Source organism: Enterobacter sp. Bisph1 (genome assembly GCF_000814905.1).
GTDB lineage: Bacteria > Pseudomonadota > Gammaproteobacteria > Enterobacterales > Enterobacteriaceae > Kosakonia.
Genome location: NZ_JXAG01000023.1, coordinates 1 through 57,202 on the forward strand (window position 1 = coordinate 1; position 57,202 = coordinate 57,202).

The 57,202-nt window shown below is 53.6% G+C and carries 52 protein-coding genes, 1 pseudogene and 1 riboswitch (1 of these 54 cut by a window edge); of the genes and pseudogenes, 30 read left to right on the top strand and 23 right to left on the bottom strand.

All coding sequences use genetic code 11. The features are described 5' to 3' along the window. The 3 genes and pseudogenes from RW65_RS22835 to RW65_RS02580 all read left to right on the top strand — a co-directional run. Positions 1–238: pseudogene (locus tag RW65_RS22835) on the top strand (T6SS immunity protein Tli3 family protein); the annotation flags it as partial. A 146-nt stretch (positions 239–384) separates the two neighbouring features. Beyond that, on the top strand, positions 385–1,059 hold the full coding sequence (locus tag RW65_RS02575; protein WP_039055195.1) for a T6SS immunity protein Tli3 family protein: 675 nt from the start codon (positions 385–387) through the stop codon (positions 1,057–1,059). A gap of 166 nt (positions 1,060–1,225) precedes the next feature. Then, positions 1,226–2,485, top strand: a complete 1,260-nt coding sequence (locus RW65_RS02580) for a DUF1479 domain-containing protein (RefSeq protein ID WP_039055094.1) — start codon at positions 1,226–1,228, stop codon at positions 2,483–2,485. Here the strand turns inward: RW65_RS02580 and RW65_RS02585 are convergent. After that, positions 2,482–3,555 (bottom strand): LacI family DNA-binding transcriptional regulator, encoded by a 1,074-nt coding sequence (locus RW65_RS02585; RefSeq protein ID WP_039055095.1) that lies wholly within the window; start codon positions 3,553–3,555, stop codon positions 2,482–2,484. The two genes, RW65_RS02580 and RW65_RS02585, sit on opposite strands and share 4 nt — an antisense overlap. Before the next feature lie 294 nt (positions 3,556–3,849). Here RW65_RS02585 and RW65_RS02590 point away from each other — a divergent pair, with 294 nt between their 5' ends. Together RW65_RS02590 and RW65_RS02595 are read left to right on the top strand one after the other, a co-directional pair. Beyond that, the gene (locus tag RW65_RS02590; RefSeq protein ID WP_039055096.1) at positions 3,850–5,151 is read left to right on the top strand and encodes an MFS transporter; all 1,302 of its coding nucleotides are present in this window, start codon (positions 3,850–3,852) and stop codon (positions 5,149–5,151) included. Between the two features lie 15 nt (positions 5,152–5,166). Further along, complete coding sequence (locus RW65_RS02595; protein WP_039055097.1) at positions 5,167–7,533, top strand: glycoside hydrolase family 31 protein; 2,367 nt, start codon at positions 5,167–5,169, stop codon at positions 7,531–7,533. Positions 7,534–7,760: 227 nt separating this feature from the next. Here the strand turns inward: RW65_RS02595 and RW65_RS02600 are convergent, their stop codons facing one another. Next, a complete protein-coding gene (locus RW65_RS02600) occupies positions 7,761–9,353 on the bottom strand; it encodes an ABC-F family ATPase (RefSeq protein ID WP_039055098.1) in 1,593 nt (530 codons plus the stop codon). A 206-nt stretch (positions 9,354–9,559) separates the two neighbouring features. Between RW65_RS02600 and ldtB the strand changes: the two genes are divergently transcribed. Next, complete coding sequence (gene ldtB / locus RW65_RS02605) at positions 9,560–10,480, top strand: L,D-transpeptidase (RefSeq protein WP_039055196.1); 921 nt, start codon at positions 9,560–9,562, stop codon at positions 10,478–10,480. Positions 10,481–10,524: 44 nt separating this feature from the next. On the opposite strand, the gene RW65_RS02610 is transcribed toward ldtB, so the two are convergent. The 9 genes from RW65_RS02610 to mntR all read right to left on the bottom strand — a co-directional run bounded on the left by RW65_RS02610 (position 10,525) and on the right by mntR (position 21,159). Next, positions 10,525–11,241 (bottom strand): GntR family transcriptional regulator, encoded by a 717-nt coding sequence (locus RW65_RS02610; protein WP_039055099.1) that lies wholly within the window; start codon positions 11,239–11,241, stop codon positions 10,525–10,527. A 15-nt stretch (positions 11,242–11,256) separates the two neighbouring features. Then, entirely contained in the window at positions 11,257–12,576 is a 1,320-nt protein-coding gene (locus RW65_RS02615) for a PTS sugar transporter subunit IIC (protein ID WP_039055100.1), read from the bottom strand. An 18-nt stretch (positions 12,577–12,594) separates the two neighbouring features. After that, positions 12,595–13,971 (bottom strand): glycoside hydrolase family 1 protein, encoded by a 1,377-nt coding sequence (locus RW65_RS02620; protein ID WP_039055101.1) that lies wholly within the window; start codon positions 13,969–13,971, stop codon positions 12,595–12,597. A gap of 153 nt (positions 13,972–14,124) precedes the next feature. Then, entirely contained in the window at positions 14,125–15,171 is a 1,047-nt protein-coding gene (locus RW65_RS02625) for an aldo/keto reductase (protein WP_039055102.1), read from the bottom strand. A gap of 101 nt (positions 15,172–15,272) precedes the next feature. Continuing rightward, on the bottom strand, positions 15,273–16,796 hold the full coding sequence (locus RW65_RS02630) for an efflux transporter outer membrane subunit (RefSeq protein WP_039055103.1): 1,524 nt from the start codon (positions 16,794–16,796) through the stop codon (positions 15,273–15,275). Between the two features lies 1 nt (position 16,797). Beyond that, on the bottom strand, positions 16,798–18,369 hold the full coding sequence (locus RW65_RS02635) for a DHA2 family efflux MFS transporter permease subunit (RefSeq protein WP_039055104.1): 1,572 nt from the start codon (positions 18,367–18,369) through the stop codon (positions 16,798–16,800). Then, the gene (locus RW65_RS02640; protein WP_039055105.1) at positions 18,366–19,481 is read right to left on the bottom strand and encodes an HlyD family secretion protein; all 1,116 of its coding nucleotides are present in this window, start codon (positions 19,479–19,481) and stop codon (positions 18,366–18,368) included. Before RW65_RS02640 ends, RW65_RS02635 begins: the two co-directional genes overlap by 4 nt. Before the next feature lie 101 nt (positions 19,482–19,582). Beyond that, positions 19,583–20,692 (bottom strand): anion transporter, encoded by a 1,110-nt coding sequence (locus tag RW65_RS02645; protein ID WP_039055106.1) that lies wholly within the window; start codon positions 20,690–20,692, stop codon positions 19,583–19,585. Further along, entirely contained in the window at positions 20,689–21,159 is a 471-nt protein-coding gene (mntR, locus tag RW65_RS02650; RefSeq protein WP_039055107.1) for a manganese-binding transcriptional regulator MntR, read from the bottom strand. The genes RW65_RS02645 and mntR overlap by 4 nt, the downstream gene beginning before the upstream one ends. A 189-nt stretch (positions 21,160–21,348) precedes the next feature. On the opposite strand from mntR, the gene mntS reads away from it, so the two are divergent. Both mntS and RW65_RS02660 read left to right on the top strand, forming a co-directional pair. Beyond that, on the top strand, positions 21,349–21,480 hold the full coding sequence (mntS, locus tag RW65_RS02655) for a manganase accumulation protein MntS (RefSeq protein WP_039055109.1): 132 nt from the start codon (positions 21,349–21,351) through the stop codon (positions 21,478–21,480). A gap of 278 nt (positions 21,481–21,758) precedes the next feature. Next, positions 21,759–23,345: a phosphoethanolamine transferase gene (locus RW65_RS02660; RefSeq protein WP_039055110.1), complete on the top strand. Its 1,587-nt coding sequence runs from the start codon at positions 21,759–21,761 to the stop codon at positions 23,343–23,345. Between the two features lie 64 nt (positions 23,346–23,409). On the opposite strand, the gene ompX is transcribed toward RW65_RS02660, so the two are convergent. Further along, positions 23,410–23,922 carry an outer membrane protein OmpX gene (ompX, locus tag RW65_RS02665; RefSeq protein WP_039055111.1) on the bottom strand — a complete coding sequence of 171 codons (513 nt, stop codon included), beginning with the start codon at positions 23,920–23,922 and terminating at the stop codon, positions 23,410–23,412. Positions 23,923–24,278: 356 nt separating this feature from the next. Between ompX and rhtA the strand changes: the two genes are divergently transcribed. The 6 genes from rhtA to ybiO all read left to right on the top strand — a co-directional run bounded on the left by rhtA (position 24,279) and on the right by ybiO (position 30,894). Next, positions 24,279–25,166, top strand: a complete 888-nt coding sequence (rhtA, locus tag RW65_RS02670; protein ID WP_039055112.1) for a threonine/homoserine exporter RhtA — start codon at positions 24,279–24,281, stop codon at positions 25,164–25,166. Between the two features lie 297 nt (positions 25,167–25,463). After that, positions 25,464–25,967, top strand: a complete 504-nt coding sequence (dps, locus tag RW65_RS02675) for a DNA starvation/stationary phase protection protein Dps (RefSeq protein WP_039055113.1) — start codon at positions 25,464–25,466, stop codon at positions 25,965–25,967. A gap of 362 nt (positions 25,968–26,329) precedes the next feature. After that, on the top strand, positions 26,330–27,076 hold the full coding sequence (glnH, locus tag RW65_RS02680; RefSeq protein WP_039055114.1) for a glutamine ABC transporter substrate-binding protein GlnH: 747 nt from the start codon (positions 26,330–26,332) through the stop codon (positions 27,074–27,076). Positions 27,077–27,157: 81 nt separating this feature from the next. Beyond that, positions 27,158–27,817, top strand: a complete 660-nt coding sequence (glnP, locus tag RW65_RS02685; RefSeq protein WP_039055115.1) for a glutamine ABC transporter permease GlnP — start codon at positions 27,158–27,160, stop codon at positions 27,815–27,817. Continuing rightward, on the top strand, positions 27,814–28,536 hold the full coding sequence (gene glnQ, locus RW65_RS02690; RefSeq protein WP_039055116.1) for a glutamine ABC transporter ATP-binding protein GlnQ: 723 nt from the start codon (positions 27,814–27,816) through the stop codon (positions 28,534–28,536). Before glnP ends, glnQ begins: the two co-directional genes overlap by 4 nt. A gap of 120 nt (positions 28,537–28,656) precedes the next feature. Continuing rightward, entirely contained in the window at positions 28,657–30,894 is a 2,238-nt protein-coding gene (gene ybiO / locus RW65_RS02695; RefSeq protein ID WP_039055118.1) for a mechanosensitive channel protein, read from the top strand. On the opposite strand, the gene rlmF is transcribed toward ybiO, so the two are convergent. Beyond that, positions 30,884–31,819 (bottom strand): 23S rRNA (adenine(1618)-N(6))-methyltransferase RlmF, encoded by a 936-nt coding sequence (gene rlmF / locus RW65_RS02700; protein WP_039055119.1) that lies wholly within the window; start codon positions 31,817–31,819, stop codon positions 30,884–30,886. The two genes, ybiO and rlmF, sit on opposite strands and share 11 nt — an antisense overlap. Positions 31,820–31,916: 97 nt before the next feature. Here rlmF and RW65_RS02705 point away from each other — a divergent pair, with 97 nt between their 5' ends. The 7 genes from RW65_RS02705 (at position 31,917) to RW65_RS02735 (ending at position 38,508) form a co-directional block, all read left to right on the top strand. After that, a complete protein-coding gene (locus RW65_RS02705; RefSeq protein ID WP_039055120.1) occupies positions 31,917–32,531 on the top strand; it encodes a flavin reductase family protein in 615 nt (204 codons plus the stop codon). Between the two features lie 93 nt (positions 32,532–32,624). Further along, positions 32,625–32,891 carry a DksA/TraR family C4-type zinc finger protein gene (locus tag RW65_RS02710; RefSeq protein WP_039055121.1) on the top strand — a complete coding sequence of 89 codons (267 nt, stop codon included), beginning with the start codon at positions 32,625–32,627 and terminating at the stop codon, positions 32,889–32,891. A 285-nt stretch (positions 32,892–33,176) separates the two neighbouring features. Continuing rightward, positions 33,177–33,437 (top strand): DUF1471 family protein YbiJ, encoded by a 261-nt coding sequence (gene ybiJ, locus RW65_RS02715; RefSeq protein ID WP_039055122.1) that lies wholly within the window; start codon positions 33,177–33,179, stop codon positions 33,435–33,437. A gap of 647 nt (positions 33,438–34,084) precedes the next feature. Beyond that, positions 34,085–34,546 carry a hypothetical protein gene (locus RW65_RS02720; RefSeq protein ID WP_039055123.1) on the top strand — a complete coding sequence of 154 codons (462 nt, stop codon included), beginning with the start codon at positions 34,085–34,087 and terminating at the stop codon, positions 34,544–34,546. Then, a complete protein-coding gene (locus tag RW65_RS02725; protein ID WP_156123952.1) occupies positions 34,495–35,118 on the top strand; it encodes a hypothetical protein in 624 nt (207 codons plus the stop codon). Before RW65_RS02720 ends, RW65_RS02725 begins: the two co-directional genes overlap by 52 nt. A 672-nt stretch (positions 35,119–35,790) precedes the next feature. Then, positions 35,791–36,792 (top strand): hypothetical protein, encoded by a 1,002-nt coding sequence (locus RW65_RS02730; RefSeq protein WP_039055126.1) that lies wholly within the window; start codon positions 35,791–35,793, stop codon positions 36,790–36,792. Positions 36,793–37,467: 675 nt separating this feature from the next. Further along, complete coding sequence (locus RW65_RS02735; RefSeq protein ID WP_039055127.1) at positions 37,468–38,508, top strand: hypothetical protein; 1,041 nt, start codon at positions 37,468–37,470, stop codon at positions 38,506–38,508. Positions 38,509–38,856: 348 nt separating this feature from the next. Here the strand turns inward: RW65_RS02735 and ybiB are convergent, their stop codons facing one another. From ybiB to rhlE, 3 genes are all read right to left on the bottom strand, one after another. Continuing rightward, entirely contained in the window at positions 38,857–39,819 is a 963-nt protein-coding gene (ybiB, locus tag RW65_RS02740; protein ID WP_039055128.1) for a DNA-binding protein YbiB, read from the bottom strand. 24 nt (positions 39,820–39,843) lie between these two features. Next, positions 39,844–41,985: an ATP-dependent DNA helicase DinG gene (dinG, locus tag RW65_RS02745; RefSeq protein WP_039055129.1), complete on the bottom strand. Its 2,142-nt coding sequence runs from the start codon at positions 41,983–41,985 to the stop codon at positions 39,844–39,846. A gap of 203 nt (positions 41,986–42,188) precedes the next feature. Then, the gene (gene rhlE, locus RW65_RS02750) at positions 42,189–43,673 is read right to left on the bottom strand and encodes an ATP-dependent RNA helicase RhlE (RefSeq protein ID WP_039055130.1); all 1,485 of its coding nucleotides are present in this window, start codon (positions 43,671–43,673) and stop codon (positions 42,189–42,191) included. Positions 43,674–43,909: 236 nt separating this feature from the next. On the opposite strand from rhlE, the gene cecR reads away from it, so the two are divergent. The 5 genes from cecR to RW65_RS02775 are packed head-to-tail and all read left to right on the top strand — an operon-like array spanning position 43,910 to position 49,556. Beyond that, positions 43,910–44,584 (top strand): transcriptional regulator CecR, encoded by a 675-nt coding sequence (gene cecR, locus RW65_RS02755; RefSeq protein ID WP_039055132.1) that lies wholly within the window; start codon positions 43,910–43,912, stop codon positions 44,582–44,584. Positions 44,585–44,589: 5 nt separating this feature from the next. Beyond that, a complete protein-coding gene (gene hlyD, locus RW65_RS02760) occupies positions 44,590–45,585 on the top strand; it encodes a secretion protein HlyD (RefSeq protein ID WP_039055197.1) in 996 nt (331 codons plus the stop codon). Then, positions 45,578–47,317: an ATP-binding cassette domain-containing protein gene (locus tag RW65_RS02765; protein ID WP_039055134.1), complete on the top strand. Its 1,740-nt coding sequence runs from the start codon at positions 45,578–45,580 to the stop codon at positions 47,315–47,317. The genes hlyD and RW65_RS02765 overlap by 8 nt, the downstream gene beginning before the upstream one ends. Further along, positions 47,307–48,440, top strand: coding sequence for an ABC transporter permease (locus RW65_RS02770; RefSeq protein ID WP_039055135.1), 1,134 nt, complete (start codon positions 47,307–47,309; stop codon positions 48,438–48,440). Before RW65_RS02765 ends, RW65_RS02770 begins: the two co-directional genes overlap by 11 nt. A 9-nt stretch (positions 48,441–48,449) precedes the next feature. Further along, the gene (locus RW65_RS02775) at positions 48,450–49,556 is read left to right on the top strand and encodes an ABC transporter permease (RefSeq protein ID WP_039055136.1); all 1,107 of its coding nucleotides are present in this window, start codon (positions 48,450–48,452) and stop codon (positions 49,554–49,556) included. A 43-nt stretch (positions 49,557–49,599) separates the two neighbouring features. Here the strand turns inward: RW65_RS02775 and RW65_RS02780 are convergent, their stop codons facing one another. Next, positions 49,600–50,037, bottom strand: a complete 438-nt coding sequence (locus RW65_RS02780; protein ID WP_039055137.1) for a YbhQ family protein — start codon at positions 50,035–50,037, stop codon at positions 49,600–49,602. Between the two features lie 132 nt (positions 50,038–50,169). On the opposite strand from RW65_RS02780, the gene RW65_RS02785 reads away from it, so the two are divergent. The 3 genes from RW65_RS02785 to RW65_RS02795 are packed head-to-tail and all read left to right on the top strand — an operon-like array spanning position 50,170 to position 53,137. Beyond that, complete coding sequence (locus tag RW65_RS02785) at positions 50,170–50,931, top strand: endonuclease/exonuclease/phosphatase family protein (RefSeq protein WP_039055138.1); 762 nt, start codon at positions 50,170–50,172, stop codon at positions 50,929–50,931. Continuing rightward, positions 50,928–52,172 carry a cardiolipin synthase ClsB gene (gene clsB, locus RW65_RS02790; RefSeq protein ID WP_039055140.1) on the top strand — a complete coding sequence of 415 codons (1,245 nt, stop codon included), beginning with the start codon at positions 50,928–50,930 and terminating at the stop codon, positions 52,170–52,172. The genes RW65_RS02785 and clsB overlap by 4 nt, the downstream gene beginning before the upstream one ends. Beyond that, positions 52,169–53,137, top strand: a complete 969-nt coding sequence (locus RW65_RS02795; RefSeq protein ID WP_039055142.1) for a lysylphosphatidylglycerol synthase domain-containing protein — start codon at positions 52,169–52,171, stop codon at positions 53,135–53,137. The genes clsB and RW65_RS02795 overlap by 4 nt, the downstream gene beginning before the upstream one ends. A gap of 85 nt (positions 53,138–53,222) precedes the next feature. Here RW65_RS02795 and RW65_RS02800 read toward each other — a convergent pair whose 3' ends face one another. The 6 genes from RW65_RS02800 to moaA all read right to left on the bottom strand — a co-directional run bounded on the left by RW65_RS02800 (position 53,223) and on the right by moaA (position 56,687). After that, entirely contained in the window at positions 53,223–53,930 is a 708-nt protein-coding gene (locus tag RW65_RS02800; protein WP_039055143.1) for a Bax inhibitor-1/YccA family protein, read from the bottom strand. Positions 53,931–53,986: 56 nt separating this feature from the next. Beyond that, positions 53,987–54,439 carry a molybdopterin synthase catalytic subunit MoaE gene (gene moaE, locus RW65_RS02805; RefSeq protein WP_039055145.1) on the bottom strand — a complete coding sequence of 151 codons (453 nt, stop codon included), beginning with the start codon at positions 54,437–54,439 and terminating at the stop codon, positions 53,987–53,989. A 1-nt stretch (position 54,440) separates the two neighbouring features. Further along, positions 54,441–54,686 carry a molybdopterin synthase sulfur carrier subunit gene (moaD, locus tag RW65_RS02810; protein WP_039055146.1) on the bottom strand — a complete coding sequence of 82 codons (246 nt, stop codon included), beginning with the start codon at positions 54,684–54,686 and terminating at the stop codon, positions 54,441–54,443. Beyond that, positions 54,679–55,164, bottom strand: a complete 486-nt coding sequence (moaC, locus tag RW65_RS02815) for a cyclic pyranopterin monophosphate synthase MoaC (protein WP_039055147.1) — start codon at positions 55,162–55,164, stop codon at positions 54,679–54,681. The genes moaD and moaC overlap by 8 nt, the downstream gene beginning before the upstream one ends. Positions 55,165–55,167: 3 nt before the next feature. Then, positions 55,168–55,680 carry a molybdenum cofactor biosynthesis protein B gene (moaB, locus tag RW65_RS02820; RefSeq protein ID WP_039055149.1) on the bottom strand — a complete coding sequence of 171 codons (513 nt, stop codon included), beginning with the start codon at positions 55,678–55,680 and terminating at the stop codon, positions 55,168–55,170. A 17-nt stretch (positions 55,681–55,697) separates the two neighbouring features. Next, the gene (gene moaA / locus RW65_RS02825; RefSeq protein WP_072037685.1) at positions 55,698–56,687 is read right to left on the bottom strand and encodes a GTP 3',8-cyclase MoaA; all 990 of its coding nucleotides are present in this window, start codon (positions 56,685–56,687) and stop codon (positions 55,698–55,700) included. Further along, positions 56,675–56,819: riboswitch (molybdenum cofactor riboswitch) on the bottom strand. Its footprint overlaps the gene before it by 13 nt. Before the next feature lie 227 nt (positions 56,820–57,046). Between moaA and yvcK the strand changes: the two genes are divergently transcribed. Further along, on the top strand, positions 57,047–57,202 hold the start of the coding sequence (gene yvcK / locus RW65_RS02830; protein WP_039055152.1) for a uridine diphosphate-N-acetylglucosamine-binding protein YvcK. 753 nt of this gene lie beyond the right edge of the window; the window shows 156 of its 909 coding nt (coding positions 1–156); its start codon is at positions 57,047–57,049; its stop codon lies beyond the right edge, outside the window.

Consider the following 57,202-nt stretch of genomic DNA (forward strand, 5'->3'; position numbering starts at 1 on the left):
GGCTAAAGGCGGGCCGGGGATTCACTATGTGGACAGCTATTTCGGCGACAAGCACCATATCCGCCCTGAATCCCCTGGCCCGGCATGGGGTATGGATTATGTGTGGCTAACCGAGCTGAAAAATCTCACTGCCAGTCTGCAAACCAACTGGCAGAATCTGCCAGGAGGTGTGCCCGAGGTAAGGGATTATAAGGGCTGGGATCATATGCAGTGTAATCCCGATGCGGGACTGGAATAGCCGATGGACGGGTGAAAGAGACATGCAGAAATGCTTATGTAGAGAGATGACCATGCTCAGTCGTTTACTGCAATGGGATATGCCACCCGTTGCCAGCTGAGAGACAGCTCCTGCGTAAGCCCCTCTCAGAAAAGGAATGCATAATGATGAAATGGTCAGGATTAACGCTGATTCTTACAGGTATGGCTTGCTGGCAGGCAATGGCCGCAGAGCCTCCGGTGCAGGTTGTTTATCGCTTTGATGAGCACCGGACGCTGGAGTTAAAAGGCTGGAACTGTGAAGGCGCGTTGTGGTTCGTCGATACCCGTCGTGGTATTCGCAGTGAAGTGGCAAGCCAGTTTTACCGTCTGTTCACCGGCAAATTTGTCCATCCCTCTGAGCAATACATCGCTATTACCGATTACACCGTCAGCGGGATTCTGGCCTCGAAGGATTATGGCCGGACCTGGAGAAATCCGCTCACGCTGGATCATCCCAGAAAGGAGGAGGTGGAATCATTTACGGTCGTCAATAACCAGGGGTTTATGCAAATGAAAGATGGCTCGCTCTACCTGAGTTCACTGCCGTTTGACGATCCGCGCCTGGCTAAAGGCGGGCCGGGGATTCACTATGTGGACAGCTATTTCGGCGACAAGCACCATATCCGACCTGAATCCCCTGGCCCGGCCTGGGGTATGCAGTATGTGTGGTTAACCAAGCTGAATAATCACACTGCCGGGCTGAAATCCAACTGGCAGAATCTGCCAGGAGGAGTTCCCGAGGTAAGGGATTATAAGGGTTGGGATCATATGCAGTGTAATCCCGATGCGGGCCTGGAATAGCCGATAGCAGGTTTCGAACTCATATGGCGAGGGGGTAGCAGTCCTCACGCCTAAAAAACGCCCCCCGTTGCAAAAGATCATTTATTAAACTTGCATTAACTTATTTTTAACTTATTTTATCATATGCAATCCAATTAACTTTCGAATGAAAGAAAACGAGGTGCATATGGCTTTTTCCAGCGAAACGCTGCCCGCCGATTACAAAGCGGCAATCCGTCAGTTAAAACAGGAATTACGCGCGCAGATTGGTGATGTGCAGGGCCTTTTTGACCGCCTTAGCGAGAAGATTGCGCGGCGGGTGGCGGAGCTGAACACGCTGAAAGCGCGGGGCGAATCGGTGTGGCCGCAAATTGCGTATCACGATATTGCCCAAGGCTCGGTGAGCGAGGCACAGCGCGCCCTGATTAAGCAGCGCGGCTGTGCAGTCATTAAGGGGCACTTTCCCCGCGAGCAAGCGCTGGGCTGGGATCGCGCAATGCTTGATTACCTCGATCACAACCATTTCGACGATGTTTATCGCGGTCCTGGCGATAGCTTCTTCGGCACCCTTGAAGCCTCGCGTCCGGAAATCTATCCCATCTACTGGTCGCAGGCGCAAATGCAGGCGCGCCAGAGCGATGAAATGGCCGCCGTGCAATCGTTCCTCAATCGTCTGTGGCGTTTTGAGAGCGAGGGCAAGCAGTGGTTTAACCCGGATGTTAGCGTGATTTACCCGGATCGCATTCGCCGTCGTCCGCCGGGCACCACGTCAAAAGGGCTTGGCGCTCATACGGATTCCGGCGCGCTGGAGCGCTGGCTGCTGCCCGCTTATCAACGGGTGTTCGCCAATGTCTTTAACGGCAACCTGGATGCCTACGATCCCTGGGATGCGGCGCACCGTACCGAGGTGGAAGAGTACACCGTCGATAACACCACTAAATGTTCGGTATTCCGCACCTTCCAGGGCTGGACGGCGCTGTCGGATATGATCCCCGGCCAGGGTTTGCTACATGTGGTGCCGATCCCGGAAGCGATGGCTTATATCCTGCTGCGCCCGCTGCTGGACGATGTGCCGGAGGATGAGCTGTGCGGCGTAGCGCCTGGCCGGGTTTTGCCGGTATCGGAGAAGTGGCACCCGCTGCTAATAGAAGCCTTAAGCAGCATTCCGGCGCTGGAAGCCGGAGATTCCGTGTGGTGGCACTGCGATATGATCCACTCCGTGGCACCGGTGGAAAACCAGCAGGGCTGGGGCAACGTGATGTATATTCCCGCCGCGCCGCTGTGCGAGAAGAATCTTGCTTACGCGCGCAAAGTGAAAATCGCGCTGGAGCAAGGTGCATCGCCGGGGGATTTCCCTCGTGAGAATTACGAAAGCGACTGGACCGGCCGCTTTACGCTGTACGATCTGAATATTCACGGCAAGCGCGCGCTGGGAATGGAGGTTTAAGCATCGTACAGCCCTTCGCGCTCAACGGCGGTACGTTGCTGTCCCGGACGTATCCGCCGTACCGACTCGCGCACCGCCAGCGTCCCGTTGAGCAGCAGCGAACCGGTGGTTGCCTGCGGGCGGATCAACCGCTGTTGCAGCAAATGCACCGCCTCGACGCCGAGTTCATCCCGCGGGACATGCACCGCCGTTAACGGCACATCCTGAATCGCCGCCAGATTAAAAGCGTCAATACTCATCACCGACACATCCTGCGGTACGCGCAGCCCGCGCTGGCGCAGCGCCTGCACCGTGCCCTGCGCCATAAAATCACCGCTGACCAAAAAGGCGGTGGGTGGGGATTTATGCGCCGCATCGTCAAGCCATTCGCCCACCCGCTGCGCGGCGTCTTTAGCGCTAAAACTCGGCACGCTTATCAGATCACGCTTCGGTTGAAAGCGTAGGTTACGCTGCTGCCAGGCCTCTTTAATCCCCGCCAGCCGCAGATCCATGGTGTAGCGGCGCAGACACATAACATTTACCACATCGCGGTGGCCCATATCGAACAGGTAACGGGCGGCAAATTCACCAATGGTGCGGTGATCCGGCGCAATCGACGGCAGACGCATGCGGCCGTCACGGCAGTTGATCAGCACACAGGGTTTATTGATCTCCGCCGCCAGGTCATGAATATGCGCGTCATCGATGCCTAACAGGATCGCGGCCTGGGTTTCTGGCGCATTCATACGGGCAATAAATTCATTGGCGTCGCTATCGAGTTCCTCCAGCGCGCAGTAGCGCAAGCGTACTTCATGGGGCGCTAACGCTTTATTGATGCTCTGAATCACCCGGTAATAGAAGATATCGGAACGCTCTTCGAACGCCCGTTGCGGCGCAAATATCAGCAGGTTGTTCAGCAGTAATCGCCCGGCGGCAATCCCCTCCATCACCCCCAGTTCGCGCGCGCAAGCCAGCACCGCCGCCCTGGCTTTTTCACTGGTATTTGCTTTGCCGGCGAGCACACGGGAAACGGTGCTGGTCGACAGGTTGGTACGCAGCGCTATTTCATTGATTTTGAGCTTTTTGTCCATTTTGTGATCTGGCTCCGTTTGCGAAATGGGAAAATTTTCATGAACCCTAAAGCCTGATATTTATGACTTGAGAGAGAGTTTGTCGTATATCTCCGCGCTGTAATGAGAATCCTTGCACAAAATCCCCTTTAGCGGCTGATTTTTCTCGCCTAACGTAAAGGTGTCGTACAACTTCCATACTAGTTGTAGGGCTAATACGTAAAAATGAGAAAAAATCATCCCGCAAACCCTTTCGGTATAACAACTCCGCAGGGTTTGCCCCACTTCCCTACAAGAAGCTGTGCGGAGAAAAGAATGAGCCAGGGGATCAATAATGAAATGGCGGCCAGCAAGAGCCGCAGGATAGTGAAAAATTTACGCTGGTGGGTGCTGATACTGTTTTTATTCGGCGTGACGGTGAACTACATCACCCGTAACTCGCTGGGGATCCTCGCCCCGGAACTGAAAAGCTCGCTGGGCATTACTACCGAACAATATTCGTGGATTGTCGGCGCGTTTCAGCTCGCTTATACCCTCTTCCAGCCGCTGTGTGGCTGGCTGATTGACGTCATTGGCCTGAAAGTTGGCTTTATGGTGTGCGCCATTATCTGGGCGCTGGCCTGTATTTTCCACGCCGGTGCCAGCAGCTGGCTGCACCTGGCGATTTTGCGTTTCACTATGGGCGCATCGGAAGCTGCGGCGACCCCAGCGAATGCTAAAACCCTCGGTGAATGGTTTCCGAAATCGGAACGCCCCGTCGCGGCCGGTTGGGCGGGCGTTGGCTTCTCCATTGGCGCAATGCTGGCACCGCCAATTATCTATTTCGCCCACGCCTCCTTTGGCTGGCAGGGTGCGTTTATGTTTACCGGCGCGCTGGCACTGCTGTGGGTGATTTTGTGGTGGGCGTTTTATCACAACCCGGACAAACATCCGAACCTCAGCAAAGAAGAACTGGCGTTTATTCAGCAGGATAACGAACCGCCCGCCGTCAGACTGCCGTTCCTGACGGCGCTGAAAACCGTGGCAAAAAACAGACGCTTTTACGGTATCGCCATTCCTGCCTTTATGGCGGAACCGGCCTGGGCGGTACTGAGCTTTTGGGTGCCGCTCTATCTGGCAAAAGAGCACGGCATGGATCTGAAACAGATCGCCATGTTCGCCTGGCTGCCGTTCCTCGCCGCCGATCTCGGCAGCGTCGCCAGCGGTTATCTCACTAAACTGTATACCCGCTGGTTTGGCTGCTCGCGCGTCAACTCGGTGGTCGCCAGCTCGGTAACCGGCGCGTTTTTAATGATTTCGCTGGCGATTGTCGCCCTCACCCGCGATCCCTATATCACCATTTTGCTGATCTCCATTGGCGGCTTTGGTCATCAAATCATCTCCTGCATGCTCAGCGCGCTGGTGGTGGAATCCTTCGATAAAGGCCAGATGGCTACGGTAAACGGCATGCGCGGCTCGGCGGCGTGGATAGCCAGCTTCCTCTTCTCACTGCTGATTGGCGTTACCGCCGACAAAATCGGTTTTAACCCGCTGTTTATTGCCATGGGTTTCTTTGACCTGCTTGGCGCCCTTTTCCTGGTTGCATTTATTGCTGAACGACGCGCGAAACGCGCTTGATAGTGGATGTCTGATATGAAAACCCTGAAGAACTGGACGTTAGAAAAAGAGTCTGCACACCATGTTGAACTGCGGGTGGACGGGCAACATATCCTGTGCCTGTATGTGCTGGAAGAGAACCTGTTTCGCGTGCTGCTCAAACGCAAGGGCGAACTGGCGCTGGACAGAACCTGGAGCATCGCGCCGAAAGAAGATGTACCGTGGGAAGGCCGCTCACGAGACGATCTCAGCGGCTTTAGCCTGCCGCACTGGTCCCTGAACCAGCAGCAAGAGACTTTAACCGTCGAGAGCGCCAAACTGCGCGTTACCGTGCATCAGCCGCTGTGGCTGGAGTGGCACTACCGCAACGACGCGGGCGAATGGCAGTGGCTGGCTGGCGATCGCCCGACCAGCGCCTACCTGGTTAATGCTCATGGCGACGGCGTGGCGCACTACCTGAGCCGTAAAAAAGAGGAGCGTTTTTACGGACTCGGTGAGAAAGCGGGCAACCTGCAACGCACCGGCAAGCGTTACGAAATGCGCAACCTCGATGCGATGGGCTATAACGCCGTCAGCACCGATCCGCTGTATAAACATATTCCGTTTACCCTCACCCGCCGCGATGACATCAGCTACGGCCTGTTTTATGACAACCTCAGCAGTTGCTGGCTGGATCTGGGTAACGAGATAGACAACTACCACACCGCCTATCGCCGCTGGCAGGCAGAAGCGGGCGATATTGATTACTACATTTTTACCGGCGCGCGGGCGCTGGATGTGACTAAAGCGTTTGTGCGCCTGACGGGTAAAACCCTGTTCGGCCCGAAATGGAGCCTCGGCTACAGCGGCTCGACGATGCACTACACCGATGCGCCGGATGCCCAAAACCAGTTGATGAACTTTATTCGCTTGTGCGCCGATCACGCTATTCCGTGCGACTCGTTCCAGCTCTCCTCCGGCTACACCTCAATTAACGGCAAGCGCTACGTCTTTAACTGGAACTATGACAAGGTGCCGCAGCCGCAAGCGATGAGCCAGGCGTTTCACGATGCAGGCCTGAAGCTGGCGGCGAATATTAAGCCCTGTCTGTTGCAGGATCATCCACGCTATAACGAAGTCGCGGAGCGCGGGCTGTTTATTCGCGATTCAGAAATTGATGCGCCGGAACGCTCAAGCTTCTGGGATGACGAAGGTTCTCATCTGGACTTCACCAACCCGCAGACCGTTGCCTGGTGGCAGGAGGGCGTGACAACGCAGTTGCTGGAGATGGGCATCGATTCGACGTGGAATGATAACAACGAATTCGAAGTGTGGGATGGCGAAGCCCGCTGCCACGGTTTTGGTCGGCCCGTTGCCATCAAACATATTCGCCCGGTAATGCCGCTGTTGATGATGCGCGCCTCGATGGAAGCGCAGCAGCGCTTTGCCCCGCAAAAACGCCCTTACCTTATTTCGCGCTCCGGGTGCGCCGGTATGCAGCGCTATGTGCAGACATGGAGCGGCGATAACCGTACTAACTGGGACACGCTGCGCTATAACACCCGCATGGGCGTGGGGATGAGTTTGTCGGGTTTATATAATGTCGGGCACGATGTCGGCGGTTTTTCCGGTGACAAACCTGATGCCGAGCTGTTTGTCCGCTGGGTGCAAAACGGCGTAATGCATCCGCGCTTTACTATCCATTCATGGAATGACGATAGTACGGTCAACGAGCCGTGGATGTACCCGGCGGTAACACCGGCGATCCGCAGCGCAATTGAGCTGCGCTATCGTCTGCTGCCCTATCTCTACACATTGCTGTGGCAGGCGCACGCCGACGACGAGCCGATGCTGCGCCCGACGTTCCTCGATCATGAACACGATGAGCAAACTTTCGAGGAGTGTGACGACTTCCTGTTAGGCCGCGATCTGCTGGTCGCCAGCGTCGTCGAACCCGGCGCGCGCGAACGCCGCGTCTGGCTGCCCGCCAATGATACCGGCTGGTACGACTTTTACAGCGGCAACTGGTATGCGCCGGGCCAGTGGGTAACATTGGATGCGCCGCTGGAAACCTTGCCGCTGCTGGTACGCGCAGGCGCAGCTTTGCCCCTGAGCGAGCGCATCACGCATGTGGATGCCCGCGCCGATACCACCCGCGAACTGCAGCTTTTCCCCCTCAAAGGCACAGGCCTTACCCGCGGGTTACTGTTCGAGGATGACGGTGAATCCTGGGGTTATAAAGAGGGCAACGCGCTATGGCTGGAGTGGGAAATGGTATGCTCAGGCAGCACCATTGATCTGCTGATCCGCACCCGCGGCGACTATCGCCCGGCATGGCCTGAACTAAAAGTAACGCTCCCGACAGGAGAAAAACGTCAGTTGCTGATCAACGGCGAAAAATCCAACAGCTGGACCTTCGCCTAAAAATATGCCGGAAAGCGAAAACGCATTCCGGCATATTTATTTCGTTTTTTACGTTAACGGCACTTCACCGTTTACCTAAGTATTTCGCGTTTACCTGGCAATTTACCTAAGTATTTCGCTTTGCAGCAAGGCGGCAAACCTGAGTATCCCTGGGAGCTTACATAAGTAAGTGACCAGGGTACGAAGGTGCAGCCAACGCAGCTGCAAGGTGAAAGACGACGGTAAATTTATTCGATACCGCGGCTGCGTAAATAATCCTCGTAGTTCCCTGAAAAATCCACCACCCGCTGCGGCGTAATCTCAATCACGCGGGTCGCCAGCGAGCTAACAAATTCGCGGTCGTGGGAGACGAAGATCAGCGTGCCTTGATACATTTCCAGCGCCATGTTCAGGGATTCGATGGATTCCATATCGAGGTGGTTGGTCGGTTCGTCCATAATCAGGATATTGGGCTTTTCCATCATTAGCTTGCCGAACAGCATGCGGCCTTTTTCGCCACCGGACAGCACTTTGGCCGGTTTTTTGATATCGTCCTGGCTGAACAGCAGACGCCCGAGGATGCTGCGCACCGCTTGCTCGTCATCGCCTTCCTGTTTCCACTGGCTCATCCAGTCGAAGACGCTCAGATCGTTATCAAAATCTTCGGCGTGATCCTGCGCATAGTAACCGAGCTGCGCGTTTTCGGACCATTTGACGGTGCCGTGATCGGGTTCTAACTCACCCACCAGGGTTTTCAGCAGAGTGGATTTACCCACGCCGTTGGCACCCAGAATGGCAATCTTCTCGCCCACTTCCAGCAACAAATTAAAGTTCTTAAACAGCGGACCATCATCGAAGCCTTTAGTAAGGGCTTCCACTTCCAGCGCGTTACGGAACAGTTTCTTATCCTGCTCAAAGCGAATAAACGGGTTCTGACGGCTGGAGGCTTTAACTTCTTCCAGCTTGATTTTGTCAATTTGACGGGCGCGGGAAGTCGCCTGGCGAGATTTTGAGGCGTTGGCGCTAAAGCGGCTCACGAAAGATTGCAGGTCCGCAATCTGCGCCTTTTTCTTGGCGTTGTCCGCCAGCAGACGTTCGCGTGCCTGGGTTGCCGCCGTCATATACTCGTCGTAGTTGCCCGGATAAACGCGCAGCTCGCCGTAGTCGAGATCCGCCATGTGCGTACAGACCATGTTCAGGAAGTGACGGTCGTGGGAAATGATGATCATGGTGCTGTCACGCTCGTTCAGCACCTGCTCCAGCCAGCGAATGGTATCGATATCCAGGTTGTTGGTCGGTTCATCGAGCAGCAGGATATCCGGATTGGCAAACAGCGCCTGCGCCAGGAGCACACGCAGCTTCCAGCCTGGGGCGATTTCGCTCATCGGGCCGTAATGCTGTTCCACCGGAATACCGACGCCGAGCAGCAGTTCGCCCGCGCGGGCTTCCGCTGAGTAGCCGTCCATTTCGCCATATTCGACTTCGAGGTCGGCCACTTTATAGCCATCCTCCTCGCTCATCTCAGCGAGGCCGTAAATGCGGTCGCGTTCCTGTTTTACCTGCCACAGTTCCGCATGACCCATAATCACCGTGTCGAGCACGCTGTACTCTTCAAAGGCGAACTGATCCTGGCGCAGCTTACCGATGCGCTCATTCGGATCGAGAGAGACGTTGCCCAGCGTCGGCTCTAAATCGCCGCCGAGGATCTTCATAAAGGTGGATTTTCCACTTCCGTTAGCCCCGATCAGGCCGTAACGGTTGCCGCCGCCAAATTTGACGGAGATATTTTCGAACAGCGGTTTGCTGCCGAATTGCATGGTGACGTTGCTGGTGACTAACACAGAGGTATCCTGAAATATGTGACAAACGCCCTATTATGCCACAATTCCGAATTAGATTCCTGCCTGCTGTCAGGCCGCTAAAATGCAAGCAAAGGGAAAAAAGTGTGATTTCGTACACATCTGAATTCCCTGGACGGGGGAATGCACATATAATGCGCTTCCTGCATTCTCAACCCAACGGCCAGTTTGGCAATATCTTGCATAAGATGAACATGAAATTAACAACCCTTTTAGCGGCGGCATTTGCTGTCGTGGGATTTTGCAAAAGCGCGTCTGCTGTTACTTATCCGCTACCGACCGATGGTAGCCGTCTGATTGGCCAGAACCAGGTCGTCACTATTCCGGAAGGCAATACGCAGCCGCTGGAATATTTTGCGGCTGAGTATCAAATGGGCCTGTCTAACATGCTGGAAGCAAACCCGGGCATTGACGCCTACCTGCCGAAAGGCGGCACTGTGATGAACGTACCACAGCAGCTGATCCTGCCGGATACGGTTCACGAAGGGATCGTGATTAACAGTGCAGAGATGCGCCTCTACTACTATCCGAAAGGTACCAACACGGTAATCGTGCTACCTATCGGTATCGGCCAGTTGGGCAAGGACACCCCAATTGCCTGGACCACCAAAGTAGAGCGTAAAAAAGCCGGCCCGACCTGGACGCCGACGGCGAAGATGCACGCGGAATACGTGGCCATGGGCCAGCCGCTGCCGCCAGTGGTTCCGGCAGGCCCGGATAACCCGATGGGTCTGTACGCGCTCTATATCGGTCGCCTGTACGCCATTCACGGCACCAACGCCAACTTCGGTATCGGCCTGCGCGTCAGCCACGGCTGCGTGCGTCTGCGTAACGACGACATTAAATTCCTGTTCGAAAACGTACCGGTCGATACGCGCGTACAGTTTATTGATGAGCCGGTAAAAGCGACCACCGAGCCGGATGGCAGCCGTTATATCGAGGTTCACAACCCGCTGTCGACCACCGAAGCCCAGTTCACCGGCGGTGAGATCGTGCCGATTGCGCTGACCAAAGCGGTGCAGACCGTCACCAATCAGTCTGACGTCGATGCTAACGTAGTGGAGCAGGCGGTTCAGAACCGTTCCGGGATGCCGGTTCGTGTCAACTGATCAAGCGTAAAAGAGAACAAGCGGAGCCTCGGCTCCGCTTTTTTTTACCCGTTATTGACCACAATAATGCCGCCGTGATCGTAGCGGTAATGGCAATGGGCGTATTCGAGCGGGGTTCCGTCTTCCAGGTAGATCACCTGCTCCACTTCCAGCACCGGATCCGTCTCTTCACAGTTGAGATACTGCTTATCTTCTGCGCCGGGTTTGAGGGCGCGTACAATGCGGTACGACCCCATAATTTTTAGCGCCAGATCGTCTTGTACGTAGCGAAAGACGGAGCTTTCGAGATGGCCACGGTTTAACCCCGGCACCAGATTTACCGGCATCAGCGTAAACTCCAGCGACATCGGCTCGCCTTCCAGCAGACGCAGGCGGATAAAGTCATAGACCGGATCGTCCGGCCCCACCAGCAGCGAGGCCTGCTCTTTTTCCGTCGGGAAACGCAGTTCGAAGCGGATGATTTTACTGGTGACCTGGCCCACATTTTCCCAGGTTTTGGTGGCACCAAAATAGTCGCTACCGGGCAGATCCCAGCGCGATTGCTGCAGGAAGTTTTTACGGATAAAGGTTCCCTGCCCCTGGCGGGTATAAACCAGCCCTTCCACAATCAGCTGACGCATCGCCTGCTGAATGGTCATACGGCTGGTTTCAAACTCTGCCGCCAGCGCAAACTGATCCGGCAGCGCTGCGCTGGCCGCGTACTCTTGGCTGAGAATACGCCGCTTTATTTCCCGCGCGATAGTGATGTATTTTGCCGCCATAGCCTTCCTTTATTGTCAGTCTATCCCATTGTTTTTTAAGGCCACTCTCTCGGCAATTTTGAGGAAAGGCAGGTAGAAGAATACACCAAAGATGATGATTATCAACTGCACCACCACGGCTCGCCAGTCGCCCGCCGTCGCCAGCCAGGCGCTTAAAATCGGCGGCGTAGTCCACGGGATCATCACCACGCAGTGGGAGATCCAACCGAGCGTGGTGCAGATCCAGGCAAAGCCGATGCCAATGGCGGGCAGCAGCACAAAGGGGATCATTAGCGGCAAGTTAAAGACAATCGGCAGACCAAAAATCACCGGTTCATTAATGTTAAACAGCCCCGGCGAGATGGCGAGGCGCGCCACTTGTTTTGCCGATTTCTGCCGGGCGAAGAGAAAGATCGCGATCAGCAGCGATAGCGTGCTGCCCGTGCCGCCAATCATGCCAAAGGTGGGGACAAAAATATTATTGATAATATGCGGAATCGGCTGACCGTTAGCGAAGGCCAGCATATTTTCATTGGTATTAATCAGCAGCAGCGGCTCAAGGATCACGCCATTGACTACCGTCTGATGAATCCCAAGGGTAAAGAGGAAGTTACCGAAGCTATAGATAAACAGCGTGCCCGGTAAACTGGTGTTGATCTGCCGCAGCGGCTGCTGGATAAGGGTGGTGATGAGATGGATTAAGTCCGTCTGCAACAGATTCGCCAGCAACGCGGCAACGATAGCGAACAGCGAGAGGGTGATAATCGCCGGGATCAGCGAGGAAAACGACTGCCCCACCGCCGCCGGGACATTTTCGCCAAGGGAAATGTTGAATTTCTTCACGCTGGCGACGCGAATAAACAGTTCGGTGGAGAGCAGACCGATAATCACCCCGGCGAAAATGCCCGTCGTACCGATGTTGGAGAACGCCAGCAACTGCGTCACGCTGACGGTAGTTTTAGCGCCAACGGGCACCACCTCAAGCTGCATCGGCATCATGATAATAAAACTGGAGAGCGCAATCACCACCGCCGATACCGGGTTGGGGAAGTTTTTATTGCGCGCCAGCGACCAGGCGGTCATGGGCGCAATCAATAGCGCGGCGATATTTAGCGTGCCGTTGATCACCGCTTCGCCCCATACTTTAAAGCGCGCCAGCGTCTCCCCTTCCAGCACCCAGGGGAAAATCACGTTATTGATCAACACCGCCAGCCCGGCGAGGATAAAAATGGGCATCACCGCGGCAAAGGCGTCACGCAGCGAACGCAGATGCACCTGATTGGCCAGCCGGGCGGAAAACTCCACGAACTTATCGACGAATGACTGCATTTTCGGAGTGATGTTGCTGTCAGACATTGCGCTCTCCTCTCGTATTTACATGTCGCGGCCGTTGCTGCGACACACCTGCTGTAGCCAGCGATAGCTCTTTTTCGGTACGCGTTTTAAATCTTTTAAATCATGATTATCACGATTGACGTAGACCACGCCGTAGCGCTTACGCATATCCCCCTGCGAGCTGAGAATGTCGATCAGCCCCCAGCCGAGATAGCCGATCACCTGCGCGCCGTCTTCAAAGATGGCGTCCTTCATCGCCTGGATATGATCGCGGTGATAAGCGATGCGGTAATCGTCCGCGACCGGATTGACACCGTCCCAGCTTTCAATCACGCCGATACCGTTCTCAATTGGGAAAACCGGTAAGCGCCAGTCGTTGTAATAGCGGGTGATAATGGCGCGAAAGCCCAGCGGATCGATCTGCCAGCCCCATTCGGTTGCCTCAAGATAAGGGTTCGCTTTGTCGCCCTGCTCCAGGTAGTAGTTCACCGGCGAGCCCGGTGCGATAGCGTCGCTGTCGAGGGTTTTACTGGCGTAGTAGCTGAAGGCCATAAAGTCGTTTTTCATCCGCACGATTTGCGCCAGATCCTCATCGCGATAGATATCGCGGAAGCCTTCCCGATCGACCACCGCCATTACTTCCGGGCTGTAGCCCTGGCCGGCGTAAACCCGCAGCAGGTTCTGATTGAGGAATTCGTCATACTGGGTAGCGCAAAAGACATCGCGCGGTTTACAGGTCGCCGGATAGATCAGCTGGTGCGCCAGCATGCCGCCCATTAATTTGCCAGGCTGGGTATCGTGCAGATAGTGAGTTAACAGCACATGGGCCATCATTACGTGATGCTGAATTTGATAGAGCTCGCGCAGGGTTTTCTCCCCTTTCAGGTAGCCGCCCACCTGAAACGCTCCCGGCATATGGTAGATATTCTGCTCGTTAAAGGTCAGCCAGTACTTCACGCGGCTGCCGAAGCAGTCGATCATCTTTTTGCCGTAGCGGACAAAGGCGTCCTGTACGCGCCGATCGGCAAAGCCGTTGTACTGCTCCGCCAGCGCCAGCGGCATATCGAAGTGATAGAGGCAGATCATCGGCTCAATGCCGCGCGCCAAAAGGTCGTTGATAAAGCGATCATAAAAGGCGATGCCCTCTTCGTTGAACTCGCCATCCCCCTGCGGGCAAACCCGGCTCCAGGATATCTGGAAGCGATAGCAGTTCATGCCGAGATCCTGCATCAAATCGAAATCTTCCTGATAGCGGTGGTAAGAATCGGTGGCGACTTTCCAGTCGGAGGCAAATTCGCTGGCTTCGCGGATATCGTAGACAGACATCCCTTTCCCACCCTCACTCCATGCCCCTTCCGTCTGCATACTGGAGACAGAGTTGCCCCATAAAAATCCGCTCGGTAACGTTTTACTCATCTCGCTTTCTCCATGACTAGTCATTTTAAATATATGACTAGTCATATAGATAAAAGCGAAAAAATGAGCAAAAGGGGCGAGACGGTTTTGTGACGCTATTCGAAGGAAAAGAGAACGCGACGGGATGTACGTCGCGTTTTTAGGCGGGGAGATTTATTGCGCGTTTAATTGATTACGACGGTATTCGCCCTGGCGTTCAAACATCCAGCCAGGATATTCGCGCGGCAGTGCGCTCACTTCATCGAGCTGGCGCAGTTCCTCATCGCTCAGACGAATGGCGGTGGCGGCAATGTTTTCGTCCAGTTGTTCCGGGCGTTTCGCACCGATAATCACGCTGGTGACCGCCTGCTGATGCAGCAGCCAGGCGAGTGCGATTTGTGCCACGGAAACGCCTTTGTCGTCGGCAATGACGCGCATCACATCCACGCAGTCAAAGGCGCGATCTTTATTAACCGGCGGGAAGTCGAACGCCAGCCGACGTCCGCCCGTTTGCGATTGCCCTTCACGATCGTATTTACCGCTCAGCAGGCCGCCCGCCAGCGGGCTCCAGACCATCAAACCCACGCCTTCGCTTTGCATCATCGGCACCAGTTCGCGCTCAAGATCGCGCCCGGCAATGGTGTAATAGGCCTGCAGCGAGGCAAAACGCGCAAGACCCAGGCGCTCAGAAAGGCCCAGCGCTTTGGTGATTTGCCACGCCGCCCAGTTGGAGACGCCGATATAACGCACATGCCCGTGCCTCACCAGGATATCCAGCGCATACAGGGTCTCTTCAATCGGCGTGGCCGGATCGAAACCATGTAACTGATAGAGGTCGATATGATCGAGCTGCATACGGCGCAGGCTCTCTTTCACGCTGTGCATGATGTGATAACGGGAATTGCCGCGCGAGTTAACCCCGGCGGTACCGGTTTCGCCAAACACTTTGGTGGCGACAATGACATTTTCACGCGGCACTTTCAGGTTTTTTAACGCCTGCCCGGTGATCTCCTCGGAACGGCCATTGGCATATACATCGGCGGTATCGATAAAGTTAATACCGGCATCGAGGGCGCTGCCGATTAGCTGTTCAGCTTGCGCCTGCTGCAGCTGGCCGATTTTGCTCCACATACTTTCGCTATCGTCGCCGCCGAAGGTCATCGTGCCCAGGCACAATTCAGAAACAAAGAGTCCCGTATTGCCTAGTTTTTTGTATCGCATGGAGTCCACTCCTCATCGCTTGGGTTGAAGCAGACAGTTATACGCACTCTACCTCCGCGGCGAATGTGAGGATCCTGCCTGTTTCTTGCCCATTTCTCTGATTATCCGCGTGGCGCTTCGCCAAACACTTTGTAATCAGGAAGTTGCACGTTTTGATACGGCTCCCAACCGCCGCCGAGGGCTTTATAGAGCGCCACCAGATCGAGGCTGCTCTGCACCCGCGCCTGCTCCCGCTGCTGGCTGGCCTGCGCGAGTTGGCGCTGTGCATCCAGCACATCAATAAAGCTGGCGATCCCTTGACGATAGCTGTTGTTGGCAAGGGAAAACGCGTTTTGCAAGGCGCTCAGAGTCTTATCTAACCCCGCTTCCCGCTGTTGATCGGCACGATAGCTGACTAACGCATTCTCCACATCGCCCAGCGCACTGAGTATCGTCTGTCGATAGTTTAGCACCGCTGCGCCTTGCTGCGCGCGCGCCAGTTTCACGCTTGATACCAGCCGTCCGCCCTGGAAGATAGGAATCGACACTTGCGGACCAACGCTATAAAAGTGGCTGCTCCAGTCCGTCAGCCAGTTGGTTTCGCTGTTGCGCAGGCCAAACTGACCGCTCAGGGAGAGGCTGGGGAACAACTGAGCGACGGAGACGCCAATCTGCGCCGTGGCGGCATGCAGGCTGGCTTCCGCCTCGCGTACGTCCGGGCGACGACGTGCCAGCGTGGAAGGGATCCCGGTCGGCACAATGTCCGGCAGCGCCGGTAACGGCTGCGTATTTTGCAGTTCGCTGTCCAGCGCACCGGGGGCTTTGCCGAGCAGAACCGCCAGCGCGTTCATCGCCTGCCGCTCCTGCGCTTCATATTGCGGCAGTTGCGCCTCCAGGTTGCCGATCTGCGCGCGGGCATTTTCCACATCAAGCTGTGGTGAAAGGCCGCCTTTTTGCCGGTTTTCCGTCAGAGTAAAGGTCTGCTCAGCGCTGTCGATCTGTGTTTTCATCGTGCGGATGATGCTCTGCGCGCCGCGCAGTTGCAGCCATGCGCGCGCCACTTCCGCTTCCAGCGACACTAACGCATCGTTACGCTGCTCTATCGCTTGCTGCTGCTGCGCCGAAGCCGCTTCTACCTGACGGCGCACTTTGCCCCACAGATCCAGTTCCCACTGGGCATCGAAACTGCCCTGATAGAGATTTACCGGCTGGGTCAGCGCACCCAGCGCGCCGCTAATGGCCGGATCGGCATTATCCAGCTGTCCATAAACGTCATGGGATTTTAACTCACCTTCAATGCCTAACTGCTGCCGCGTTGCTTTCAGCGAACCGTTAACGGCGGGCAGAAACGCGCCGCCCGCCTGGTTAATCTGCTCCCGCGCGCCGGCGATGCGCAGCACCGTTTGCTGCAGCGACAAATTGCCGGCAATCGCCCGCTCAATCAGGCTATTAAGCTGTGGCGACTGGAAGGTAGTCCACCAGCGGGGATTGATCGCCTGCGAAGAGGTGCGGGATTTTACCTCGTTATCCCCCGCATCGTTCCAGCGCGCGGGGGTTTGCGGTTTGGGCGCCTGGTAATCCGGCCCAACGGCGCAGCCTGCCAGCCACAGGGATAAGAGGGTTACGGGGAAACGACACCACGTCATTTTAATGTGCTCCTGCGCTGCCTTCGCTCTTAATCGGCGAAAGCAATAAACAAAAGGGGATCAGTAACAGCGCAACCAGGCTGAGAACGGTGAATACATCGACATAGGCCAAAAAGCGCGACTGGGCGATCATCGCTTTATACATCTGCCCGGTCGCGCTACTCAGCGGATCGCCCGCCAGGCTGGTAAAGTTGCGGATGGCCTCGGCCGTTTCGCGCAGTGCCAACTGGAACTGCTCATTAAAGGGGGAAGTATGTTCCGCTAAGTGCGACATATGCGCCTGCGAGCGTTCGGTGATCGCCGCCGTGGAGAGCGAAATACCTATCGATCCCGCCACGTTACGGAACATGGTAAACAGTGCCGCCGCATCGGCATTGTACTGCCGCGGTATCGAAATAAAGGCGATGGTGGTTAAGGGCACGAAGAGGAAACCTAATCCAACGGACTGCGCGCTGCGAAACAGCATCATGGTTTCGAAATCGATATCCGGCGTTAGCGTACGCGACCACCAGAACGAAGCGGCGAGACAGAAAAAGCCAAAGGCGATGATCCAGCGCGTCTGCACCAGCGGCATCAGTTTCAGCACCAGCGGAATGGTCAGCACAATCAGCACCGCGCCGGGCGATAGCACCAGCCCGGACCAGGTGGCGGTATAACCTAAATCCTGCTGTGCCAGCTGCGGAATAACCACCGAACTGCCGTAGAGGATCATCGCCATGCCGGCCATCAGCAAGCTGGAGGTGGTAAAGTTGCGGTCCGCCATACAGCGCAGATCGACCACCGGTTTTTTGGCATACAGCAGCCAGTAAATTGCGCCGACAATACCGATAGCCGTCAGGACGGCAAAAATGCGCGTGAAGTCTGAGTTGAACCAGTCTTCATCTTCCCCACGATCGAGCATAACCTGCAGGCAGCCCAGCCCGAGGGTGATTAAGCTGATCCCCGGCCAGTCGATGGAGAGTTTCTGTTTCGATTTGCGCTCCCACGGTGGATCTTCCAATAGCTGGTAGATCGCCAGTACCGTCACCAGCCCGACCGGAATATTGATAAAAAAGACCCAGCGCCAGGAGTAGTTATCGGTTATCCAGCCACCTAATGTTGGCCCCATCACCGGCGCGACAATAATGGCGATGGAGGAGAGGCCAAAGGCTTTGCCGCGATCTTCCGGTTTAAAGTAATCGAGCAGCACCGATTGCTGCGTCGGCTGCAAACCGCCGCCAAAAAAGCCCTGCAAAATACGAAACAGAATGATTTGCCACAGCTCCGTGGCGATCCCGCACAAAAATGAGCAGACGGTAAACATCACAATGCAGATAAGAAAAAACTGCTTGCGTCCAAAGGTGCGGCTGAGGAAAGCCGACAGCGGCAGCACAATGCCATTTGCTACCAGATAGCTGGTCAGTACCCAGGTGGATTCGTCATAGCTGGCGGAGAGAGATCCGGCGATATGCGGCAGCGCCACGTTAACAATCGTGGTGTCGAGGATCTCCATAAATACCGCGAGGGTGACGACCCACGCCACCGCCCACGGGTTACTGGCGGGTTTCCAGTTCTCGTGGCTGTGATCGGTCATTCCAGCGTCACCTTCGGTTCAACGGAGAGGCCCAACGGCAGCGGTTTATTCGGATCCAGACCCTTATCAATGACGATTTTCACCGGCACGCGCTGAACGATTTTGACAAAGTTACCGGTGGCGTTTTCCGACGGGAAGGCGGCAAATTTCGATCCGCTGCCCTGCTGGATACTGTCGACATGGCCTTCCAGTTCCATATCTGGCCACGCATCCACTTTCACCGTTACTTTATTGCCTGGGCGCATGCGTTCCAGCTGCGACTCTTTAAAGTTCGCCACTACCCACACTTCCGGTGAGACCAGCGAAAAGAGCGCGCTGCCCGCCTGCACCAGCGTGCCGTTTTGCACATTGCGTTTGGTGACGATGCCGTCAAAGGGCGCGCGAACTTCCGTCCAGGATAAATTTAAATTAGCGGTTTCCAGCTGGGCTTTCGCCTGCGCCACCTGCTGCTGACGCGCCTCGACATTGGTTTCCTGCTGACGGATTTGCAGCTGGACCTGTTCGGCAACCTCCAGCTGGGCCTGAGCGCTGGCAAGCTGCGCCTGGGCGCTGCGCAACTGGGCGTTGGCGGTATCGATATTCTGCTGCGTGGTCGCCCGGGGATCGACGCCGCGCTGGCGACGATAAGCCGCTTCGGCATTCGCCAGGTCGGCTTTGGCTTTCAACACCTGGGCGCGGGCTTCATTCCGCTTTGCCGGATATTGCACTTTGGAGAGTTCGAGCTGCGCCTGCGCCTGGTGCAGCTGCGCCGTTGCCAGCCCCAATTGCGCCTGCGCCTGATCGCGCTGCGCGGTGGCATCGCGCGGATCGATAACCACCAGCAGGTCGCCTTTCTTAACGCGCTGGTTGTCTTTTACCCGCAGTTCGGTGACATAACCCGAGGCTTTTGGCGCAATGGTTACCGCGTCGCCGTCGGTAAAGGCGTCGTCGGTGGTTTCCTGATTACGGGTTAACAGCCACCACACCAGCGCAACGATCACCATCACCCCAACGACAATCGCGAGGATAATCAGTGGCTTTTTTCCGGGGCGCTTACGGGGGTTTTCGCTGTTTTCAGTATCTTTGTTGTTATCGTCCTGAACATCGTCAGGATGCGTTGATTTTTCAGCCATAGTATCGCAACAGTCCTGTCTAAAAACGGCGCGGGGGATGCGCCGTTTACTAAACTTAGGCTGAAGCTATACATTTTCCAGGATAAAATTACAAATCAGCACTATCTGAATAAGAGTAATCCGTATCCAACCACGGCGGCCCACAGCAGCATCGGTAACGAGTAGAGATGAAAGCGCCACCAGATGCGACGATTGTTGGCCATGCGCAGCGCAATCAGATTGGCCAGCGAACCGGGCAGCAGACCAAAACCACCGATGTTGGCCGCCCAGGCGAGCAGCGTATCCGGCGGCACATAATTGAGCAGCAAAATGGTGGCTGGCACGTTACTGATAAACTGCGACAAGCCAATCGCTGTCAGCCACAGGCCCGGCGGCGAAAGCTGGCTGGTGCTGGTTAATATCGCCTGCAGCGCCGGAAGCTGAATCAGCAAGTGCACATCGATAAACATGGCAATAAACACCAGCAGCAGCGTCCAGTCCACGCTTACCAGTACCCGACGCGCCAGCAGCAAAAAGCCCGCCGCCACTAACGCCAGCCCCCACAGTTCCTGCTTAAGCTCCAGCGCGGTGACAAAAAGCACATACAAACCAAGGCAGCTCCAGACAAGCCTGGGCTGCCAGTCTGCTCGTTGCGTCCCGCTGCGGTAATTGAGGGAGGTTTTGGCAAAACAGAAGCGGCACAGCAGCAGCAGCGTGGCGAGCATGACCAGCGCCAGCGGTGTCATCTGCCAGATAAACGCCGGGAACGAGAGGCCGGAGCGCCCCCAGATAAGAATATTTTGTGGGTTACCAATAGGCGTTAATAACGATCCGGCATTTACCGCCAGCGCTTCAAAAATAATCAGCCGGTTGACCGGGATTTCGCACAGTTTCTTCAGCGTAATGGTCAGCGGCACCACGATAAACAGCGCCACATCATTAGTCAGGAACGTCGACAGCAGCGCAGCTGCCAGCACCAAAAACATTGCCAGACGACGCTGATGATGAAAACGCCGCACCAGACGGCGGCCAATCACATCGAAATAGCCGCTCAGCTCAACCCCTTTGGTGAGCAACATCAGGCCGCTAAGGGTAATGATGGTGTGCCAGTCAATGGCCCCCGGCCAGGCTTTCGGCGCAAAGGGGACAAAAAAGCTCAGCGCAACACCAATAATCACTAACAGATGCAGAAAGCGGTCGCGCGTCAGGGCGCGAAAAAGAGGCAACGTCATTCAGGCGGCTGCTCATTTTGCAGGGTGAAGCGGCGGAAGCAATCGAGGGTTTCCTGGCTCACATGGTGCTCCATACCTTCGGCGTCACGGCGCGCGGTATCAGGGCTAACGCCCAGCACCAGTAAAAAGCTTTCTACGATTTGGTGCCGCTCGCGGCTCTCCTGCGCCAGCCTCTCCCCTTCCGGGGTCAAAAAGACGCCGCGCCAGGGGATCTGTTCGATCAGGCCCACCGTTGCCAGCCGCTTAAGCATTTTCGCTACCGTCGGTTGTGAAACCCCCAGCCGCGCGGCCATATCCACCTGGCGGGCTTCGCCCACTTCGTGGATCAAGTCTGAAATCAGTTCAACGTAGTCATCAATCAATTCGCGGCGATGCGCTTCGCGCACTTGACGAAAGCCTTCCACGTGCTCTTCAACATTTACCAGCGTCACTTTTTTTATTGTGTGCTTACCTGCGCGATGGTTCATTGTGCTTCCTCTGACGGAGTAAGGCCTGTGCAGCATCATATAAGAGAAGCGCCATTGTAAACTATCCGTGAATCAGCACAAAAAATTAACGTTTTAGCCATGGCTATGGAACATAGCCTGTGCTATATCTGTATGTAATGCGTTCACCTTTCATGGATCGAAGGGCGATGAAAATGGCAGGAGGTAATCATGAATGAGTTCAAGAGGTGCATTAGCGTGTTTAGCCACTCTCCCTTTAAAGTCCGTTTAATGCTGCTGAATATGCTGTGCGATATGATCAACGGCAAACCCCAGCCGGAATCCGATAAACCCACTCACTGATGCGGCGTCGCGGTGCGCCGCTTCATTTTTCTGTCACATTTCCCCTTCATACTGTTTGACCTGTCAAAAATCCGACTTTTTTACTCAATTTGTAAGCATTCTCTCAAAACAACCCCTTAGCGCCTGTTGACCTTCGTTGCGCATCGCTCTATCTTTGCGCTGCCCTGCACAAATTGCGGCTCGCAGATGCGGACCCCCTCCCTCTTCACACGCACTGTCCGGCAGGTTTTGACCCTTAGCGCCAGGGTGAGCACATGGCGTTTTCAAGACAGTAATCAATGAGCATAATCCTTAAAGAATCCGTGGCTTTTCGCAGCCAGACGCTTAACCCGTGGACGGGTTTTTATTTTTTACAATCAATGCTGATTAACTCTGCTCTGGGGTACGAATTTAGTCTTTTATATGCCGCTATTTTTACCTGCGCCCTGCTGGTGCTGTGGCGACATGCGCCGCGCGCACAAAAAGCGGTGATTGGCATAACGTCGCTGGTTGCCGCCTGCTATTTCCCTTTCGGCCAGGCTTATGGCGCGCCGAACTTTAATACCCTGCTGGCGCTGACGTCGACCAATATGGAAGAGTCGACGGAAATACTGACTATATTTCCGTGGTATCACTACGTGATTGGCGTGTTTATTTTTGCGCTTGGCGTTATTTCTCTGCGTCGTCGGGTCACGACGCCTGCTGTACCCTGGATAAAATGGGATACGCTGGGGACGATTATTTGTATCGCCTCCTATTTTATTGGCCCGGTGCAAAACCATTTTAAAGGTTACGAATTCAGAATTATTGATACCGGCGTACCGGTGCTGCGTTTTGTACGCGATGTGGCGTTTAACTACTATGTGGTGAAAACCGAGCAGAACAATATGGCCGAGCTTTCCCGCGTTAAAGACACGTGGAATGTGCTGGCAGTGAAACCGAAATATCATACCTATGTGGTAGTGATCGGCGAAAGCGCCCGGCGCGACGCGCTGGGGGCCTTTGGCGGCCACTGGAATAACACGCCGTTCGCCAGCCAGGTTAACGGTACGCTGTTTACCGACTATATTTCCGCCAGCGGCTCGACGCAAAAGTCTCTTGGGCTGACGTTAAACCGCGTGCTCGGTGACCAGCCGCAGTATCAGGATAACTTTGTGACGCTGGCGAACCGCGCCGGTTTTCAGACCTGGTGGTTCTCAAACCAGGGGCAGCTTGGCGAATACGATACCGCGATCGCCAGTATGGCCAAGCGCGCGGATGAAGTGCAGTTTTTGAAACACGGCGATTTTGAAGCCGACAAAAATACCCATGATGAGGATCTGTTAAAACTTACCAATCAGGTGATAAGCACCAAACGTTCGCAGCCGCAGCTGATTGTGTTGCATCTGATGGGCTCACATCCGCAGGCTTGCGATCGGACCGGCGGTAAGTACAACGAGTTTGTGCAGTCAAAAGAGACCTCCTGCTATCTCTATTCCATCACCCAGACCGATGATTTTCTGGGTAAAGTTTATTCGCAGCTGATGAGCAGCGGCGAGAGTTTCTCGATGGTTTACTTCTCCGATCACGGGCTGGCCATCAAAGAGCGTGGGAAAGAGGTGCAGTATCTGGCGCACGCCGACACCTTCCAGCAGAATTTTCAGGTGCCGTTTATGGTGCTTTCCAGCGACGATACCAAACATCGGGTGATTAAAGCGCGCCGTTCGGCGAATGACTTTTTGAGCTTCTTTTCGCAGTGGACCGGCATTACCGCCGAGCAGATAAAAAATTCTTACCGCTTTATGTCCGAGCAAAAAGCCGGGCCAGTCTACGTTACCAACTTTAAGTTACAGAAAGTTGACTACAACCATCTCGCCACGGATCTTTTCGATACCGGCAAACGCTAACGATTCACCGAATCGCAGGCAAAAAAAATCCGCCCGAGGGCGGATTTTTTTATCGCCGAAGCGATTAGAAACGGTAACCGACGCCTGCGATCCAGGTACCAACGTCAACGTTACGAATACGGCTCTGCTCGTAAGAGAAGTCCAGTGCAACGTTTTCCATCGGGTTGAACTGCAGACCAGCACCGTAAGAGAAACCGTAGTCGCTGGTGTCAGACACTTTAGCGGTGTCTACGGTCTGCTGGAATTTACCATAACCCACACCTACAACACCGTAGATGCTCGCCCAGTCGTTGATGCGGAAAGCCGGACCAGCGGTGATGCCGTAGTATTGCGCTTTGTTATACACGCTGTTATCGGTGCGATCTTTTTCGGTGTAAGTAAAGGAACCGATAACGCCCAGCGGGTTGTTGTCCTGCTCGTAGCGGTATTTCAGGTTGAAGCCGTTGGTTTTGTTAGCAATACCCTGAGCGTCGCTCTGAGCGTAGCCGCCAGTTACGGTTGAAGTTGCTGCTACTGCGGAACCTGCAGAAACCGCCAGAAGTGCGGCCAGTGCTGAAAGACATGCAATTTTTTTCATAATCCACCTCAAATGTGCTTCAAGTAAGTCCTACGCATTTAAATATATCAAAATTAGTTAAGAAACTCTTTGCAGGAATTGGGGTCTAACGCGCCATTTGATGTAACAGAAAGTTTCCGCGCTTGACCAACTTGTTCAAAAAACAGAGGTTTTCCCGCATAACGCGCCATTATGCTGCGCATGTAATGGCACATTCATCCAGATAAATCCTAATTGGACAGGTTAATTAACCATCAGATGTCGCTTATTGTAAGGTTTTTCCCCGCGTTTTTTTTCAACAAACGCTAAACCAGCCGGGTGTAATTCAAGTAGACTGCCTTTTTTACTTCATTTGACATAAATTGACGGGAGAAAGGATGCCTGTGTTATCTCGTAAATTACCGGTATGGTTGCCGGTGCTCATTTTGCTGGTGGCGATGATATCTATTCAAGGAGGCGCATCACTTGCAAAATCGCTCTTCCCTCTGGTCGGCGCTCCCGGCGTTACCGCGCTACGTCTTGCCCTCGGCACGCTCATCCTGGCGGTGATATTTAAACCCTGGCGTTTACGTTTCACCCGTGAACAGCGCTTGCCGTTGCTGTTTTACGGTCTGTCACTCGGGGCGATGAACTACATGTTCTATCTCTCTATTCAAACTATTCCGCTGGGCGTGGCGGTGGCGCTGGAATTTACCGGCCCGCTGGCAGTCGCGCTCTTTGCCTCAAGACGGGCGGTGGATTTTATCTGGGTTATTCTTGCCGTGCTGGGCCTGTGGTATCTGTTGCCGCTGGGTAAAAACGTCGTCCATATCGATCTGACAGGTGCCGCATTTGCTTTGGGTGCCGGTGCCTGCTGGGCGATTTATATCCTTACGGGACAGCGCGCCGGGGCCGATCATGGCCCGGCTACGGTGGCGCTGGGCTCTTTTATAGCAGCGATTATTTTTGTCCCCCTTGGCGCATTTCAGGCGGGTGAGCTGCTGTGGCACTGGTCGGTATTGCCGCTTGGCATCGCCGTGGCAATTTTATCCACCGCGCTGCCTTACTCGCTGGAGATGATCGCCCTCACCCGTTTGCCAACGCGTACCTTCGGCACGTTGATGAGTATGGAACCGGCGATGGCGGCAATTTCCGGGATGATTTTCCTTGGCGAAACGCTGGCTCTGCAGCAGGTACTGGCGCTGGCGGCGATCATTACTGCCTCCATGGGATCGACGCTAACGATGCGTCGCGAAGTTAGCGTCAAAAATATCGATATTGGCTAAATATTTATTTTCGGCGTGGGCACATGTGCACGCCGAATATTTGCGGTTTTCGTCAGACATTATTTCTTACTTTTCAGCGCATCCTGCATTAAATAGAATTATTCTTATTCTCATAATTATAAATCCTTAGAATTATCTTATAATTCATTTAATTACTTGCATCATGCCGAAATCGTTTCCTATATTTTATATTCGCTATCGAACTGATAGGCACAGCCAAAACTGGCAGCGTAAATCTGGTGCTATACTTAGTTCCGGTAATTTATTGGGACACTAACATCAAGAGGATATGAGATTATGAGTACCGCTAAACTTGTTAAAACGAAGGCGTCTAATCTGCTGTATACCCGTAACGATGTAGCGGATAGCGATAAAATGGCGACCGTAGAATTGCTGAATCGTCAGGTTATCCAGTTTATTGACCTGTCTCTGATCACCAAGCAGGCCCACTGGAATATGCGCGGTGCTAACTTTATTGCCGTCCATGAAATGCTCGACGGCTTCCGTACGGCGCTGGTTAACCATCTCGACACTATGGCAGAGCGTGCCGTACAGCTCGGCGGCGTTGCGCTGGGTACTACGCAGGTGATTAACAGCAAAACCGCGCTGAAAAGCTACCCGCTGGACATCCACAGCGTGCAGGATCACTTAAAAGAGCTGGCCGACCGTTACGCGGTGGTGGCTAACGATGTGCGCAAAGCGATTGGCGAAGCAAAAGATGAAGATACCGCTGATATCTTTACCGCTGCTTCACGCGACCTTGATCAATTCTTGTGGTTTATCGAGTCTAATATTGAGTAAGGCATAAGTTTTACCAATACTCCCCGCGCCTCCCGCGCGGGGATTTGCACTTTTATGGTGCATAAGTTTCCCCCTCCCCACCGCCAAAGTTAACCCTTTGTAATCACCCCATCACAAAATTGTTAATAATTGATTGTTTCCTCCTCACGCTTTGCGCTAAATAGTGGCATTTCCCGACCCTATCGGAAAAATGCACCAAATCAGTGCCTCAAAATGGTGCATAACAGCTTAATTACGACATTTATTGTGGTTCCCGTCAAAGCTTCGCCTTTGCAAAACAATAAGTTGTAAACCTGGCATGATTTTTTCATACTGCGTTCAATCTCGCAGGGGTTCACTCCCCGGTTACAAAAGGAAAAACTATGAAGTCTGTACTGAAATGTTCCCTGGCTGCACTGGCTCTTGCTTTTGCCGTTTCTTCTCAGGCTGCCGATAAAAAACTGGTTGTTGCAACCGATACGGCGTTCGTTCCTTTCGAATTTAAGCAGGGTAACCAGTACGTTGGTTTCGATATCGATCTGTGGGCAGCTATCGCTAAAGAGTTGAAACTGGATTATGAACTGAAGCCGATGGACTTCAGCGGCATCATCCCGGCGCTGCAAACTAAAAATATCGATCTCGCGCTGGCGGGGATCACCATTACCGAAGAGCGTAAAAAAGCCATTGAGTTCTCTGACGGCTACTACAAAAGCGGCCTGCTGGTGATGGTTAAGGCTAACAACGACGACGTTAAAAGCGTGAAAGATCTCGATGGCAAAGTGCTGGCAGTGAAGAGCGGCACCGGTTCAGTTGATTACGCGAAAGCGAATATCAAAACCAAAGATCTGCGCCAGTTCCCGAACATCGACAACGCCTATATGGAACTGGGTACCGGTCGCGCTGACGCGGTGCTGCACGATACGCCAAACATCCTTTACTTCATCAAAACCGCCGGCAGCGGCAAGTTCAAGGCCGTAGGCGAGTCGCTGGAAGCACAGCAGTACGGTATCGCCTTCCCGAAAGGCAGCGACGATCTGCGTGAGAAAGTAAACGGCGCACTGAAAACCCTGCGCGATAACGGCACCTACAACGAAATCTACAAAAAATGGTTCGGTAGCGAACCTAAATAATTAAAAAATAACGCGTTAAACCTCGGAGGCGGCTTTCGCCTCCGAAGCTTTTTTAAACACCACGGTATACAGGAACACATCATGCAGTTTGACTGGAGCGCCATCTGGCCCGCCATTCCGCTTTTGCTTGACGGGGCCAAAATGACCTTGTGGATTTCGCTCCTGGGTCTGGCTGGCGGCATCGTTATCGGCCTGCTGGCCGGTTTAGCCCGTACCTATGGCGGCTGGTTTACTAACCACCTCGCACTGGTATTTATCGAAGTCATTCGCGGCACGCCTATCGTTGTGCAGGTGATGTACATCTACTTCGCCCTGCCGATGGCCTTTCCCGATATTCGCATTGATACCTTTAGCGCCGCGGTGATCACCATCATGATCAACTCTGGTGCTTATATTGCAGAAATCACCCGCGGCTCCGTATTGTCCATTCATAAAGGCTTTAGCGAAGCGGGCCAGGCGCTGGGGCTTTCACGCGTGGAAACCATTCGCCACGTGATTATGCCGCTGGCGCTGCGTCGTATGCTGCCGCCGCTGGGTAATCAGCTCATTATCAGTATCAAAGATACGTCTCTGTTTATTGTTATCGGTGCGGCGGAATTAACCCGACAGGGCCAGGAGATTATCGCCGGTAACTTCCGCGCGCTGGAGATCTGGACCGCCGTCGGCGTCATTTATCTGATCATTACCCAGGCCTTGAACATCGTGCTTCGCCGTCTTGAAAAAAGGATGAAAATCCTGTGATTGAATTTAAAAACGTTTCCAAGCACTTCGGCAAAACCCAGGTGCTGCATAATATCGACCTGAACATTACCCAGGGTGAAGTGGTGGTGATTATCGGGCCTTCCGGCTCCGGCAAATCTACCCTGCTGCGCTGCATTAATAAGCTGGAAGAGATTACCAGTGGCGATCTGATTGTTGACGGTTTGAAAGTTAACGATGCGAAAGTCGACGAGCGCCTGATTCGCCAGGAAGCGGGCATGGTATTCCAGCAGTTCTATCTCTTCCCGCATCTGACGGCGCTGGAAAATGTGATGTTCGGCCCGCTGCGTGTACGCGGTGCCAGCAAAGCGGACGCGGAAAAGCTGGCGAAAGCGCTGCTGGCGAAAGTCGGTCTTGCCGAGCGCGCGCATCACTATCCATCAGAGCTTTCCGGCGGTCAGCAGCAGCGCGTAGCGATTGCCCGCGCGCTGGCGGTTAAACCGAAAATGATGCTGTTTGATGAGCCAACGTCTGCCCTCGATCCGGAACTGCGCCACGAAGTATTGAAAGTAATGCAGGATCTGGCCGAGGAAGGGATGACGATGGTGATTGTGACTCATGAAATCGGCTTCGCCGAGAAAGTCGCCTCCCGTTTGATTTTCATTGATAAGGGCCGCATCGCCGAAGATGGCAACCCGCAGCAATTAATCGAAAATCCGCCAAGTCAGCGCCTGCAGGAGTTTTTGCAGCACGTCTCTTAAGTTTTCCCGCCCCTCTATTGAGGGGCTTTTCATCTCCCTCCAGATTGTTCTCATTTCATCGCGGCTTCGCTGCGCTCACTATACTTATCATTTTGCTGAACTTTCTCACTGGAGGAGCGTATGCCGTGGATCCTGCTGCTGCTTGGGCTGCTGTGCGCACCGTTACAGGCGGCGACGCTACCCGGTATAACCTCAACGGCGGCCAGCCCTCAGCCCTCCGCGCAGACCAGCGAACCCAATGTTGAACAGAAAAAAGCCGCTTATGCCGCCCTTGCGGACGTGCTGGAAAACGACGATTCACGCAAAGAGCTGATCGATCAGTTACGCAAAGTCGCCACCACGCCGCCAAAGGAACCGGTGCCGCTGATCACCCCGCCGGAGGTGAAAGAGCAGAAAACGGTGCTGGAAAATGTTACCGAGGTCAGCGAGTACTACGGCGATATGCTGGCGTCGCGTTTTGCCCAGCTGTATCGCAATATCACCGGCTCGCCGCATAAAGTCTTTAACCCCCATACTTTCACCAATGCCGCCAGCCATTTTTTGCTGCTGGCAGCGCTGGTTTTCGCCTTCTGGTTTGTAGTGCGTTTAGCGGTTTGGCCGCTGTATCGCAAAATGGGAGCCTGGGGACGGCGCAAAAACCGCGAACGCAGCAACTGGTTGCAGCTGCCGGCGATGATTATCGGCGCGTTTATTATCGATATGATGCTGCTGGCGCTAACGCTGTTTGTCGGACAAATTCTCAGCGGCAATCTGAACGCCGGGAATAGCACAATCGCCTTCCAGCAGCGCTTGTTTCTGAATGCTTTTGCATTAATTGAATTTTTCAAAGCCATTTTGCGGCTCATCTTCTGCCCACGGATTGCGGATCTGCGTCCGTTTCGCATTAGCGATGAGACCGCCCGCTACTGGCATTTGCGCCTTAGCGCCCTCAGTAGCCTGATTGGCTATGGTTTACTGGTCGCGGTACCCATTATTTCCAACCAGATTAACGTGCAGTTTGGCGCGCTGGCCAACGTGGTGATCATGCTGTTTATCACCATTTGGGCGCTCTACCTGATTTTTCATAATAAAAAGCAGATTCAACACAACCTGATTGTGCTGGCGGATAACTCGCTGGCCTTTTTCAGCTTGTTTATTCGCGCCTTTGCGCTTATCTGGCACTGGCTCGCCAGCGCGTACTTTATTGTGCTGTTCTTCTTCTCCCTGTTCGATCCGGGCAATAGCCTTAAATTTATGATGGGCGCGTCGCTAAGTACGCTGGCTATTCTGAGCATTGCGGCGTTTCTTTCCGGGGTGTTGTCGCGCTGGTTAAATAAAACCATCACCTTGTCGCCGCAGGTGCAGCGCAGCTATCCCGAGCTGCAAAAACGACTCAATGGCTGGCTGTCTGCCTCCCTGAAAGCGGCGCGGATCCTGGTGGTCTGTGCGACTATTATGCTGTTATTTAATGCCTGGGGGCTGTTCGATGTCTGGCACTGGCTGAATTACGGTGCGGGTGAGAAAACCGTCGATATTCTGATCCGCATTGCGCTGATTCTCTTTTTCTCCGCCGTGGGCTGGACGTTACTGGCGAGCATTATTGAAAACCGACTGGCATCGGATATTCACGGCCGCCCGCTGCCCAGCGCCCGCACCCGCACGTTGCTGACGTTGTTTCGCAACGCGCTGGCGGTGATCATAAGCACCATCACCGTGATGATTGTGCTATCGGAAATTGGTGTGAATATCGCGCCGCTGCTGGCAGGGGCCGGTGCGCTCGGGCTGGCGATTTCCTTTGGTTCGCAAACGCTGGTGAAAGATATTATCACCGGCATTTTTATCCAGTTTGAAAACGGTATGAACACCGGGGATTTGGTGACGATTGGTCCGCTGACCGGTACCGTGGAGCGCATGTCGATTCGCTCCGTTGGCGTACGCCAGGATACCGGCGCGTACCACATTATTCCGTGGTCATCGATTACCACCTTCGCTAACTTTGTACGCGGTATCGGCTCGGTGGTGGCGAACTATGATGTCGATCGCCATGAACAGACGGAGAAAGCCAATCAGGCGCTGAAAGATGCCGTAGCGGAGCTGATGGAGCAGGAAGATATTCGCGGTTTGATTATCGGCGAGCCAAACTTTGCCGGGCTGGTTGGGCTGACCAATACGGCCTTCACCCTGCGCGTGACCTTTACCACCCTGCCCCTGAAACAGTGGACCGTGCGTTTCGCCCTCGACACGATGGTGAAGAAACATTTCGACAGTGCGGGCGTACGCCCACCGGTGCAAACCTACCAGATGCTGCCGATGCCGGGCAGCGCGCCAGAGCCCGCTTCCCCGGCAAACACGCCGCCTCCGGCGGCACCTACCCTTTAAAGCGTGTCTGTGCCCAGCGTAAACGCTGGGCCTCATCAAGAAATGTCCAGGCGATAAAGCGGCTCTGCTTCTGCCCCTGGGCCATCTCTTTTTTGATCACTTTAACTGCCCCCACGCGCGTTAACTGGCGGTAAAGCTCCGGTAGATTATCGCCGCGCGACACCAGCGAGGAGAACCACAGCACCTGGCGCGCAAACTGCTGGCTTTCATCAATCATTTTGCTGATGAAGGCCACTTCGCCGCCCTCGCACCATAGCTCCTGCTGCTGGCCGCCAAAGTTCGCCGCGTCGCTCGCCGCCTGGCCCAGATTGCGACGCTTGCGCTCGCTTCCGGCCTGCGCGCTCTGCGCAGAGTCATGAAACGGCGGGTTACACATAATAGCGTCGTACTGCTCATTCTTATGGATGATGCCGCTAAGAATGGCCGCGGGATCTTTCTGCCGGCGCAAACGCACCGCGCGGGTTAATCCCGGGTTGGCATTGATGATCGCCTGGGCGCTGGCAAACGCCTGGGCATCGATTTCGCTGCCGGTGAAACGCCAGCCATATTCATGGGCGCCAATCAGCGGGTAGATACAGTTGGCACCAGTGCCAATATCGAGCACGCTGGCCTGCGCGGGCACCTGGCCGGCGTTGCTTTCTGCCAGCACATCCGCCAGATGGTGAATGTAATCAGCGCGTCCCGGCACCGGCGGGCAGAGAAAGCCGTCGGGAATATCCCACTCCAGCACACCATAGAAGTGCGCCAGCAGCGCTTTGTTCAGGGCTTTAACCGCCTGTGGCTCGGCAAAATTGATGGTGGCCTCACCGTTCGGGTTGCTGGTGACAAAGCTGCGCAATGACGGGTTGACGAGGCATAGGGCGTCGAGATCGTAGCGGCTATGGTGGCGGTTACGCGGGTGCAAACCCGGCTTTTGGGCATTCATGGCATTCTCCTGTTGAGCTGCGGCGTAAGATACCCGTTGACGCTAGCCGGGTAAATAAGTGAGGCTGAAGAATCTGTCGTTCACTTCGGGAAATGCTATGTATTTTTATGAACCTGCAAAAGGGCACGGTTTGCCTCATGATCCGCTGAATGCCATTATCGGCCCGCGCCCGATTGGCTGGATTGCCTCGCTGGATGGCGAAGGCAGACGAAACCTTGCGCCCTACAGTTTCTTTAACTGCTTCAACTATCGCCCGCCGATTATCGGCTTCGCCAGCACCGGCTGGAAAGACAGCGTAAGTAATATCTGCCAAAACAAAGAGTTTGTCTGGAACCTCACCACGCGCGAGCTGGCCGTGCCGATGAACGAAACCTCGGCCTCGTTGCCCCATGGCGAAGATGAGTTTTTACGCGCCGGTTTAACGCCTGCGGCGAGCCGTATTGTCAAAACGCCGCGGGTGGCAGAAAGCCCGGTCAATTTTGAGTGCCGCCTGAGCCAGTGCATTCAACTGACCGCTGCGGACGGCACAGCTATCGACAGCTGGCTGGTACTCGGCGAAGTGGTGGCGGTACATATTGATGAAGCCCTGCTAGAAAACGGTATCTACCAGACGGCAAAGGCACAGCCGGTGCTGCGCGCGGGTGGTCCTTCAGCCTATTACGCTATTAATGAGACTCTGCGTTTCGATTTAACACGCCCGGACAACCGTTAACCTCTTTCCTGCCCCCCTTTGTCCCCTGCCCGGCCAACGGCAAGCGTTACCGGGCCATTTGCTATACTTAGGGTTTAATAGAGGAGAAAAAAGATGGCTTCTGGTTGGGCGAATGATGGCGCGGTACAACAACAAATCGACAGCACCATTGACGATGCGGTGGCGCGTGCGCGCAACGGCTTACCTTCTGGTGAGAGTTTGAAAACCTGTGAAGAGTGCGGAGAACCTATTCCTGAAGCCCGGCGTAAAGCGATTCCGGGGGTGCGTTTATGCATTGCCTGCCAGCAGGAGAAAGATGCGCATAGCGCGAGTTTTGCCGGATATAATCGCCGAGGTTCAAAAGACAGCCAGCTTCGTTGACCTTTCCTGACATCTGTAACAGGCGAAAGCGGTTGCCTTTACATCCACACAATCGTCTCCCGGACGTCGCAAATTGTGCCGCGTGTCAGCTCATCATGCGCCCGTGGGCGCAGACGAAGCGGCGATGGCAAGAAAAATCAATAAATTCAACGCATTAATTATTGTTCAGTTTTTTAGAATAAGGCTGTCAATTCTCTTCGATTTTATCTCTCGAATAAAACCGTGATACTTATCACATCGACGGAACAACGTCTTAATAACAGAATAACCTGCGAGAGATTGACCATGAAAACCACTAAATATGCTGTTGTCGCTATTGCGCTTTCCACCCTCTCCTTCGGTGCCTTTGCGGCGCAGCCTTTATCTGCGGCCCAGACCGCAAATGCCAATAAAATCGGTGTGGTTTCCGCAGAAGGCGCGACCACGCTGGACGGGCTGGAAGCCAGACTGGCGGCTAAAGCCGAGGCCGCTGGCGCAACGGGCTACAGTATCATTTCTGCCGCTGGCCACAATAAGCTGAGTGGCACCGCAGTTATTTATAAATAAGCGGAACCCGCGTTTTACCCCCGGCATATTAACCCTCTGCCTGGGTGCTCCACCCTCATTGATCCTGTTGTACCCCTGTTTTGCCCGTCCAGAAATGTGACGGGCTTTTTTTATTGCCTTGCGCAAACAGGCGATAACAAAGGATGCGTCGCCAGACGATTTCCCCGACCTGTATAAATTCAGCGCGCTTTAAAAACCTGAGCCCCTGGCTGCAAGGCCGTTTTTAGTGCATTCAAGAAAAGGGGATGGATAAGCGTTTAATATTTCTGCCCCATTGCTGTTTACTCAGCAGCGTAAAAACCGTCGCTCTTCATACGTTCGTTTAACGTGACGAGTATTGTTAGACATTGCAGAGAGATAGAGAATGACTTCATAAAAAATTTTTCTACTTGCCAGAAAAATCATAAAAAATAAGAGCTTTTCATTTTTGTCGCTTTCGTGAATATGGTTGTATAAGTGGAATATATCTTAACAGGTCTTAGCAATCAGGAAATAACTACTCCAATGTAATATTCTGGACTGCAATCGCCTACCAATATTCGTTATATTAATTTCATTAAGAAGTCATACTCATTATTACTTAACACTTTCACATACATTCACTTTATTTATCCAAAGATAAGAAAAAAATTAACAAAGGAGTAAAGATGTTTTTCAAACCAAGGATTAATCCTAAAAAACAAGGCATTTCCATTGCACTTGAAATGAAGAAAGACACTAAAAACATATCCCAAAAAACATCCAATAAGATCCTACAAATTTTATATAATGATCTACTCGATATCAGTAACATTTTCTTTGATACCGCAACCCTTCGCCGTAAGTTCTATCCTTCCGGGGAAATCACACGCTATTTAGTTGTGAATCTAATACGTAATGCAGGCGTAAGAAACAAAACAGGCCACCTGATTGGGCAGGAAATTAACTGTTTTTTTAGCGAGCGAATTTTTGATGAAAACATATTATCAATAGATGGATTTCACCATTGCAGATTGTTACTTGCAAGAATGTTCTCTAAATGTCTTTTTGCTTTAGAAATTGAAACAGCAAAAAATTATTGCCGGAAAGTCATTTTTTACAGAGCGACTCTCGTCGTCAAGAAATACTAAACTTTATCGAAATGATTCAGTTTAAAGCACTACAGCAGCAACAAAAAGCCATTCATCGCACAATGGATCAATTGCTTACGCTGGGATTTATTAGAACTCCCAATATTTGGGTGTTTACCCAAATAGTAAAAGATTTGATTACAGCAGATATGCTTCCCCAAAAGGCAAAATTAAAGATAAATAGCAATGATATTGCTATGAAGCGCAATGTCCCCAATTATAAACTGCTGAGCACGGATATATTAAAAACTAAAATAGAAAAAATATTGAATGATGATAGCGGCATTGATTACTTATTCAAAGCGATGGAGTTTTGGGAAAAGTTAGTGGATCTTGGTCGTGATGATGCAAAAAATTATCCATTAGGTAAATACACCACACTCTATTACACGGGTCGTGGCAGCGAGTTGGCCTTGTGGACAAAAGAGGAGTGTGAGGAAAATAATTTCCCTCTGCTAAACCCAATGGGACAGGCAATTCCAAATGAAGATACTTACTTGAAAGAAACTAATAAGTTAAAAAACATATATAACGCATCAAAAAATGCCAGTTCGGATGAGTCTAACGCATAACCCGCATTCAAAGGAATATGCTGCAGTTGAATTCCTCTATAACGGTTCGTGAGTTCATCAAAGCATCCTTGATGGACCGAATCGTAACGACATCCATTCCCGGCAGGCCTGCGCGTTGTGCGGATGCTCAAAGCACAGACTCTGCGGGAAGTTTGCATGCGGGGCGGCTCCTGAACAGCATCGGTACAATTAACGCCATAATGAAAGCGGCCAGTGTTGTCTCATGCGCGCAATAAAAAGACGCAAAAACGCTCACTACGGAAGCGGTAGAGGCTTGCTGACGGATAAGGTAATAACAAAGATATTGTAGTCAGGGAAGAAGCGTGTGGATCGGTAAAGCCTTTATATTATAATCACCTTAAACCTTCCGCAATCAATAATCTATCTTATAAAACGCAGGTTAACTGCAATAAAAGCCCCACCTGCATCCATGGTGCAATGCTGTTTCTACAAACAATAACCTTTAAAATTATTATGCTTATAATTCACATCTAATCATTTATAAAACATACTGAAATTATTTATACTGAAGATATAAGCTATCTTATCTATCCTCGGCGGATAAGATCATGAAAATTAAGGTTAAGTCATACCAAACTACTTTGCCGTATATGGTTAAATAAATTCTTATTATTAAAAATAAATTTTTAACAATCCAGCACAGGAGTCGCAATGTCTTTCAAACCAAAAATCAACCCTAGAAAATATGGTATTTCCGCTGCACTTGAAATGAAAGGAGCCACCAGAAATTTATCGAATAAATCTGTCAATAAGATTTTGCAAATATTATATGATGATTTAGTAGACTGCAGTAATCTTAATTATGATAGTGAAACATTGAATTATGATCTTGATCCTTCTCGTCGCATCACCAGACATTTTGTAACAAGACTAATACAGTTGGCAGGCGAAAGAGACATGCACAGACGTCTCATTGAGGAGGAATTAGATTACTTATTGAGTGATGGACTGACTGATGATAATTTAATAAAAATAACAGGATTTGATACTTGTCGAATATTGATTGTAAGAATGTTCGCTAAAAGCCTTTTTGTTTTAGAATTATCAAAAGCTAAAAAATTATTGGAAGAAAGCCCCTTTTTACACAGCGATCCGCGACGGCAAGAAATAAAAAACTTTATTTTAAGAACTGAGCTTAAAGCGCAACAACAAAAAGAACAAGCCATTCACCGCACAATGGATAAATTCCATCAGCTTCGTTTGATCAGAACCCCTAACCTGTGGACGATGACTGAGTTAGTAAATGATATAATAAAAGAGCAGTTCTTCGATAAAAAAACCAAAGTAAGGTTAGCTATGCAAGGGCTTTCTCTAAAGCGTGTCGTTAACGATTTTCATTCACTAAGTACGGATATATTAAAAACAAAAATTGATGAGGTACTGAATGACGAGACTGGCTTTGATTCACTCTTCAAAGAGATGGAATTTTTAGATAAATTAATGGATCTCAGTCGTGATGATGAAAAAAATTATCCCGTGGGCAAATACATCGTTCTTTATTACACGGGAAAAGGCGACGAACTTACCTGGTGGACAAAAGAAGAGTGTGAGAAAAACAATTACCCTCCCTTAAACCCGCTGGGAAGGGAAATTCCCAACGAAGAGACCTACAGGCTGGAAGCAAATAAGCTAAGAGCAACGTTTACCAGTTAATAAGGCCACTCCAGACCGAATGAGTTCAACATTTACCCTACGTTCAAAGGGCTTGAAACCTTATATGCTGCAATTCAGTTTCCTGGCGCGGGTGAGGAGTTGATGACAGCGCACCAGGCGGGCGCATCGTAACGTCATTTATTTCCGGCAGGCCAGCATAACCTGCCGGCGTTTGGCTCGCGGGGTCGTCCCGAAACAATATGAGTACGATAAACATCATTGGGAAAGCAGTCATTATTGTTTCTGCTCGTAGTAAATAGATATAAAGCGGTAGAGATAAAGCGGACGAGAGGACGCTAATTTTTAACTATAAATAAATTCCGTAATGCAATTAAGTATTGCAGGTTATTTTTATGATTACCTTAAACCAGCCACAAGCATTACTGTTTGTTAGTAAGTACGGGTTAGCGTAAGCAGAGATCTATGCAAAATTTAATATAAAACTCATCGTCCGATAACAATAACTCGCGTTATTATTATAACTCCTTTTCACGCTTTACTCTTAATCCTCTACAACTTGTTTTAAATTCACATAGAGGAAAAAATGAGTTTATCTGTTCAGTATGGATAAGATCATAGAAGTTAAGGTTTATTCATACTTATCATCCTGCCATATATGGTTGAATGGTTTTTACTTTATAAAGCTTACCCATTTTTAGCAACCCAGGAGCAAATATGTTTTTCAAACCTACAATAAACCCAAAAAAACAGGGCATTTCAGCTGCGATTGAGATGAAGGAAAATACTGAAGAAATATCCGCAAAAACAGTTAATAAATTATTGCAAATTTTGTATGATGACCTCAAAAATGCAAACAATATCAGTTATGATAAAAATACGTTAAAATATACTAATGCGCCAGCACATCACGTAACAAGAGATCTTATCCGGCTTTTTATTGCTGTAGCTGCAGAGAGAAATGCAAGAAACAGGATGGTTGCTGCGGATCGCGCCTATTATTATAGCCGAAATCTTTATATTGGTGTTGTTGAGCGATTACCTGGTTTTCAGACATGTTGTTTGTTAGTTGAAAAAATGCTTACTAAATATCTTTTTATTTACGAACTGAATAGAGCGAAAGAAATCCTTAATCAAAGTCGTTTTCTGCAGTCCGATCCCCGTCGTCTGGAGGTACTTAATTTTATTTTAAAGGCCGAAATAATAGTGCAGCAGAAAAATGAGACAATTACTAATAACACTATGATGAAAATGTATCATATGGGTCTTATTAGAAACACGAATTTACCGGCTTTTAAAACATCAGTTAAGGAATTTATCGAGGTTATCGTTCTTCCTAAAAAAGTTAAATTAAAATTATACTCACCCAAAATAATTGTTAAGCGACACGTAAAACATTTCCGACCCTATAGTACGGATCAATTAAAAGCAAATATAGAGGCTTTATTAGTCGACCTGGGTGCCTTCGACTCATTATATAAAGAGATGGAATTATTAGATAAATTAATGGAACTGTGCCGCGACGATGAAGAGAATTATCCGACCGGAAAAAAGATTACGCTTTCTTATACAGGTAAACCAGGCCATTTAAACTGGTGGACAAAAGAAGAGTGTCTTGAACACAAATTCCCGCTGATAAACCCGATAGAAAGGGAAATTCCCAATGAAGAAACCTACAGGTTAGAAGCAAATCAATTACAAAAACGCTATGCCAAACAGCAACAACCGATGCCAGCAGGCGAGGAATCCCTTGCTTAACCCACCTCGGCTCATGCTTTTGAAACCTTTCATGCCGCTATGCTCGTACAGTAGCCAGCAATTTAATCGGCCCATGCCAGGCGGCTGAACCCTATTTCCTGGAGTCTGCAAACACAGCCCGATTTGCTGGCTGTACATTGCGCAGATTCAGCCGGAATTCTGCTCGCGGGATAGCCTGCAGCCGCAGCGGCGCGATAAGAACGGCCGTTTAAGCGGCAAGCACGGTCCCGTGAGCTAAGGGAATAAGCAAAGCGCTGCGAACGGTCGGGTAAATTCGCGTGTTAAACGGAATAATGGCGTTGTTCTTTGCCGACAACGCCGTCTTACCGGTTACGCCCGATACATGACTTAAAAGCTTTGCGCTACCCGCGCCAGCCCCTCTTCCAGCGTCGCCGTTTCGCCCGTCGCCAACAGGCAGCAGGCGAGCTGGATTTTTAGGGATTCCGGCACCGCTTCACTCCCGGCCAGACAACGTTCGGTCCAGCGCGCGGTACTCTCCGCATCTTTCGCCGCGCCGCCCGTTGCCACCGGCGCATCGTCGCTACGCGCAAACAGCACGCGCTGGCCCTGCGCATCAATGAGATTTATCTGCGGACAGCGCTGTGGGTTGGCATACACCTCCCCTTCCGTACCCTGCATTAGCAGGCCGCGTCCGCCAATATCGCTAAAAAATTTCCCGACCCGGGCAATGTATTCGGGATGTGACACGCTGGAGAGGCGCAGCGCTGCCGATTGATCAAACGGCGTGGCCAGTTTGGCCAGCGTATGGGCACTGTTACGCACGCCCATTCGCCAGCGCATTGCCAGCTGTTTTTCAAGCGGCGGGCACAGTGCGCTTACGGGCATGTAAACCGGTTGATGCCCCTCAAGCTTTGCCTGTGCCTGACCGGCATGCAGCGTCGGATCAATGCCTAACAGCTGGAAAATGGTCTGTGTGACAACGCGCGTCGGATCCTCGCTCACGCCATGCACCAACACCGGGAATCCCAGCTTATTGAGCAGTATCGCCAGCAGCGGCGTTAAGTTCGCCTGCTTACGCGCGCCGTTGTAGCTGGGAATGACAATCGGCATCGGCTTTGCGACCGGCGGCGTCAGTTTCAGGGTGTGCTGCTGCATCGCTTCGTAAAAGCCGAGCATCTCCGCTTCCCCTTCCCCTTTAATGCGTAAGGCAATCAGAATGCTGCCCATCTCCAGATCCGGTACGTCGCCGTTGAGCATTTGCAGATACAGATCGCGGGCGGTATCAAAATCCAGATCGCGGGCGTGAAGCTTTCCACGACCAATTTCTTTAATAATTTTACGGTAATCCATGGCGACTCCTTACGGCTCACATCGTTAACGGCGTTTGCGGCGCTTCTGTTCGGGTTTCTTCACTATAACGTCCGGCATTGCCGGTTGTGAAATAGGAAACACCGGTAGCGCATCGAGCAGCCGTTTACCGTAGCTTTTCGTCAGCAACCGCTTATCGTAGATCACCACTTCCCCGCGACAGCCGTGGCTGCGGATAAGCCTTCCCACCTGCTGGATAAGGTTGAACGACGCGCTGGGCAGGCTCTGCACTTCAAAAGGGTAACGATTCAGGCTTTTCAGCCACTCGCCTTCGGTAATAACCACCGGGCTGTCGATGGGCGGAAAGGCGATTTTATGGATATGCACCTGCGTGAGGTAATCCCCTTTCAGATCCAGCCCTTCGGCAAAGGATTGCAGGCCCACCAGCACGCTGCGCTCGCCTTCATCAATACGTTTACGATGCAGTTCCACCAGCCGGTAGCGGGGTTTATCGCCCTGCACCAGCAGCAGTAAGCGCAGGTCAGCGACATAGGTTAAGAAGAGCTGCATCGCGCGCTGGCTGGCGAACAGCACCAGCATACCGCGGTGCGCTTTACTTTCTACCTGCTCGCGAAACCAGGTCGCCATTTCCGCGATATGCTGCTCCTCATTTTCCATCAGCGGCTCGTAGCGCATCTGCGGAATAACAATTTTTCCCTGCTCGACATGGTTAAAGGGTGAGTCAAGGGTAACAAAGCGATCGCCGGCCTTCTCTTTTAAGCCACTCATCTCCTGCAGGCGATTAAAACTATTCAGGGAACGTAACGTCGCCGACGTCACCACAATGTGCGGCACGCTGCGCCAGAGCAGCTTTTCCAGCTGATCGCTCACGCGGATGCCCACACAATGGAACAGCAAATGCAGCTGACCGTCGCGCACTTCACGGGTGACCCATTTCGAGACCGGTGCGCCGGAGGCCTGCGCCATCGAGGCCAGCCGCCAGAGTTTGCTTTGACTCTCAAACATGCCCAGCGCGCGGTTCATCTGCAGAATCAGCCGGTGCAGGCGCACAATATCGTGGCTGCCGGTCTTCTCGCTCAGGTCGTTAAGAAACAGTTCCGACAGCCCGCGCAGCATTTCGGTCAGCTTTGCCAGCCGCTGACAAATCTCCATCACCTCAGCGGGCAGTTCACCCATCGCGAAACGGTATTCCGCCGCCTGACCCGCAGGAAGATAGAGGTTGAGAATATTATTTAGCGAGGTGATAAGGTCGTACAGCTCTTCACAATGCGCGTTAAGCCGCTCCGGCGTCGCCAGCGGCGGCAAGGTTTTCGGGCGAAATTGCTCAAGGCAGGTCGCCACCAGTTTGGTAAACAGGTCGAGCTGGAGATGGTACCAGGCCGCGGTAATTTCCGCCGACATCTCCAGCGCGTCGCGCGCCACATCCGGCAGGTGATGACCTTCATCCAGCACCAATAAGAGATTTTTGGGCTCCGGCAGCACCGCTTCGCTCTCCATCGCTGCCATCACCAGCGCGTGATTCGCCACCACCACTTCCGCCTCCTGAATTTCGCGGCGGGCGACAAAAAAGGGACATTCGCGGTAGTAGTGGCAGTTGCGGTTCAGGCAGCTGGCTTTATCGGTACTAAGACGACGCCATAAATCATCGCTTATCGCCTTGTCGGTGTGATCGCGCAAGCCGTCCCATTTATAGCTGTCGAGATCGGCTTTCAGCGCCGCACAACGCTTCTGCTCTTCCTGGTTGCCGGGGGTTAGTTCATCGTCGAGAAATGCGAGCAGATCCTGCTGGTTCGGCTCGCTGCTGGCCAGCGCCGCCAGGTTGCGCGGACAGACATAACGTCCGCGGCCAAAGGCGGCGGTAAAGCGCAAATCGGGGATAATTTTACGCAGCAGCGGCAAATCTTTGCTGAAAATCTGATCCTGCAGCGCCACGTTAGCCGTGCTGACTACCAGGGTTTTTTGCTCTTCGCGGGCGATGGCGATGCCCGGCAGCAAATAGGAGAGGGTTTTGCCCACGCCCGTTGGCGCTTCGATCGCCAGATGCCGACCTTCATCGCCCGCCAGCGTTTTTGCCACATCGGCGATCATCTGTCGCTGCGGCGCACGGGGAATAAAGTCCGGGATCTGTTGTTGCAACGCCTTATACCAGGCGGCGATCTGCGCTTTTAACGCGGCGGTAAGGGCCATGAGCTAACCTGAAATACTGTATAAACAGCCACTATTGTGGCATTTTTAACGCCCGCTGGGTAACCCTTTTTACCGCGATGGAAGCGCGCTCGCGAATATTTTGTCCCTGACGAATTCAGGCTATTTATGCGCGGACGGTTTCAGCAGACGAGGGGTAAATAGAAAAGAACGCGCCAGACAGGCTGGCGCGTTTTGTAGGCGGATCAAACGGCGGAGGACGGTTTACGCGGGCGACGACGGCGGGCACCGTTACCGGCTGGCTTGCCCTGATTGTCACGCGGCGCTTGCGCGTTACCGCTGCCACCATCAAGACGACGGGAGCCACCTTCGCTACGACGCGGCGCTTGACCCTCGCCTTCGCTACGGCGTGGCGTACGCGGCTTTTGCCCTTCGCTTTCGCTGCGGCGCGGCGAGCGTGCTTTCTGCCCTTCGCCCTCGCTGCGACGCGGTGCGGATTGACCACGACCGCCGCCGCCCTGTGAGCGACCGCTACCCTGACGACCGCCGCCCTGGCCACGACCGTTTTGAATCGGCTCGGCTTTAATCGACGGATCCGGCTCATACCCTTCGATGGCAATGCGCGGGATCTCTTTTTTCAGCAGGCGTTCAATATCGCGCAGCAGTTTATGTTCATCCACACACACCAGCGACAGCGCTTCGCCCGTCGCCGCTGCACGACCGGTGCGGCCAATACGGTGAACATAATCTTCCGGCACGTTCGGCAACTCATAGTTCACCACGTGCGGCAGCTCTTCAATATCGAGGCCGCGCGCGGCGATGTCCGTTGCCACCAGCACGCGAATATCGCCAGATTTGAACTCTGCCAGCGCACGCGTACGCGCACCCTGGCTCTTATTGCCATGAATAGCCGCGCTGGAAATGCCGTCTTTATTCAGCTGTTCCGCCAGGTGATTGGCACCGTGTTTGGTGCGGGTGAAGACCAGCACCTGCTGCCAGTTCCCTTCGCCTATCATCTGCGACAGCAGCTCGCGTTTGCGTTTTTTATCCACCAGGTGCACATGCTGGGTAATCTGCTCGGATGCAGTGTTGCGGCGCGCAACTTCGATTTCCAGCGGATTACGCAGCAGCTTTTCCGCCAGCTGTTTGATCTCGTCGGAGAAGGTCGCCGAGAACAGCAGGTTCTGACGCTTTGCCGGCAATTTTGCCAGCACGCGGCGAATATCATGGATAAAGCCCATATCCAGCATACGGTCGGCTTCGTCGAGCACCAGGATTTCCACGCTATCGAGTTTCAGCGCATTTTGGTGTTCCAGATCCAGCAAGCGGCCTGGCGTGGCCACCAGCACATCAACGCCGCTGCGCAGTTTCATCATCTGCGGGTTAATGCTGACGCCGCCGAATACCACCATTGAGCGGAGATTCAGGTACTTACTGTATTCTTGTACGTTCTCACCCACCTGCGCTGCCAGCTCGCGGGTCGGCGTTAAGATCAATGCCCGAATCGGGCGGCGGCCTTTGGCATGGGGCTCGTTTTGCACCAAACGCTGCAGCAGCGGCAGGGTAAAACCTGCGGTTTTACCGGTACCGGTCTGAGCGCTTGCCATCAGGTCGCGGCCTTGCAGCACCGCCGGGATAGCCTGCTGCTGAATAGGGGTCGGCTGAAGATAACCCTGCTCGGTAACCGCGCGCAGGATTTCTGAATTCAGGCCAAGAGTATCAAAAGACATAACAACTCCGCACCGCCCCGACCTGTAAACAGGTGTAGTTTTCGAGGAGATAATAATTTGGCTAATGACAAAAACCACAGTGTCATGAAGGGGCGGAGTGTATCAGCTTTTGTGATCGCACGCATAAAATATCCCTCATGACGCCACGGGAGCATTTTTTGCTCACCACCTCACTGGACAAGCTTAAATAATAACCATAAAGTTAATCAATCGATTGATTAACTTTTATCAATGTCATGCATACATTACCGACCACCAGTAAAGGTGAACAGGCCCGCAAACAGCTCATTGCCGCAGCACTCGCGCAGTTTGGCGAATACGGCTTACATGCCACTACCCGCGATATTGCCGCGCTGGCCGGGCAGAACATCGCTTCTATTACCTACTATTTTGGCTCGAAAGAGGATTTATATCTCGCCTGCGCCCGGTGGATTGCCGATTTTATTAGCGACAATTTCCGCCCGCACGTGCAAGCCGCCGAAGAGCTGCTTGCCCAGCCCTCGGCGGATAAAGCCGCCATCCGTGAGCTGATTCACCGCGCCTGTAAGAATATGATTGTGCTGTTGACCCATGATGAGACGCTCAATCTGAGCAAATTTATTTCGCGCGAGCAGCTCTCACCCACTCATGCTTACCAGCTGGTGCATAACCAGGTTATTGCCCCGCTGCACAGCCATTTTACCGCCCTGCTCGCGGCCTATACCGGGCGCGACGCCACCGATATACAAACCATTATTCACACCCATGCTCTAATCGGGCAGATCCTCGCTTTTCGCCTCGGGCGAGAAACCATTTTGTTGCGCGCCGGCTGGACGCAATTTGATGAAGAGAAAGCGGCGCTGATTTATCAGGTCATCACCTGCCATATCGATCTTATCTTACAAGGATTAACGAACAGGAGTTCAACGTAATGAAGATGAAAAAACCTCTCGTCGTGACGCTGATAGTTGTCGTGCTCCTCGCCGCCCTCGGCGGCGGCTGGATGTGGTATCAGCGTCAACAAGACCGCCCGCTCACCCTGTACGGTAATGTCGATATCCGTACGGTGAATTTAAGCTTCCGCGTTGGCGGGCGACTCGCTGCGCTTATGGTGGATGAGGGCGATGCGATACGTGCCGGGCAAACGCTGGGTGAGATCGATAAAGCGCCTTACGAAAATGCGCTATTGCAGGCAAAAGCCAATGTTGCGGCAGCCCAGGCGAAATACTCTCTGGCGAGCGCCGGTTACCGCGCGGAAGAGATAGCCCAGGCCGTCTCTGCAGTGCGCCAGGCGCAAGCAGCCTATGATTATGCGCAGAACTTTTATCAGCGCCAGCAAGGGTTGATGAACAGTAGAGCGATATCGGCCAACGATCTGGAAAACGCGCGTTCAGCCCGCGACCAGGCGCAGGCCAGCCTCAAATCAGCGCAGGATAAACTGAGCCAGTACCGCGCCGGTAACCGCCCGCAAGAGATAGCCCAGGCAAAAGCGAGCCTGGAGCAGGCCGAAGCCGCCCTTGCGCAGGCGCAGTTGGATCTTCATGACACCACGTTGCTAGCGCCAAGTAACGGCACCGTGCTGACGCGCGCCGTTGAGCCAGGCAGCATGCTCAGCGCCGGCAGCACCGTCTTTACCCTTTCGTTAACGCGCCCGGTTTGGGTGCGTGCCTATATTGATGAGCGCAATCTGCACCTCGCGCAGCCGGGACAAGCGATCCTGCTCTATACCGATGGCCGTCCCGATAAGCCCTATCACGGTAAAATTGGCTTTGTCTCGCCTACCGCAGAGTTCACCCCGAAAACCGTAGAGACCCCGGATCTGCGCACCGACCTGGTCTATCGACTGCGCATTATCGTTACCGATGCTGACGACAGCCTGCGCCAGGGGATGCCGGTGACGCTGCGCTTTAGCGACGAGGCGCACCATGAATGACGCAGCGATACATCTTCGCGGTCTGGTAAAACGGTTCGCGGGCATGGACAAGCCCGCCGTCGCGCGGCTGGATTGTGACATTCACGCCGGGTATGTCACCGGGTTGGTGGGCCCTGACGGCGCAGGAAAAACCACCTTAATGCGCATGCTGGCAGGGTTGATGCGCCCGGATGAAGGCAGCGCGCAGGTGCTGGGACTCGATCCCATCGCCAATGACAGCGAACTGCACGCGATGCTCGGTTATATGCCGCAGAAGTTTGGTCTGTATGAAGATTTAACGGTAATAGAGAACCTTAATCTGTATGCCGATTTGCGCAGCGTCACCGGCGAGCAGCGCCGCCAGATATTTGCCCGCCTGCTGGAGTTTACCGCCCTGGCGCCCTTTACCGGACGGCTGGCGGGAAAACTCTCCGGCGGTATGAAGCAGAAACTGGGACTGGCCTGTACGTTAGTTGGCGAACCGAAAGTGTTGCTGCTCGATGAGCCAGGCGTCGGCGTCGATCCCATTTCGCGGCGTGAACTGTGGCAAATGGTGCATGAGCTGGCGGGCGACGGAATGTTGATCCTCTGGAGCACCTCCTATCTGGATGAAGCGGAACAGTGTCGTGACGTGTTATTGATGAACGAAGGCGAACTGCTCTATCAGGGCGAGCCGAAAGCCCTGACGCAGACTATGGCCGGGCGCAGCTTTCTGGTCTCCAGCCCTGATGAAAATAACCGGCGACTGCTGCGCCGCATCCTGCGCCAGCCGCAGGTCAGCGACGGCATGATTCAGGGGCGCTCCGTGCGCATGATCCTGAAAAAAGATGCGCAGCCGCAGACTGTGCAGCAGGCAGAACAGATGCCAGCGTTAGAGATTGAGGAGACGGCACCGCGTTTCGAAGATGCATTTATCGATCTGCTTGGCGGCGCGGGTACGGCAGAATCACCGCTCGGGGCGATTCTGCACACGGTGGAAGGCAGCGCGGAAGAGACGGTGATTGAAGCCAAATCCCTGACTAAACGGTTTGGTGATTTCGCCGCCACCGATAACGTTAATTTCGCCGTTAAGCGCGGGGAGATTTTCGGCCTGCTCGGCCCAAACGGCGCGGGGAAATCAACCACCTTTAAGATGATGTGCGGCTTACTGGTGCCGAGCGATGGCCAGGCGCTGGTACTGAATATGGACCTGAAAGTCAGCTCCGGCAAAGCGCGCCAGCATCTGGGCTATATGGCGCAAAAATTCTCCCTTTACGGCAACCTGACGGTGGAGCAGAACCTGCGTTTCTTCTCCGGCGTCTATGGCCTGCGCGGGCGAGCACAAAGTGAAAAAATCGCGCGGATGAGCGAGGCTTTTGGGCTAAAAAGCATTAGTCATCATGCCACCGATGAACTGCCCCTCGGCTTTAAGCAGCGGCTGGCGCTGGCCTGTTCGCTGATGCATGAACCGGATATTCTGTTTCTTGATGAGCCAACGTCCGGCGTCGATCCGTTGACGCGCCGCGAGTTTTGGCTACATATCAATAGCATGGTGGAAAAAGGCGTGACCGTAATGGTCACCACGCACTTTATGGATGAAGCAGAGTATTGCGATCGCATTGGGCTGGTCTATCGCGGGAAGTTAATCGCCAGCGGTACGCCGGATGCCCTGAAAGCCCAAACTGCCGATGAGGCGCATCCGGATCCCACCATGGAGCACGCGTTTATCACGCTGATTCATAACTGGGATAAGGAGCATCACGATGCGCGTTAAAGCCCTTAGCTGGCGGCGCGTCCGCGCGCTGTGCGTTAAAGAGACGCGGCAGATTGTCCGCGATCCAAGCAGTTGGTTAATTGCGGTGGTGATCCCGCTGCTGCTGCTGTTTATTTTCGGTTATGGCATTAACCTCGACTCGAGCAAACTGCGGGTGGGCGTGTTGCTGGAGCAACAAAGCGAGGAAGCCCTCGACTTTACCCATACGCTCACAGGTTCGCCCTATATTGAAGCCACCATCAGCGATAACCGCCAGCATTTGATTCAGTTGATGCAGGCCGGACGTATTCGCGGGCTGGTGGTGGTGCCGGGCAACTTCGCCGCGCAGATGGCGCGTGTCGGCGATAGCGCGCCGCTGCAGGTGATCACCGACGGCAGTGAACCCAATACCGCTAACTTTGTGCAGGGCTATGTGCAGGGGATCTGGCAACTCTGGCAGCAGCAGCGGGCGGAGGATCGCGGGGAGCGTTTTCAGCCGCTGATTGATATTCAAACCCGCTACTGGTTTAACCCGGCGGCCATCAGCCAGCATTTTATTATCCCCGGTGCGGTGACCATTATCATGACGGTGATTGGCGCGATCCTCACCTCGCTGGTGGTGGCGCGCGAATGGGAGCGCGGGACGATGGAAGCCCTGCTCTCCACCGAGATAACCCGCACGGAGTTGCTGCTGTGCAAACTGATCCCCTATTACTTTCTTGGCATGCTGGCGATGGGGCTGTGCATGCTGGTGTCGGTGTTTATTCTCGGCGTGCCCTATCGCGGCTCGCTGCTGATCCTGTTTTTAATCACCAGCCTGTTTTTGCTCAGTACCTTAGGCATGGGGCTGCTTATTTCCACCGTCACGCGCAATCAATTCAATGCCGCGCAGGTGGCGCTGAACGCCGCGTTTTTACCGTCAATTATGCTGTCCGGTTTTATTTTCCAGATCGACAGCATGCCGGCGATCATTCGCGCGGTGACCTATATCATCCCGGCGCGTTACTTCGTCAGCACCCTGCAAAGCCTGTTCCTGGCCGGTAATATTCCGGTGGTATTGCTGGTCAATGTGCTGTTTTTAATCGCCTCGGCGGTGATGTTTATCGGCCTGACCTGGCTGAAAACGAAACGTAGACTGGATTAAGGAAAAACCATGTTTTACCGTTTACTGACGCTTATCCGTAAAGAGTTGCAATCGCTGCTTCGCGAGCCGCAGACACGGGCGATTTTGATTCTGCCGGTACTGATTCAGGTGCTGCTGTTTCCCTTCGCCGCCACGCTGGAAGTGACCAACGCCACGATTGCTGTCTATAACGAAGATAACGGCAAGCATGCCGTCGAACTGACCCAGCGTTTCGCCCGCGCGAAAGCTTTTACCCACGTTCTGCTGCTGGACAGCCCGCAGGCTATCCGCCCGACGATCGACACGCAAAAGGCGCTGCTGCTGGTGCGTTTCCCGGCGGATTTCTCCCGCAACCTCGAGAACGGGATCACCGCGCCGATGCAGCTGATTCTTGATGGGCGCAACTCCAACAGCGCGCAAATTGCCGCCAATTATCTGCAGCAGATCGTTAAAGATTATCAGCAGGAGTTGATGGACGGGCGGGCAAAACCAAACAATAGCGAGCTGGTGGTGCGCAACTGGTATAACCCGAATCTGGATTACAAATGGTTTGTTGTGCCGTCGCTGATTGCGATGATCACCACCATTGGCGTGATGATTGTGACCTCCCTGTCCGTCGCCCGCGAGCGGGAACAAGGCACCCTCGATCAGCTGTTGGTGTCGCCGCTGGCCACCTGGCAGATCTTTGTCGGTAAAGCGGTGCCGGCGCTGATTGTCGCCACCTTCCAGGCAACGATTGTGCTGGCAGTTGGCATTCTGGCGTATAAGATTCCCTTCGCCGGTTCACTGCTGCTGTTCTATTTCACCATGCTGGTGTACGGCCTGTCGCTGGTGGGCTTCGGTCTGCTTATCTCGTCCCTCTGCGCCACGCAACAGCAGGCGTTTATCGGTGTGTTTGTCTTTATGATGCCGGCAATTTTGCTGTCGGGTTATGTCTCGCCAGTGGAAAATATGCCGGTCTGGCTACAGGATTTAACCTGGGCTAATCCAATTCGCCACTTTACCGACATTACCAAACAGATTTATTTGAAGGACGCGAGCTTCTCGATTGTCTGGCAGAGTTTGTGGCCGCTATTAGTGATTGCGGTAACCACCGGTTCGGCGGCCTATGGGCTATTCAGACGCAATGTGATGTAGAAGGCTGCGGCGCGCATCGACAGTGCGCGCCCAATAAAGGAGGTTAACGGCGGTGCGGGTGATTGGCGGCGTCAGCGCCCGGCTGCAGGCCAAAGGGTTTGGCGGGCAGTCGTCTCTCTTTGGTCAACAGCGAAACCACCGCCGGACCGGCGAGGATCGCAAGGCCAACAATCGCCAGCAGGTAATTGTTTTGCAAGACGCGGGAGAGCAGCCAGATAACAATCAACGACGCGCCAAAATACCAGGTGGTAGTCAGCTCCTCCAGCACATCGCCGAAATTGCGCCAGCGCGCATCATGGTGGCGCTGCAGGAACAGCATCAGCAGCACCGAGACGCTGTAGAGTACGCAAAGCCCTAAGCCAACGCGTACCAGCGTACCGCTCATCCAGCCCATTACCAGCATTGTTACAATCAAAATATGCAACATAATCTGCCAGCAACTCAGGCCCGTCGCGACATGAACACGTTGTTGCCACCGCATGGCTTCTCTCCTGAAGGATTTTTACCTGTATGAAGAGTACGCGCATTTAAGGAAAATTCCGTAACCCCGCCCTTTTTTGTGACAGGGACTACAATTTATTTTCATGAGGAGAGTGAGGCTGGCAGGAGAGTTATGACCCCACACACGCAACATTTTTCATTAAAAGTGCTCACCATTAATACCCATAAAGGCTTTACCACGTTTAACCGTCGCTTTATTTTGCCCGAGCTGCGCGACGCGGTACGCATGGTCAGCGCCGATATCGTCTGCCTGCAAGAGGTAATGGGCGCCCATGAAGTCCATCCGTTGCACGTCGAAAACTGGCCGGACACCACCCATTACGAATTTCTTGCCGATACCATGTGGAGCGATTTCGCCTACGGGCGCAATGCGGTCTACCCGGAAGGACATCACGGGAATGCTGTGCTCTCCCGTTTCCCGATTGAACATTATGAAAACCGCGACGTCTCCGTCGACGGTAGCGAGAAGCGCGGCCTGCTCTACTGCCGCATTGTGCCACCGGATCTGGGACACGCTCTGCATGTGATTTGCGTCCATTTAGGGCTGCGCGAAGCGCATCGCCAGGCACAGCTAACTATGCTGGCGGAATGGGTCAATTCGCTACCGGAAAACGAGCCGGTGGTGGTAGCGGGCGATTTCAACGACTGGCGGCAAAAAGCCAACTATCCGTTAAAAACCCAGGCCGGTCTGGAGGAGATCTTCACCCGCGCCCACGGTCGCCCTGCCCGCACGTTTCCCGTGAGTCTGCCGCTGCTGCGTCTGGATCGTATCTATGTCAAAAACGCCAACGCCAGCGCGCCAACGGCGTTGCCGCTGCGTAACTGGCGTCATCTGTCCGATCATGCCCCTCTGAGCGCGGAGATCCACCTATGAAATGTAGCTGGCGGGAAGGTAACCGCATTCAACTGCTGGAGAATGGCGATAACTATTACCCTGCGCTGTGGGACGCCATCGCCCATGCGCAGCAGCGCGTCATTTTAGAGACTTTTATCTGGTATGAAGACGATGTGGGTCGCCAGCTGCACCAGGCGTTGTTGCGCGCAGCGCAGCGCGGGATCAATATCGAAGTGCTGCTCGACGGCTACGGTTCGCCGGATCTCAGCGAGTCGTTTGTTAACGAGTTAACCGCCGCCGGGGTGATTTTCCGCTACTACGATCCTGGCCCGCGGCTGCTCGGCATGCGCACCAATCTCTTTCGCCGTATGCATCGAAAAATCGTGGTGATTGATAACACGGTGGCGTTTATCGGCGGTATCAACTATTCGGCAGAGCATGTCACCAGCTACGGCCCGGAAGCGAAACAGGATTACGCCGTGCGCGTCGAAGGCCCGGTGGTGCTCGATATGCTGCAATTTGAGTTAGAGAACCTGCCGGATAGCGCACCGGTTAAACGCTGGTGGCGTCGTCGCCGTCATCGACCCGAAGAGAACCGCAAACCTGGCGAAGCGCAGGCGCTGTTTGTCTGGCGAGATAATGACGATCACCGCGATGATATTGAACGCCACTATCTGAAAATGCTGGCGAATGCGCGGCGGGAAGTGATTATTGCCAACGCCTACTTTTTCCCCGGCTACCGGTTATTGCATGCCATGCGCAGCGCTGCCCGCCGCGGTGTGACGGTGAAGTTGATTGTACAGGGTGAGCCGGATATGCCGATTGTCAAAGTCGGTGCGGAGCTGTTGTATAACTATCTGCTGAAAGGCGGCGTGCAGGTGTATGAATATCGTCGCCGTCCGCTGCACGGCAAAGTGGCGCTGATGGACGATCACTGGGCGACGGTCGGCTCCAGCAATCTCGACCCGCTTAGCCTCTCTCTGAACCTTGAAGCGAACCTGATTATTCACGACCGGGCCTTTAACCAGGCGCTGCGTGACAAGCTGCAGGCGTTGATCGACCACGACTCCGTCAGAGTAAATGAGTCGATGGCACCGAAGCAAAGCTGGTGGAATCTCGGGAAGAGCGTGGTGGTGTTCCACTTTTTACGCCACTTCCCGGCGATGGTCGGCTGGTTACCGGCGCATACGCCACGGCTGGCGCAGGTGGACCCACCGGTGCAACCTGAAATCGAAACCCAGGATCGCACTGATACATCGCACTCAGAGGTGAAACCATGAAAGGCCATTCTCATCCTCGCTGGCGCATCGCCAAAAGAGTGCTGACGGTACTGTTCTTTATCGCCGTTATCGTTTTGCTGGTGTTATATGCGAAAAAGGTTAACTGGGACGATGTCTGGAAAGTTATCCACGACTATAACCGCACTGCGTTATTGAGCGCCGTCGCGCTGGTGATCCTCAGTTACCTGCTGTATGGCTGTTATGACTTATTGGGACGCGCCTATTGCGGGCACAAACTGGCGAAGCGCCAGGTGATGCTGGTGTCGTTTATCTGTTATGCCTTTAACCTGACGCTAAGTACCTGGGTCGGTGGGATTGGGATGCGCTACCGGCTCTATTCCCGTTTGGGCCTGCCCGGCAGCACGATTACGCGTATTTTTTCCCTCAGTATTACCACCAACTGGCTGGGCTATATTTTGCTCGGCGGGCTGCTGTTTACCTTTGGCGTGGTCGAGATCCCAGCGCACTGGTATATCTCGCAAACCACGCTGCGGATTGTCGGCGTGGTGCTACTGGTGATAATTGCGGTGTATCTATGGGGCTGCGCCTTTGCCAAACGTCGCCATATGACGATAAAAGGCCATAAGCTGGTGCTGCCGACGTGGAAATTTGCCGTCGCGCAGCTGGTGATTTCCAGCGCCAACTGGATAGCGATGGGGGCGATTATCTGGCTGCTGATGGGCATGAAGGCGGACTTCTTCTTTGTCCTCGGCGTGCTGCTGGTAAGCAGTATCGCTGGCGTTATCGTGCATATCCCGGCGGGCATCGGCGTGCTGGAAGCGGTGTTTATCGCCCTGCTCGCCGGAGAGCATGTTTCGCAGGGCTTGATTATCGCCGCCCTGCTGGCCTATCGCGTGCTCTATTACTTCTTGCCGCTGCTGCTGGCGCTGGTGGGTTACCTGGTGCTGGAAGGGCGGGCGAAAAAGCTGCGGGCGAAAAACGTCAAGGCCATGGAGCAGCACTAACGTTTAACGGGAATGAAAGGCAGACAACAGATCCATCAGGCAAAAAAAATCCCGGCCCTTACGGCCGGGATCGGTACAGCATCCGTTAGCGACGGTTGCCAAAAATACGCAACAGCATCAGGAACAGGTTAATAAAGTCCAGGTACAGCGTCAGCGCGCCAAGAATAGAGGATTTGCGCAGCTGCGTGGCATCACGGACATCGATTTGCTGGCCGATGTTTTTCAGCTTCTGCGTATCGTAAGCCGTCAGGCCAACAAAAATCACCACGCCGATATAGGTGACTGCCCACATCAGCGCTTCGCTTTTCAGCCAGAAGTTAACCAGTGACGCCAGCAGGATACCAATCAGCCCCATAAACAGCATGCTACCAAGGCCGCTGAGATCGCGTTTGGTGGTGTAGCCGTACAGGCTCATCGCGCCAAACATCCCGGCGGTGACGACAAACGTCGCGGCGATGGATTGTGCGGTATAGATCAGCAGAATGCTGGAAATCGTCAATCCGGTGAGGGCCGAATAGAGCATAAACAGCGTGGTCGCCAGACCGGCGCTCAGTTTATGAATCATGCCGGAGAGCACAAACACCACCGCCAGCTGCGCGATAATCAGGCCAAAAAAGGTGATTTGGCTGGAGAAAACGAAGGACATGATGGCTTCACTGCGCGCGGCGTACCAGGCGACAAAAGCCGTGAGCAGCAGGCCGCAGGTCATCCAGCCATACACCTGCGCCATAAAGGTTTGCAAGCCGGTGCGGCTTTGCTGAACAATTGAATCAGTACGTGGGTAACGGTCCATAATTACTCCAGAGTGAGGGATAGTGCTTTAAGATTAACACATCCCCGCTCAATGAATTACCAACGTTTCGCCGCTTGTTTATCGCTGTCGCGGGCTTCAACCCAGCGATCGCCTTCTGGCGTCGCCTCGCGTTTCCAGAACGGCGCACGGGTTTTCAGGTAATCCATAATAAACTGCCCAGCTTCAAAGGCGCTGCTGCGGTGCGCGCTGGCAACGCCGACAAAAACGATCTCATCCCCCGGCCACAGTTCGCCGACGCGATGGTAAACCGTAACGCGCCCGAGGGGCCAGCGGCCACGGGCTTCGTCGACGATTTCCGCCAGCGATTTTTCCGTCATCCCCGGATAGTGCTCAAGGGTTAACGCGCTTACGCTGTCGCCGAGGTTGTGATTGCGCACTTTGCCGGTAAAAGTGACCACCGCGCCATCTTCATCGCAAGCGGCCAGCCAGGCATATTCATCACCCACGCTAAACGGGGCGCGATCGACACAAATTCGCGTTTCGCCCATCTTAGCCTCCGGTCACCGGTGGGAAGAAAGCGACTTCATCCCCGCTTTGCAAGGGGTGATCGAAACTTACCAGCGTCTGATTGACCGCCGCTAACAACTTGCCCTCTTCCAGCGCCAGCGCCCAGCGATCGCCCCGGGAGGCCAGATGCTGACGCAGGGCTTCGACGGAGGGGAAAAGCGTCTCAATGCTGGTGCTGTCGCAGCCGACCAGCTCGCGCACCTGAGCGAAAAATAGCACTTTAATCATTACTGTCCACCCTGAAATCCCCGGATTTGCCACCGCTTTTCGCCAGCAGGCGCACCGGGCCAATCACCATATCCTTCTGCACCGCTTTGCACATATCGTAAATGGTCAGCGCCGCCACGGAGGCCGCCGTCAGCGCTTCCATCTCTACGCCGGTTTTCCCGCTCAGGCGGCATACCGCTTCGATACGCACGCGGTTTTGCTCCGTTTCGGCCTGCAGCGTCACTTCCACTTTACTCAGCAGCAACGGATGGCATAGCGGGATCAGCTCCCAGGTGCGTTTCGCCGCCTGAATCCCGGCGATACGCGCGGTGGCAAAAACATCGCCTTTGTGGTGACTTCCTTCAACGATCATCGCCAGGGTTTGCGGCAGCATGGTGACAAAGGCTTCGGCGCGGGCTTCGCGCACGGTTTCCGCTTTGGCAGAGACATCCACCATATGCGCTTCGCCGTCGGCGTTAATATGGGTCAGTTGTGACATAACTTATTTCTTAAGATGGGGGTAAAAGTTACACGGGCGCGTGCGCGCATCGAGCTGCGGGGCAATGATATTTTCCCATGCGGTGCGGCAGGCTTTGGTCGAACCGGGCATGGCAAAAATCAGCGTCTTGTTCGCCATTCCCGCGACGGCGCGCGACTGCAATGTCGAGGTGCCAATCTCTTCAAATGACAGCATACGGAATACTTCGCCGAAACCTTCCACTTCACGATCGAACAGCGGCAGCAGAGCTTCCGGGGCCTGATCGCCCTCCGTCAATCCGGTGCCACCGGTGATCAGCACCACCTGCACCTCTTCACTGGCGATCCACGCGGACACCTGGGCGCGAATGGCATAACGGTTCTCTTTGACAATGGCTTTGTCGACCATCTGGTGACCCGCTTCATGCACTGCGTCGCGCAACCAGTGGCCAGAGGTATCGTCCTCTTCGCCACGACGGTTTGAGACGGTTAAAATAGCCACTCTGACCGGGATAAGTTCATCGCTGACCTGGCTCATGTCATTCTCCTTGCGGTTTACCCGCCGATGTATGAAAGGTTGTGCGTAATGCCTGTATTGCCCTGATGCAGGAAGTGCGTCTGCTTTTTGTGAGTCAGCGCGACGGCAATCCGCTGTTCCAGCATCCCTTGCTGCGTGTCGTCCTGCAGCAGATCGCGCAGATCGACGCCACCTTCGCCAAACAGACACAGGTGCAGTTTACCCGTCGATGAGACGCGCAGGCGGTTGCAGCTGGCACAGAAATCTTTTTCATAAGGCATGATTAGACCGATTTCACCGGCGTAATCCGGATGGCAGAAAACCTGCGCCGGACCGTCGCTGCGCTGGCGCAGCTGGTGGATCCAGCCACGTTTTAACAGCTCATCACGCAGCACCATGCCGGAGATATGATGGTTGCGAAACAGTTCGCTGCCCTCACCGGTCTCCATCAATTCTATAAAGCGTAGCTGGATGGGGCGCGATTTGATCCACGCCAGAAAGGTATCGAGCTGATGATGATTCACATCGCGCATCAGTACGGTGTTGACTTTCACTTTGGCGAAACCAGCATCGAAAGCACTATCGATACCCTCCATCACCTGGCGAAATTTGTCCTGCCCGGTAATGGCATGAAACTGGCGCGCATCGAGGCTATCAACGCTAACGTTAATCGCCGTCAGGCCAGCGTCGCGCCAGCGGGCGACGTCACGTGCAAGACGATAGCCGTTGGTGGTTACGGCAAGCTGGCGAATAGTGCTGTTTTCACGCACGGCGGCGATAATATCGGTGAAATCGCGGCGTAATGAAGGTTCGCCGCCGGTGAGGCGCACTTTCTCGGTGCCCATCGCGCTAAAGGCGCGGGTCACCCGACGAATTTCGTCGACGCTGAGAAAGCCTTTGTTATTGATGCCGCTCGGTTTGTAGCCATCGGGCAGGCAGTATGTGCAACGAAAGTTGCAAACATCAGTGATCGACAAACGCAAGTAAAAGAACTTACGCGCGAACGCATCGGTAAGTTGTGAGGCCATGTACACCTTTCCAAATACGGGAGATGCAGTCATTTCTTCCTGCACCCTGGCAGCAAAACCCTTTGGTTTGCTACGGCCAACGCGCCATGTCGGATGATTTAGGTCGCTAAGGCTTGAGTGTATGTATTGTCAGTAACGCTAAAATTGCTCGCGGCGATAGTAGCGCGATCGACGAGCTTTCGCTATCACGATTGTCGCTGTATAAATTATTATATAGCGGCGTGATCGTGCACTTTCATCACAGAGTACGTGAAAATCGAATTTTTGCCTTGATATGTGTCATTTTCCGTTGTTCGCGGCATCGTCTTTTAGTGGTATTTACGTTAACGTAGGGCGGTAGATCTTCATAAGGAATCCCTATGCGTAACCGCACACTTGCCGACCTGGATCGGGTTGTCGCCCTCGGCGGCGGGCATGGTCTTGGGCGTGTAATGTCCTCGCTCGCCTCATTAGGCTCAAGGCTTACCGGCATTGTTACCACTACTGATAACGGCGGTTCGACCGGGCGTATTCGC

What these genes read in the sequence shown, in the direction of transcription:
- RW65_RS02575 (WP_039055195.1), top strand. Translation starts at nt 385, where the DNA reads ATGAAATGGTCAGGATTAACGCTGATTCTTACAGGTATGGCTTGCTGG.
- RW65_RS02580 (WP_039055094.1), top strand. Translation starts at nt 1,226, where the DNA reads ATGGCTTTTTCCAGCGAAACGCTGCCCGCCGATTACAAAGCGGCAATC.
- RW65_RS02585 (WP_039055095.1), bottom strand. Translation starts at nt 3,555, where the DNA reads ATGGACAAAAAGCTCAAAATCAATGAAATAGCGCTGCGTACCAACCTG.
- RW65_RS02590 (WP_039055096.1), top strand. Translation starts at nt 3,850, where the DNA reads ATGAGCCAGGGGATCAATAATGAAATGGCGGCCAGCAAGAGCCGCAGG.
- RW65_RS02595 (WP_039055097.1), top strand. Translation starts at nt 5,167, where the DNA reads ATGAAAACCCTGAAGAACTGGACGTTAGAAAAAGAGTCTGCACACCAT.
- ldtB (WP_039055196.1), top strand. Translation starts at nt 9,560, where the DNA reads ATGAACATGAAATTAACAACCCTTTTAGCGGCGGCATTTGCTGTCGTG.
- RW65_RS02610 (WP_039055099.1), bottom strand. Translation starts at nt 11,241, where the DNA reads ATGGCGGCAAAATACATCACTATCGCGCGGGAAATAAAGCGGCGTATT.
- RW65_RS02615 (WP_039055100.1), bottom strand. Translation starts at nt 12,576, where the DNA reads ATGTCTGACAGCAACATCACTCCGAAAATGCAGTCATTCGTCGATAAG.
- RW65_RS02620 (WP_039055101.1), bottom strand. Translation starts at nt 13,971, where the DNA reads ATGAGTAAAACGTTACCGAGCGGATTTTTATGGGGCAACTCTGTCTCC.
- RW65_RS02625 (WP_039055102.1), bottom strand. Translation starts at nt 15,171, where the DNA reads ATGCGATACAAAAAACTAGGCAATACGGGACTCTTTGTTTCTGAATTG.
- RW65_RS02630 (WP_039055103.1), bottom strand. Translation starts at nt 16,796, where the DNA reads ATGACGTGGTGTCGTTTCCCCGTAACCCTCTTATCCCTGTGGCTGGCA.
- RW65_RS02635 (WP_039055104.1), bottom strand. Translation starts at nt 18,369, where the DNA reads ATGACCGATCACAGCCACGAGAACTGGAAACCCGCCAGTAACCCGTGG.
- RW65_RS02640 (WP_039055105.1), bottom strand. Translation starts at nt 19,481, where the DNA reads ATGGCTGAAAAATCAACGCATCCTGACGATGTTCAGGACGATAACAAC.
- RW65_RS02645 (WP_039055106.1), bottom strand. Translation starts at nt 20,692, where the DNA reads ATGACGTTGCCTCTTTTTCGCGCCCTGACGCGCGACCGCTTTCTGCAT.
- mntR (WP_039055107.1), bottom strand. Translation starts at nt 21,159, where the DNA reads ATGAACCATCGCGCAGGTAAGCACACAATAAAAAAAGTGACGCTGGTA.
- mntS (WP_039055109.1), top strand. Translation starts at nt 21,349, where the DNA reads ATGAATGAGTTCAAGAGGTGCATTAGCGTGTTTAGCCACTCTCCCTTT.
- RW65_RS02660 (WP_039055110.1), top strand. Translation starts at nt 21,759, where the DNA reads ATGAGCATAATCCTTAAAGAATCCGTGGCTTTTCGCAGCCAGACGCTT.
- ompX (WP_039055111.1), bottom strand. Translation starts at nt 23,922, where the DNA reads ATGAAAAAAATTGCATGTCTTTCAGCACTGGCCGCACTTCTGGCGGTT.
- rhtA (WP_039055112.1), top strand. Translation starts at nt 24,279, where the DNA reads ATGCCTGTGTTATCTCGTAAATTACCGGTATGGTTGCCGGTGCTCATT.
- dps (WP_039055113.1), top strand. Translation starts at nt 25,464, where the DNA reads ATGAGTACCGCTAAACTTGTTAAAACGAAGGCGTCTAATCTGCTGTAT.
- glnH (WP_039055114.1), top strand. Translation starts at nt 26,330, where the DNA reads ATGAAGTCTGTACTGAAATGTTCCCTGGCTGCACTGGCTCTTGCTTTT.
- glnP (WP_039055115.1), top strand. Translation starts at nt 27,158, where the DNA reads ATGCAGTTTGACTGGAGCGCCATCTGGCCCGCCATTCCGCTTTTGCTT.
- ybiO (WP_039055118.1), top strand. Translation starts at nt 28,657, where the DNA reads ATGCCGTGGATCCTGCTGCTGCTTGGGCTGCTGTGCGCACCGTTACAG.
- rlmF (WP_039055119.1), bottom strand. Translation starts at nt 31,819, where the DNA reads ATGAATGCCCAAAAGCCGGGTTTGCACCCGCGTAACCGCCACCATAGC.
- RW65_RS02705 (WP_039055120.1), top strand. Translation starts at nt 31,917, where the DNA reads ATGTATTTTTATGAACCTGCAAAAGGGCACGGTTTGCCTCATGATCCG.
- RW65_RS02710 (WP_039055121.1), top strand. Translation starts at nt 32,625, where the DNA reads ATGGCTTCTGGTTGGGCGAATGATGGCGCGGTACAACAACAAATCGAC.
- ybiJ (WP_039055122.1), top strand. Translation starts at nt 33,177, where the DNA reads ATGAAAACCACTAAATATGCTGTTGTCGCTATTGCGCTTTCCACCCTC.
- RW65_RS02720 (WP_039055123.1), top strand. Translation starts at nt 34,085, where the DNA reads ATGTTTTTCAAACCAAGGATTAATCCTAAAAAACAAGGCATTTCCATT.
- RW65_RS02730 (WP_039055126.1), top strand. Translation starts at nt 35,791, where the DNA reads ATGTCTTTCAAACCAAAAATCAACCCTAGAAAATATGGTATTTCCGCT.
- RW65_RS02735 (WP_039055127.1), top strand. Translation starts at nt 37,468, where the DNA reads ATGTTTTTCAAACCTACAATAAACCCAAAAAAACAGGGCATTTCAGCT.
- ybiB (WP_039055128.1), bottom strand. Translation starts at nt 39,819, where the DNA reads ATGGATTACCGTAAAATTATTAAAGAAATTGGTCGTGGAAAGCTTCAC.
- dinG (WP_039055129.1), bottom strand. Translation starts at nt 41,985, where the DNA reads ATGGCCCTTACCGCCGCGTTAAAAGCGCAGATCGCCGCCTGGTATAAG.
- rhlE (WP_039055130.1), bottom strand. Translation starts at nt 43,673, where the DNA reads ATGTCTTTTGATACTCTTGGCCTGAATTCAGAAATCCTGCGCGCGGTT.
- cecR (WP_039055132.1), top strand. Translation starts at nt 43,910, where the DNA reads ATGCATACATTACCGACCACCAGTAAAGGTGAACAGGCCCGCAAACAG.
- hlyD (WP_039055197.1), top strand. Translation starts at nt 44,590, where the DNA reads ATGAAAAAACCTCTCGTCGTGACGCTGATAGTTGTCGTGCTCCTCGCC.
- RW65_RS02765 (WP_039055134.1), top strand. Translation starts at nt 45,578, where the DNA reads ATGAATGACGCAGCGATACATCTTCGCGGTCTGGTAAAACGGTTCGCG.
- RW65_RS02770 (WP_039055135.1), top strand. Translation starts at nt 47,307, where the DNA reads ATGCGCGTTAAAGCCCTTAGCTGGCGGCGCGTCCGCGCGCTGTGCGTT.
- RW65_RS02775 (WP_039055136.1), top strand. Translation starts at nt 48,450, where the DNA reads ATGTTTTACCGTTTACTGACGCTTATCCGTAAAGAGTTGCAATCGCTG.
- RW65_RS02780 (WP_039055137.1), bottom strand. Translation starts at nt 50,037, where the DNA reads ATGCGGTGGCAACAACGTGTTCATGTCGCGACGGGCCTGAGTTGCTGG.
- RW65_RS02785 (WP_039055138.1), top strand. Translation starts at nt 50,170, where the DNA reads ATGACCCCACACACGCAACATTTTTCATTAAAAGTGCTCACCATTAAT.
- clsB (WP_039055140.1), top strand. Translation starts at nt 50,928, where the DNA reads ATGAAATGTAGCTGGCGGGAAGGTAACCGCATTCAACTGCTGGAGAAT.
- RW65_RS02795 (WP_039055142.1), top strand. Translation starts at nt 52,169, where the DNA reads ATGAAAGGCCATTCTCATCCTCGCTGGCGCATCGCCAAAAGAGTGCTG.
- RW65_RS02800 (WP_039055143.1), bottom strand. Translation starts at nt 53,930, where the DNA reads ATGGACCGTTACCCACGTACTGATTCAATTGTTCAGCAAAGCCGCACC.
- moaE (WP_039055145.1), bottom strand. Translation starts at nt 54,439, where the DNA reads ATGGGCGAAACGCGAATTTGTGTCGATCGCGCCCCGTTTAGCGTGGGT.
- moaD (WP_039055146.1), bottom strand. Translation starts at nt 54,686, where the DNA reads ATGATTAAAGTGCTATTTTTCGCTCAGGTGCGCGAGCTGGTCGGCTGC.
- moaC (WP_039055147.1), bottom strand. Translation starts at nt 55,164, where the DNA reads ATGTCACAACTGACCCATATTAACGCCGACGGCGAAGCGCATATGGTG.
- moaB (WP_039055149.1), bottom strand. Translation starts at nt 55,680, where the DNA reads ATGAGCCAGGTCAGCGATGAACTTATCCCGGTCAGAGTGGCTATTTTA.
- moaA (WP_072037685.1), bottom strand. Translation starts at nt 56,687, where the DNA reads ATGGCCTCACAACTTACCGATGCGTTCGCGCGTAAGTTCTTTTACTTG.